We start from the raw sequence: 57,671 nt of genomic DNA, 5'->3' as shown, positions 1-57,671 counted from the left end.
CTCAGAGATCATGGCATTTCCAACAACGATACTCGTTGACAGAAATGGCAATATTGTAGGCGATCCAATGCTCGGTGGCATTGATAATAAGGACAACTACGATACTCTGATGAAACAGATCCAGTCCGTAATAGATGCAGACAGCACAAACAAATAACTCAGACCTTCTCCCCTTGACTTTCCCCGGCTCATATTGTATTATTTGTTATTCTGGAACAATTCGAAATGAGTCGTATACAAACGCAAAAGGAGATCATGGATCATGCAGGATAACAAAAATTTCTTAGGTACCGCACCGATTGGAAAGCTTCTTCTTAAGCTGTCCATTCCCACCGTCATCGCTCAGCTTATCAATATGCTTTACAATATCGTGGACCGCATTTATATCGGACACATCCCCGGTGAAGGAAGTCTTGCTCTTACCGGGGTCGGTGTCTGTATGCCGATCATTATGATCATTTCCGCTTTTGCGGCACTGGTCAGCTCCGGTGGTGCCCCAAGAGCTTCGATCTATATGGGAAAGCAGGAGGAGGAATCTGCCGAAAAAATACTGGGCAACTGCTTTTCTCTGCAGATTATTATTTCTCTGATCCTGACTGCCGTTTTGCTGATCTGGAGCAAAGATTTACTGCTGGCTTTCGGTGCCAGTGAAAATACCATCGGTTATGCCACAGATTATATGCAGATCTACGCTTTCGGTACACTGTTTGTACAACTGACCCTTGGTATGAACTCCTTTATTACAGCACAGGGCTTCACGACTGTTTCTATGGTTTCCGTGGTGATCGGTGCCGTCTGCAATATCACTTTGGATCCTGTATTCATCTTTGGCTTTCATATGGGCGTAAAGGGTGCCGCACTGGCAACAATCCTGTCACAGGGCATTTCCATGATCTGGGTCGTCCTGTTCCTCTGCGGTTCAAAAACACAGCTTCACCTCCGGACAAAATACATGCGTCTGGAATCAAAGGTTATCCTTCCCTGCGTGGCACTGGGACTTGCTGCTTTCATTATGCAGGCAAGTGAAAGTATTGTATCTGTCTGTTTTAATTCCTCCCTGCTTCGCTACGGTGGCGATATTGCAGTGGGAGCAATGACCATTTTAACCAGCGTGATGCAGTTTGCCATGCTCCCACTCCAGGGAATTGCCCAGGGTGCACAACCTATTTCCAGCTATAATTACGGAGCCAAAAATGCAGACAGAGTGAAGAAAACATTCCGTCTGCTTGTTATTACATGTTTCGTATATTCCACGTTACTCTGGACGGCAGTGGAACTTATTCCAAAAGCCTTCGTAATCATTTTTACCTCCGATGCAGATCTGATCACATTTAGTGCATCAATGCTTCGAATCTATCTGGGAGGTCTCTGCCTGTTCGGTATCCAGGTTGCGTGCCAGATGACATTTACATCTCTCGGCAAAGCGGTCAATTCCATTGTTGTTGCGGTTGTCCGTAAATTCGTATTGCTGATCCCGCTGATCTATATTGTGCCGCACATCGTATCAGATCCCACCACAGGCGTATACATGGCTGAACCGATCGCAGATGTGATCGCCGTAACCTTTACTTCTGTTTTGTTTGCCGTTCAGTTTAAAAAGGCACTTGCTGAAATCCAGAGCTGATATCCTCTATACTGGTTTTGCGAAGCAATTCTTGGAGGGCTAAACGCTGGTTTTGCCCTTTTTACTCCACGATCCGTCCATCCTCGATCCGGATCACTCTGCCGCACTGCTCTGCCACAGCAGGATCATGCGTCACGATAACGATCGTTCTTCCCTGCTCATTAAGATCACGGAATACCTTCATGATTTCCTCCGTCGTGGCAGAATCCAGTGCTCCCGTCGGCTCATCTGCCAGTATGATAGACGGATCATTTGCAATGGCACGGGCGATCGCCACACGCTGCTTCTGTCCACCCGACAGGTTATTGACCGGTTTTCCGGCAAATTCCTTCATTCCCACCATATCAAGCATCTTTAACGCTTTTTCCCTGCGCTCTTTCTTGCGGAGCCGCTGCTTTCCTCCCGCGAAATCTAACGGGATCAATACATTATCCAGTGCCGTAAACCCATCCACCAGTGCAAAGTCCTGCATTACCATACCGATCTTTTCATTGCGCACCTGCGCCATCTGCTTTTCGGAGATCCTGCCAACCTCTTCTCCGTCAATGGTATATTCTCCGGAATCATATCCGTCAATGCAGGCAAGAATATGAAGCAGCGTAGACTTTCCGGCTCCGGAGGTTCCGATCACCGCTGTCATCTCCCCGTCCTTGATCTCCATGGAGATCCCATGAAGTGCCTCATAGGCATTGCTTTTTCCCTTATTGTATGTTTTTACGATATTTTTCAAACAGATCATATTTCTCCCCCTTTCAAGCTTTGAAGCTCATGGTTCAAAACCGTCATATGAAACCTTCCCACTACTCCTGCAAAATCTCCTTTGCCGATCTTCCCTTTACCAAGGAAAGACACATTAACGCAGAAGATACCAGAAGCAGAACCGTAATGATCAGACAGCCTGCAATCTGCACGCCGCCAAGCTGCACTGCCAGTCCGCTCCAAATGCCGAAGTGCCCTGCCGCAAGGATCAGCAGAATGCCAAGCACCAGTGCTGTCAGAATGATCAGCGATATATACAGGATATGGATCCGGAAGATCCGCTTCCAGGTCAGTCCCTGCACATAATAAATCGAATATTTCTTCATGTTTTTCTGATACATCAGTGTGGAAAGTGTCACAAAGGAAATAACCGTAAAAAGGATCATTCCCACACCGGCGGGGATCAGATCGGAAATATCTGCCATAATATTCTGCCAGGTATTCTTTTTGATGTAATCAAGATCATGCAGAAACTCAAAGTCAGAGATCTGAGCCACCCGGTTCTTATTGTATGCGTACAGCTTATCTGAGCATTTTTTATCCATGGTGATCAGTGCCAAACCTGACAAGCTTGTAAAAAAGATTTTTTTATCTGTATTTGGCACTTTATTATTGTTTTCCGATAAATTTTTTTCTGCTTCCTGATCCACATACTGCTCCTGCACCCGGTCCAGATTCTTTTTAGAAACAAAAAATGTCGTTGGCGGGAAGATACTGTCCCCTGTAATATCATCCAGCTTTTCCACATCCTCTGACTGCCTAATCATATTACTGAAAAGAATATGATAATCTACTGAGTCCTCCCCATTGGACTGGAAAATAATATCCGCATTCCGGTCGATCACCCCGATAATCTTTACCGGAATCTTTGTCTGAAGCTCCGTTTCCGAGTTGGTATCCACATATACCACATCCCCGGTTTTATACCTTTCCCGGTTCTGCAGCACCACTGCCTCCAGATACTTTCCTTCCTTATTCCCTGTCTTAAGCCAGCTTCCCGACTGCAGCTTCGGAGTATACCCACTGATCCAGCCGTCATCATATGCCCAGACATTTCTATGGAAAGAACCCTCTTTCCTTGCATCAGCAACTTCCTGTGTCTCTTCGACAAAAGCATTCACATCATACTGTCCGCAAACCTCCGCATCCTTCAACATTGCCTCATATGCCTGAGAGGTTTCCACCATTTTTCCTTCGTGTTCTCCCTCTATATAATGACTGTTCACTATATTGCAGAGAAATCCTTTCTGCTCTACAAGCTTCTGCACCGGCTGATATTTCTCATAACGCACCATAAAGATAGACAAAAGTCCTGTCACAATGGCAAATAAAAACACCGCCTGTATCAGGCACAGAACCGACATTACAATGTGCATTCTGCACTCACGTACCGCATACTTCCATGTCATACGTTCTCCCCCCTTCTAACGGATCATTTTCTTTTTTAATGTCCGGCGGATCATCACGAACTGAAGCACAAAGGAGGACACAAAAAAGATCAGAAATAATGTTCCATATACCCCAACCGGAAAATGAAAATCAAATACATTCCATCTGCCTGCCAGAAACGGCATCAGCAGATAACGAAACAAAAGCAACGTCACCAGATACGTTCCTGCTGACAGTACCGAACATTCTCCCAGATACAGCAGGATACTCTTACTATGACTCAGACCACATATCCGGAAAATCTTCAGTGTGCGCTGTCTGGTCGTCACAATGTAATGATATAGTGCACAGAAGTTAAAGGCTGCCACCATAGAAACCACCAGCACCAGCAAAAGGACTGTATTATACAGATAAGTATTATTTTCTGTTTCCTGCAGGTCATAATTGCATTCTGCCCTGTCCCCAAAGCATTTCTCTGCCGCCCGGATCAGCAGATTGATCTCCCGCAGGGAAATATTGTCCTTGAACCGCATATCCATCTCATCCAGAAGAACCGTATCTTCTCCTACCGCCGTAATCGGCAGAAATCCTGTCCCGATTCCATTCTGCAGACCAATGATCTCGTATTCATCCCCACCGATCATTACAGTTCCTGACTCTGTCATATTTTTTTTGAGATAATCTCCTTCCGGTTTCTTTTGAGAACCATACATGATGCACACCTTGTCTCCCTCCGCATACTCCCGGTCTGAGAAATATCTGCCGTACTGAAAAATATTCCCTGTGGTCGTTCCGATCTGATAATTATAAAGGGAATCCGGGCCATAATCACCGCTGTTGACGATCTTCCCATGATCGATCAGAAAATCCGTGTCAAACCGGTATTCTCCCTCTAAAATTCCGGTATGGATATTCAGAAGCTTTCCTGCCACCTCCGGATCCACTTCTTTGGCAAACTTCTTTATATCCGCAGCCGTCAGATCTTGAACATCATCATATTTTTCATACTTTTGATTATTCAGATCTCCCACCACAGTCAAAGAACCACCTGCATCTGCATTTGCCTCCGCACCGGAAATATAGGAGCTTTTCAGACGAAACACGATCTCATTGGTTGCACTCCGGCTCAGCTCCTTCCGCTCTTTATATTCCCGGAACATTCCATAGGACAGATGAATGATCAGCGTCGATGCCATGATCGTAACGATCATCAAAACAAATATTTTTGTATAATCCCTTGCAAAGGACTTAATATTTTTAAATATGTATTTCATAAGCAGACCTCCCATCTGATTTACCTTCCCCGCATTCTTTATGAAGCTGCATCAAAGCCTGCAAATTAGCTGAGACTGTTTTTCTTTCGTTTCCGTACAAGGAAGATCACAACCGCAATCACAAGGATACAGACTGCAGCGATCACCGGATAGATCATCTTGGTGATACCGGCATCTTTGCTGTCATCCTCGGATTCTACATAATCATCCTTCAATTCGAGTTTCAAATTTTTCTCTGTTTTACGGGATACTCCATCCTTCTTAGCCTTTGCAAGATAAGACAATATCTCATCCTTTTTTTCACGATAATCCTTTTGTTTAAATTTCTTCACGGTCTTTTCCAGATTCGATCCATCGCTTCCTGCCATCATATTTCCGCGGTCCTTTTGATCTCTCACCTCATAGACCTTGTCCGGTGTCTCGGCATAGGTTATGAAATCAATCTCGTAAAATATCGCATCCTTCATGGTCTTTTCATCATATTTAAAATACTGATCCATGAGTTTATCATATTCAAAACGGATTTTATGATCGGTCTCGTCAATTTCAAGACTGAAATAACAAAGCTTTTCCCCATTCTGCTGTGCCAGGAAATAATATTCGGCAGGTCCGCCTCCTCTATCCGCCTGATCCCATACCGTATAGATATAAAATGGATTCCGGAGCACAATTTCATCAGAATCCTTGATCTTTTTGGCAATATCCAGAAATTTGTCGTATGGATATTCTATTTTGTTTGCTCTGGTCACCGCATCCGCGTCCTTATACTTCTGGTCATATTTCAACGCTTTCTTCACACTTTTTTGAAACAATGCCGGTGCATTATCAATGACCGTGTCCGGGATCTTCTCCCCATATATTCCGTCCTTCTGTACCGTCACCGTATATGCCCTGACCGGACTGATCCCCATGCCACTGATACACATCAATAAAATAACCGTAAATCCCAAAATAGTTTTTTTCATAAGCACTCCCTTCTGCCGTCCCCTATTGACAACTTCAAAAATAAAATATTTTGCCGCTCATGTAACTATTTTTATCATACCATATTATTAAGAAAAAATCATCATAAAAAACAGCACCGGTCAGAAAAAACTAACCAGTGCTGTTTTATCATATTTCTTTTATATTGCAAATATATTTCAACGCTGTCTTCTTCTCTCTCAGCTCTCAATGATCTCCGATAATATCTGAAAGATTTCCTTTCCCTTCGGATCCTCCTCCGAAATATTCATCTCCTGCAGACATTCATGCAGACGTTTCATTTCATCTCTCTGTCGCTCAAAACGCTCCAGAAGCCCCAGTTTCTCCTCGTAGCCTTTAAGCTGCTTCGTGATCCTTTTGACCGCATCATGCACCGCCTGTCTGGAAATCTCCATCTCCTCAGCAATCTCCGAGATAGAATAGTCCTCCTGAATATATGCCTCAAAAATACGCCTGTTATTTTCTTTTAATAATGCACCATAAAAATCATAGAGCATGGAAAGATATACTCTCTCCTCCAGCCGCTGTTCAATACTTTGCTCCTGTCCCCGCATCACGTCTGTTTCCTCACTTATTTGCTCAGGAACTCATCAATTCCCTTTGCTGCTGCCTTACCGGCACCCATTGCAAGGATTACGGTTGCGGCGCCTGTTACGGCATCACCACCGGCATATACGCCTTCCTTCGTGGTCTGTCCGTTTTCTTCTTCCGCAATGATACACTTTCTCTTGTTGATCTCCAGACCCTTTGTGGTAGAGGAGATCAGTGGGTTCGGACTGGTACCCAAAGACATAATAACGGTATCTACGTCAAGGGTGAACTCAGAGCCTGCGATCTCCACAGGTCTTCTTCTGCCTGACTCGTCCGGCTCACCAAGCTCCATACGGATACATGTCATTCCCTTTACGCTTCCATTCTCGTCTACAAGAATCTCTGTCGGATTTGTGAGAAGATCAAATACGATACCCTCTTCTTTTGCATGATGTACCTCTTCCACTCTGGCAGGAAGCTCTTCCTCGCTACGACGATATACGATATGAACTTCAGCGCCCAGACGAAGTGCTGTTCTTGCTGCATCCATTGCTACGTTACCACCACCAACGACAGCAACCTTCTTGCCGGCGATGATCGGTGTATCATATTTATCATCAAATGCTTTCATCAGGTTACTTCTGGTGAGATACTCGTTTGCAGAGAATACTCCGTTGGCATTCTCACCCGGAATACCCATAAATCTCGGAAGACCTGCTCCGGAACCAACAAATACCGCATCAAAGCCCTCGTCATTCAGAAGCTCATCAATCGTTGTTGCCTTACCGATAACAACATTTGTCTCGATCTTTACGCCCAGAGCCTTTACATTCTCTACCTCAGCCGCTACGACACGATCCTTTGGCAGACGGAACTCAGGGATTCCGTAGGAAAGAACACCACCGGCCTTGTGGAGTGCCTCAAAAATCGTTACATCATAGCCAAGCTTTGCCAGATCACCGGCACAGGTCAGACCTGCAGGACCGGAACCGATCACAGCAACCTTCTTGCCCTTCTTCTCTGTAGCAGGCTCCGGCTTGATACCCTGCTCTCTTGCAGTATCAGCCACATAACGCTCCAGCTTACCGATGGAAACGGCATCTCCCTTGATACCGCGAACACACATGGACTCACACTGGCTCTCCTGTGGACATACACGCCCACAGACAGCAGGAAGTGCGGAATATTTGCTGATCACCTTATAAGCACCGGCTACATTATCCTCTCCCACTTCCTTAATGAATCCAGGAATATCAATATTTACAGGACATCCCTGAACACAACGTGGATTTTTACACTGCAGGCAGCGTGTTGCCTCTGCCATTGCCTCTTCTTTATTATATCCCAGACAAACCTCATCGAAGTTTGTGGCACGTACCTTTGGATCCTGCTCTCTGACAGGAATTCTCTTCATAACATCTACTTCCATATCTATCCTCATTTCTGCATGCGATTTTCATAGTTTCTATATAAATCTGTCCGGTCTTAGTGACACTGGCCACATCCGCCGTGATGTGTGTCGCCTTCCTCGAATTTCAGCTTTGCACGGCCTTCCTCGGTCTTGTACATAGCCTGACGCTTCATTGCCTGATCAAAATCTACCAGATGACCGTCAAACTCCGGTCCATCAACACAGGCAAATTTGATCTCGTCACCAACCTGCAGACGGCATGCTCCACACATACCGGTTCCGTCTACCATGATCGGGTTCATGCTGACGATCGTAGGAATATTCATTTCCTTTGTCAGCAGGCAGACAAATTTCATCATGATCATTGGTCCGATCGCTACGACCTTGGTGTAGCTCTTTCCCTGTGCATAAAGATCCTTGATCTTGTCACAGCCATTTCCCTTGAACTCATAGGAACCATCATCTGTTGCAATGTAAAGATTTGCTGCAACCTTACGCATCTCATCCTCAAGGATCAGGATATCCTTTGTTCTGGCACCGATGATAACATCCACATCCACACCATGCTCCTTCATCCATTTTACCTGTGGATAAACCGGTGCGGTACCAACACCACCACAGACGAACAGGATCTTTTCCTTCTTTAACTCGTCTAATGGCATCTCGATCAGCTCAGAAGGGCATCCGAGAGGACCTACGAAATCCTCAAAGCTCTCTCCGACCTCATATTCTGCCATCTCCATTGTGGAAGCTCCTACCGTCTGAAAAACGATGGTAACTGTCCCCTTTTCCCTGTCATAATCGCAGACAGTCAGTGGAATACGCTCTCCTTCCTCATCCATTTTTACAATGACAAACTGTCCGGGCTGACAGTGCTTTGCCACTCTGGGTGCCTCAATATCCATAAGCCAGATATTGTTGGCAAGATACTCTTTTTTTAGAATTTTAAACATAATGAGCCTCCATTTTCTTGTGTGATACAGCCTTTCCTATAGAGAATTTCATAGAAAACGCTAATTTATATCATCAGCATTTTCCGATAGAAAAAGCTGATAAATCCTTACATGTTGATAAATAACTGTTGGAATACCTGTGGTCATCACTGACATTATCTCCAAACCATTCCGGCGGGACAAAGTCCTTTGCGTCCCGGCTGTCCGCAAACTCTACCTCAATAAAGACAAGCCCCTCCAGTACTCCATGAAAAATATCCAGTTCTCCGGTATGTCCGTCCGACAGCGGGATAATATAGCGGTCCTTGCGGATCAGATTGCCGTCCGTTTTCTCTCTGAGATGCTCATAGCCGCTCTGATTTAACGGAACTTCCACCTCCTGATTAACCCGGACACCCTGATCATTCTGCCCCTCAAGTCCCATCCGTGACTTGTAGGTGAGGATATACCGGTCATTGCTTTTCCGGATACGGATTACGGGATCTGTGCAGAGATACCCCTGTTCCATATGTCTGACCGGATACCCGTCAAGCTCTTCCGGCAGCCTCCGGATCAGAAACTTTTTTTCGATTTCCATTTGTGTATTCTCCTGTTATAAGCAAGACTTTACTGCTCCGATGCCTTGGCGTTCTTTGACTTGCGCCAGCGGATTCCCAGCATGATCGCAGCATATGCTACCGCCATACTGACCAATGCCTTGATGAAATACCAGAGAAATGCACCTCCGAATGTAAGATCCGCAAGGGACTTTGCTAAAAATGCAGGAATCATATTTATTCCTCCTTTCTGTCCATGTTGCTTACCGCCTGTTGACTAACTCTTTCATTACATCATTCCAGTCAAGACCACATTCTACCATCAACACCATCGTATGATAAAGCAGATCTGCAATCTCATATTTTAACTCCTCTGCATCCGGATTCTTGGCAGCGATCACCATTTCCGTTGCCTCCTCTCCACACTTCTTGAGGATCTTGTCAATGCCCTTATCGAAAAGATAATTGGTATAAGAGCCCTCCTTTGGATGCTCCTTACGGTTCCGGATCACATCATAATCCTCGGTCAGCACCGTCAAAGGATTGGTATCTACATAATCTCTGCTGGCAAGCTCCCGATAGAAGCAGCTTCGGTTGCCGGTATGGCATGCTGCCCCGATCTGGCGTACCTTCGCGAGGATCGTATCATTGTCACAGTCGATCATCAGCTTCTTGACATACTGATAATGACCGGAGGTATCTCCCTTACACCAGAGTTCCTGACGGCTGCGGCTGTAATATGTCATTTTGCCGGTCTCAAGCGTATGACGGAAGGATTCCTCATTCATATATGCCACCATCAGAACCTCGTTGGTGCGGTAATCCTGGACAACCGCCGGGATCAGTCCATTGTCCATCAGCTTGAAATCCGCAAAATCAATGGATGTCTCAAAAACAGCCACATCAATCCCCTGGCTCTTCAGTGCTCTCTTGGCTTTATAAATATCTTTCTCTTCGAAGTAATTCGTAGATACACCCTCTACATGCTCCAGACTCATAAGCTCTGCCAGATCATTCCGGATCAGACCGTCACGGATCATAATCTCTGCCTTGCAGCCGGATACCGCCTGCTTCAGCTTCTCTGTCACATCCACATGCTTCAGGATGATCATACCAAAGCCCATATCATAATATAGATTTAACTGCTCTGCGGTATGGGGATCTCTCTGCATATCGATCTCAATGGCGAGCTTATCCCTGTCAAAGCGTGAGGTGATCTCCTGCAGCTCCTTCTCCACCGGAAGTACCGCACGGCGCATCACGATCCGGGACGCCCCGGTATAAAGTGCTTTCTTGGCATCCTCAAAGCGGTTCACATGAACGCCTGCAATAAAAGGAATGTCAATATCCTTCTCAATAGCTCTCAGCGTATGAAGAAACTCCTCGTGAGAAGCCTCATCTCCGGTATAATTGTACAAGTAAAGGCTGTCTGCCCCCTCGCAGGAATATTTATCCGCCAGACTGACGATGCTGGAGGACAATTCATTCTCCCCATTGATAAATGGTATTATCTTTTTCTGACTCATAAAATAAACGCCTTTCTGTCTGCTTTTGAAACATCAAACTCGATCATCTCAAAAGGATTCTTTATAAGCTTCCCTTGGTGGAAAGCACCTCCTGTATCCTGTCATCATACTGCGTCGCCTGATCCAGTGCCTTTGCAAAGGCTTTAAATGCCGCTTCAATGATATGATGATTATTTTCTCCATCTAACATTTTTAAATGCAGATTCATTTCCGCACCGTAGCTGACCGCATAGAAAAACTCATGCACCATCTCGGTATCGAAATCTCCGACCTTCGGAACTGTGAGAGGCATATAAAACTTCAGATATGGTCTGCCGGAAAGATCAAGGGCACAGAGCATCAATGTCTCATCCATGGGCAGCATGCAGTCACCAAATCTGCGGATGCCCTTCTTGTCTCCTACCGCCTGCCGGATCGCCTGACCCAGAACAATACCGGTATCCTCAATGGTATGGTGGGAATCCACCTCCAGATCGCCCTCCACATCCACTGTCAGATCAAAAAGACCATGCCTTGCAAAACTGTTAAGCATATGGTCGAAAAAACCAATCCCTGTATGGATCTGTGCCTTTCCTGTCCCGTCCAGATCAAGGGAAATATGAACATTTGTCTCGCCGGTGACACGGCTGATCTCTGCTTTTCTCTCCTGCATGTCCTGCCTCCTTAATGATAATAATTATACACGAACCATGATGTTTACGCAAATACTACTTTTCTTCGAATCTCACGGCAATAGAGTTGGCATGTGCTGTCAGCTTTTCCGCCTTTGCAAACTTCTCAATATCCTCATGAACAAGCTTCAATGCTTCCTCTGAGTAAGAAATGATGCTGGATTTCTTTACAAAATCGTCCACAGAAAGCGGAGAAAAGAACTTCGCGGTACCGTTGGTTGGTAATATATGGTTTGGTCCTGCAAAATAGTCTCCCAAAGGCTCGCTGCTGTACTCACCAAGGAAGATTGCTCCTGCATTACGGATCCTTGTCATAGTATCAAATGGATTGGCTGTCATGATCTCCAGGTGCTCTGACGCGATCTCATTGGCTGTATCAATGGCATCCTGCATATTGTCTGCCACAAGAATATATCCATAGGAATCTAGTGATTTCTGAATGATCTCTTTGCGGGAAAGCTGTGCCACAAAGCCATCCACCTCTTCGGATACCTTCTTTGCAAGCTCCATGCTCGTGGTGATCAGGATCGCACTGGCAAGCTCATCATGCTCTGCCTGTGATAAAAGATCTGCTGCCACATATCTTGGATTGGCTGTTTCATCTGCCAGTACAAGGATCTCGCTTGGTCCGGCAATAGAATCAATGCTGACGTGGCCGTATACGGTTCTCTTGGCAAGTGCCACAAAGATATTGCCCGGTCCCACGATCTTGTCCACCTTGCGGATGCTCTCGGTACCGTATGCCAGAGCAGCGATTGCCTGGGCACCACCCACCTTGTAAATCTCATCTACACCGGCCTCATTGGCTGCAACCAGGGTCACAGGATATACCTTTCCGTCCTTTCCCGGGGGTGTTGTCATTACGATACGATCCACACCTGCAACCTTCGCCGGCATGACATTCATCAAGACGGAAGAAGGATATACTGCTTTGCCGCCCGGCACATAAACACCGACTCTCTCAAGAGGTGTGATCTTCTGTCCCAGCAGAGTGCCGTCCGGCTTGCTGTCAAACCAGCTGTAGCGTACCTGCTTCTCATGATAAGAACGGATATTGACCAGAGCCTTGCGGATCACATCGATCAGCTCCTGATCCACCTGCTCATATGCCTCGTCAATCTCCTCCTGTGTCACACGGATCGTCTCCGGCGTGATGGTCACGCCGTCAAACTTCTCGGTATACTCAAAGAGTGCCTTGTCTTTTCTGTCTTTTACTGCATTTAAGATCTCGTCCACCGCATCCTGATACTTTCCATACTGGTTTGGACTTCTCTTCAGCATATTCTCCAAAATGTTGTTCTTTTCTTTCTCTGTTAATGTAACGATCCGCATGGTATTCCTCCTTTGCTCTATGTACAGCTTTTATGTTTCATCTCTTTTTCGAATTATTCCTGATTTGCAGAAACAATCTTTTTCAGATCCTTGACGAGCTTTGTGATCCGCTCGTGCTCCATCTTCATGCTCACCTCATTGACAACAACTCTCGCAGACAGCGGGCATATCTCCTCCAGCACCTGAAGACCGTTTTCTTTCAAAGTGGAACCTGTCTCAACAATATCCACGATCACCTCTGAAAGACCTACGATCGGTGCCAGCTCCACAGATCCATTGAGCTTAATGATCTCTACGGTCTGATGCTTTGTATTATAAAAGTAGTCTTTTGCAATCCGGGGATATTTACTTGCCACCCGGATCAAAGAGCCGTCATTCAGCTTTTCTCTGGCGCTTTCCGGTCCGGCCACACACATTCTGCACTTTCCCACATTCAGGTCAAGCACCTCATAAAGCTTGCGTCCCGCCTCCAGGATCGTATCCTTGCCAACAACACCGATATCTGCCGCCCCCATCTCCACATAGGTCGGAACATCGGTTGCTTTGGAAAGGAAAAAGCGATAGCCTAACTCCTCGTTGACAAAGATCAGTTTTCTCGTCTTTTCATCCTTCATTTCCTCACAGGTAATGCCAATCTGCTCCAAAAGGCTTAATGTGTGCTTTGCAAGTCTTCCCTTTGCAAGGGCAAATGTTATATATCTTCTCATCTCTTCACTCCGTTCTTTTGCTATGTTTGGTCAACCGGCTTTTTAAATCGTATCTGCCTGCACCAGGATCACATCGTCTGCTCCGATTCTGTCCGCATATTCCTGATACTGCTTAAGGTCTCTGCCGGAGGATTTCCTGATCAGCTGAACGACTTTGCCGCTTCCCCGGAGCTTTGCCGCCAGATGATGCGCCTTCTCCCGATACTGTGCCGGATAAACCACTAAAGTACCGCCCGACTTCTCCTTTTTCAGAAGCTGCTGCCGCTCCAGAGCTAACATTAACTGATCCACGATAATAACTGCTCCGATCGCCGGTGCATCCTTGCCAAACTGAGCCACCAGACCATCATATCGTCCGCCGCTCGCCAGTGCCTCGCCATTTCCGTATGTATACGCCCGGAAGATCACGCCCGTATAATAGCTGTAATTACTCAGCATACTCAGATCCACGGTAATGTACTGCTGATAACCGTACATTGCCACGATCTGCTCTACTTTCTTTAAGCGGTCCAGTGCTTTTAATACACGCTCATTATCTGTTCTTTCCTTAACAAAGGCCTCTGACTCCGCAAAACTTCCCTGAAGCTCTGACAGACTGACGAATATCTCCTTTAACGGCTTTGCCACCGTGAGGCGGTCCAGAAGCTCCTCCACACCAAAGAAATTCTTACTCTCGATCAGTGTGAACAGCTCCTCTGCCTCCGCAGCGGAAAATCCGGCTTCTTCCACCAGTCCCCGCAGCAGATCAGCATGGCCGATCTCCAGCTGAAACTCCTGTAGTCCGCTCTTTAACAGACATTCAATCGTAAGCACCACCATCTCTGCATCCGCATCAGAACTGGTATCATTAAAAAGCTCCGCTCCAAGCTGGGTTACCTCCTGAAGCTTTCCCTTGTAAGGTGTGGTATTTACAAAGGTGTTCCCCATATAACACAGACGGATCGGCATTTCTTCCTCTCTGTCATACTTTGATACACAGCGCGCGATCGCCGGTGTGATATCCGGCCGGAGTACAAGGGTGTTATTGCCCCGGTCAAAAAACTTAAACATTGCCTGTGACTGTACAGAGCCCTTTTCCTTACTAAATATATCGAAGTATTCAAAGGTTGGTGTCTGGATATCACGAAATCCATAGGAGATCATGACCTGATGAAGCTCCTGCTGTATCTTTAAACGGCTGGCACATTCTGCGCCGTAAATATCCCGGACACCGCCCGGTGTATGCAATAGTTCCTGACCAAAATTCTGTTCTGACATGCTCTCCTCTTTTCTGCACACCTGTATCATGTGCGGTATTGATATTTCAGATGACCTGATTTCTCTGCCTTTTATTATTGCAGTATTTTTGTAATTAGTAAAGACTGGTTGGATTCTCCAGTTTCGGATCATATCCCTTTTCCTTCAATGCATCTACGATCTGCTGCTTATGCTCGTGGCCAAATGCCTCTAATGTGATCTTTAATTCTACTGCGGCATTCCGGTTAATGCTGACAAACTGGTTATGCTCCAGACGGATGACATTTCCCTTAAGCTGCGCAATGACATTTGCCACATTGACCAGCTCGCCCGGACGATCCGGAAGCTGTACAGATACGGTAAATACACGGCCTCTCTCGATCAGTCCATGCTGTACCACAGAGGACATGGTAATGATATCCATATTACCACCACTCAGGATAGATACCACTCTCTTATCCTTGCAATTTAAATGCTTCAGGGCGGCAACCGTTAAAAGTCCGGAATTTTCTACAACCATCTTATGATTTTCGACCACATCCAGGAAATTTACAATAAGCTCTTCATCCTCTACGGTAATGATATCGTCCAGATTCTTCTGGATATATGGGAATACAATGTCTCCCGGTGTCTTTACGGCAGTACCGTCTGCAATGGTCACGGCACTTGGCAGGGAAACAACCTTTCCCGCTTTCAGGGATGCCTTCATGCAGGCTGCATTGGCCGGCTCCACACCGATGACCTGAATATTCGGATTCAGCATTTTGGCCAGAGTGGATACTCCTGCTGCCAGTCCGCCTCCACCGATCGGCACAAGAATGATATCCACTGTCGGCAGTTCCTTAAAGATCTCCATCGCAATGGAACCCTGTCCGGTTGCCACCGCAAGATCATTGAACGGATGCACAAATGTCATTTTACGCTCCTCGGCAATCTCCAGTGCTTTCTGATAAGACTCATCATAGACACCACCATACAGCACAACCTCTGCACCATAGCTTCTGGTACGGTTTACCTTGATCAGAGGGGTTGTCGTAGGCATTACGATCACCGCCTTTGTTCCAAACAGCTTGGCTGCATTGGCAACACCCTGTGCGTGATTACCGGCAGAAGCTGTGATCAGTCCATGTGCCAGCTCCTCCTCTGTCAGTGTACTTGCTTTATAATAAGCTCCTCTCACCTTATATGCTCCTGTATTCTGCAGATTCTCCGGCTTTAAATATACCTTATTGCCGGACATTTCTGAAAAGTAATCGCTATAGATCAGATTCGTGGGAAGCGTAACCTCTTTTACTTTTTCTGCTGCCTCCTCAAAACTTTCCAATGTCATCATATGAATCACCATGCCTTTCTTATCTTTTCTGTCATCCTTTTTGACAATCATATATTATGATACAGGCTGTCACCTGTTTTATTCCTCCTCATCCTGCGTCTCAAACAGGGCATCCACAAACTTGTCCGCATCAAACTTCTGCAGATCGTCGATCTGCTCTCCGATACCGATATATTTCACCGGAATATTCATCTCAGACTGAATGGCGATCGCAATACCGCCTCTGGCTGTTCCATCCAGCTTTGTCAGCACGATTCCGGAAATATCCGCCACCTCTGCAAACTGTTTTGCCTGTACCAGCGCATTCTGTCCTGTGGTTCCATCCAATACGATCAGCGTTTCCCGATATGCCTCCGGAAACTCCCGCTCAATAATGCGGTTGATCTTGCGAAGCTCCTCCATCAGGTTCTTTTTATTGTGAAGACGTCCTGCCGTATCGCAGATCAGCACGTCTGCCTTTCTCGCCTTTGCAGCATTCACCGCATCAAAAACAACAGAAGCAGGATCACCGCCCTCCTGTCCGGCAATGATCTCCACACCGGCGCGGTTAGACCACTCCGTCAGCTGCTCGATGGCTGCCGCACGGAAAGTATCTGCCGCCGCCAGGATCACCTTTTTCCCCTGAGCCTTTAACTGACCGGCAAGTTTTCCTACAGAAGTTGTTTTTCCGACACCGTTGACACCGATCATCAATACCACCGATGTCTTATGCTCAAACTCATATGCAGTCTCATCCACCTGCATCTGCTGCTTTATGGTGTCCATCAGAAGTTCTCTGCATACGGAAACCTCTTTGATCTTCTGCTCTTTAACCTTTTCCTTAAGATCCTCAATGATCCTGTCGGTGGTGTTCACTCCAATATCCGCCATGATCAGAATCTCCTCCAGCTCCTCATAAAAATCATCATCAATCTCAGAGAAACCACTGAAAAGAGAATCAATTCCTGATACAAAATTATCTCTGGTCTTTGTCAGACCACTTTTTAATCTGTCAAAAAATCCCATAACTGCTCCATTTCCCGCATAATGCGATATATATAATCTGTCCTGCGATGCAGACCATATCCTCACCTGTATCCAGCCAGACCCGGCCGGGTATCAAGTCACGAATCCATTAGTTTACAACATCCTTCTCATCCAGAAGATTTACGGATACCAGTGTAGAAACACCCTTCTCCTGCATGGTGATACCATACAGAATATCTGCCGCATTCATCGTGCCTCGACGATGGGTGATCACAATAAACTGGGTGTCCTTCGTCAGCTTATGAAGATACTGGGCATAACGGTCTACGTTGGAATCGTCCAGTGCCGCCTCGATCTCGTCCAGCAGACAGAACGGGGAAGGCTTCAGACTCTGAATAGCAAATAACAACGCAATAGCCGTCAATGCCTTCTCTCCACCGGAAAGCTGCATCATATTCTGAAGCTTCTTTCCCGGTGGCTGTGCCACGATCTTGATGCCTGCCGTCAGGATATCTTCCTCTTCCAGAAGCTCCAAAGTACCACGGCCTCCACCAAAAAGCTCCTTAAATACCTTGTCAAAACGTTCCCGGATCTCGGCAAACTGCTCCGCAAACTGCTTTCGCATAGACTCGTCCAGCTCGCTGATGATCCCCTCCAACACGCCAGCCGCCTTGATCAGGTCGTCATGCTGCGTCTTTAACCGGGTATAACGCTCCAACACATCCTGATACTGCTCGATGGCATTGACATTGACATCTCCCAGTGCCTTGATCCTGGATTTTAAGGAACTGATCTCCTGCTTCATCTGTGGCATGGAAAGCTCGGTATTGGTCCGAAGCTCCTCTGCTCCATGATAGGTCAGCTCATACTGCTCCCACATATATGTAGTCCGTGAGTTGATCCGCTCCTCCATTTTTTCCTTCTGATTATTCAGACGGAAACACTCTTTATCCAGCTCATTGATCTTGTCAGAAAGACCTTCTCTCTTATCAATGAAGTCTTTATGTTGTCTGGAAAGCTCGTCCTTCTGCTCCGTCTCTTGACGGATCGTTTCCTCCAGCTCTGCGATCTCTCCCGCTGTATCCTCGATCTGCTGCTTTGCCTTCTCAATCTCCTGCTGTTTTTCCTGCATAAGATCCTCTGCCTGTCTACTGTCGGATTGAATTCCGTCAAGCTCTGATGTCAGCTGTTTCAGCGTCTCATTGATACGGGTAATATTCTGTGCCACGAATTCATTGCTCTGAATTTCCGTGGAGATCTTAAGAGTATACTCGTTATTCTTCTCCGTAAGCTCTTTTTCCTCCTCACGAAGTTCCTCCAGACGATGGTTCAGCTGCTCCAGATATGTCTCATTCTCCTTGCTGCGGCTCTCACTGTCGCTGATGCTCGCTTTCAGATCATCCAGCTGCTTCTGAAGCTCTGCTTTCGTACTCTCGATTCCCTGGCTGTCCAAACGGATCTGCTCCAGTTCATTCTGATTCTGCAGGAAATCTCCTCTGGCTCTGTCGTAATTGATCTTAGCCGTATTTTGCTGCAGGATCAGCTCCTGACGGATGCTACGGTTCTTTTCGATAGCCTTCTGCTGCTCTTCGGCTTCTTTGCGGCCTTCCTCCTGCTCCCGCAGGATCCTGCGCATTCTCTCTCTCTGCGCCTCCACTTCCTTTTCAAGATTGTCCATCTCACGGTGGCGTCCCAGGAGGTTATTGTTGTTTTTATAAGCTCCACCGGACATGGAACCGCCCGGATTTAAAAGCTCTCCCTCCTTCGTCACGATCCGAAGGGAATGTTTATATTTTCTGGCAAGAGCAATGGCATTATCAATATGATCTACCACCACAAATCTGCCCAAAAGATATTCGATCAGCTGGTCAAACTTCGCATCCGCATGTACCAGAGAAGAACCAAAGCCTACTACGCCCGGCTCCCTTAATATGTTTTGTGCCTGATTCACACCACGGCCGGATATATTAGTCAGCGGAAGGAAGGTGGCACGACCGTAACGGTTCTTTTTTAACAGAGCGATCATCGCCTTGGCAGTCTGTTCATTGTCTGTAACAATGTTCTGAATACTGCCTCCCAAAGCAGTCTCGATCGCAATCTCATAATCCTTCTCCACCCGGATGATGTCTGCAACAACACCAATAATACCGGGATTATGCTCTTTCTGCTCCATCACGCGGCGTATACTCTGTCCAAAGCCTTCGTAACGCTCCGTCATATTCTTTAAGGAATTCAGACGGGAGTTTGCCATATGAAACTTCTGCTGGGTATCCCGGTGCTCTTTTTCCAGCTCCTGACTCCGCTCGGAAAGACGTTTTAACGCATTACGGATCTCTGCATTATTGGCATCCATTCCCTCAATCTTGTCCGAAATATCGGACAGAATAGCCTTTTGCTGCTCCATGGTTTCCTGCAGACCTGCCGCTTCGGATTTATTTTTCAACACCTTCTGGGTCATTTCTGCCCGTTTAACATTGATCTGTTCCAGCTGTGTTTCATATTTCTGCTGTTCTGTCTTGATCTCTGTGGTCTGACTCATTGCCGCCAGAATATCATTATTACGGTCTGCGATTTCCTTCTCTGTGGATGCGATCTGTCCGGAGGTCTGTGTGAGACGCTCCTTCATTTCATCCTGTTCCTTACGGATCCCGGCAAGGCGTTCATCAAAGGCATCCTGCTTCTCCTGGTAGCCTGCCTTTTCTTCCTCCGCCTGATCCATGGATTTTTGCAGATTTTCCAACCGTTCTTTATAATGCTCCTCATTCTGGCTGGCGCTCCGGATCTGCTCCTGAAGCACCCGGACATTACCTTCCTGCTCATTTAAGGATACTCTGGAATTGGTCAGGCGTTCCTTATGTCCCTCCAGACTCTGACTATGCTTTTCCAGCACTTCTTCAACCTGTGCATATTCTGCCTTTGTTTCTTCAAAATCCTTTTTTGCCTGTTCCAGATCACCGGAAGCAATGTCCTGTTTCTTGGACACATCTTCCATCTCCGTATGAATCTGATCATACTCCATCAAAAAGATATTGACATCCAGATTACGAAGCTCATCACGATAGATCAAATATTCATGTGCCTTCTCCGACTGCTTTTCCAATGGTCCTACCTGCTTTTCCAGCTCCGACAGAATATCCTCAATACGAATCATATTCTGCTGCTCCTCCGCCAGGTTTTTCTCTGCAGCAGCCTTTCTCTTTTTGAACTTCACAATACCGGCTGCCTCATCAAAAAGCTCACGCCTTTCTTCCGGCTTACCACTGAGGATCTTATCAATCTGCCCCTGTCCAATAATAGAATAGCCTTCCTTACCGATACCGGTATCAAACAACAGTTCCTGAATATCACGCAGACGACAGGAGGCGCCATTTAAGAGATACTCACTCTCGCCGGAACGGTACACTCTTCTGGCAATGGTGACCTCCTCATATGGTACATTTAGCTTGTGATCCTCATTGCTGATGGTAATGGCTACATAAGCATATCCCAGAGGCTTACGGAGCTCCGTTCCCGCAAAGATGATGTCCTCCATCTTGGCACCACGAAGCTGCTTGGCACTCTGCTCACCCAGTACCCAACGCACGGCATCGGCAACATTGCTCTTTCCACTTCCGTTAGGTCCTACAATCGCCGTAATACCATTATGAAATTCAAATAACAATTTATTGGCAAATGATTTAAAACCATGCACTTCCAGACTTTTTAAATACATCTATGTTCTCCCTGTGACTATCGGCGTCCGTCCGCCTCTCTTTTTAAGATCAGTATTGCCTCATAGGCCGCAGACTGCTCTGCTTTCTTTTTGGTCTGACCTGTTCCGGTGGATATCTGTCTGCCATTAACAAATACAGCAGCCTGATATTCTTTATGATGATCCGGTCCACTCTCCCCGATCAGTTTATATTCCAGCGTATCCCCCTCATGGCGCTGAACAATTTCCTGCAGAAATGTTTTACTGTCATAAAAAAGCTTTTTATTATCAATATCCTTCAGAATATGCTCCTCGATATATCGTTCGGCCGGTTCAAAGCCGCCATCCATATAGACGGCACCGATCGTTGCTTCCAGCGCATCCGACAACACAGAATCTCTCTGTCTGCCACCGGTAAGCTCCTCGCCTTTTCCCAGACGCAGATAATCTCCCAGATGAATCTCTCTGGCACAAAGCGCCAGTGTCGGTTCACAGACATAGCTTGCTCTGGTCTTAGTCATCTCACCCTCCGGCATATCCGGATGGCTGCGAAAGATAAACTCACTGGACACCAGCTCCAGCACAGCATCTCCCAGAAATTCCAATCTCTCATTGCACTGTGTCTTTTTCATTTTCTTTTCGTTGGAGAATGAGCTGTGGGTCAATGCCGTTGCCAGCAGAGATTTATCTTTAAAAATATACCCTGCTTCCTTCTCAAACTCCCCCATTTCTTTTGATCTCATAACGATGAACCCTTTCCTGTAATTCCTCTGCCTGTCTGTAAATATTCCCAAAGCTCTCCCACAGTATTCCATCGCAGAAGCTCCTGCTCCTCTGCGATCACGCCAAATACTGCCTCCACTCCCATCAGTATCTGAAAAAGAGTCAGGGAATCCGCCCCATAGTCCTTCACAAAAGACTTTTCCTTGCGGATCTGCTCCGGTTCTACCTCTAATATTTCTGCCAAAAGATTCTGCAGCTTTTCATATTCCATATTCATCACCATCTCATCTAAGTTTATGGAAAGTATCAGATGATCTCCTGTCCGTTGTCCTGATATAACCACCGGATCATATGCTTATTAATCTAATTTAAGATTTTCCCTGATCCTGTCGTTAATCCCCTCTTCACTGAAGGAAATGCACTGAAGGATCGCTGTCTTGATCTCTACCTCGCTGGAGCTTCCATGTGCCTTCACCACAAGCCCCTTCAGTCCCAGAAGAGGTGCTCCGCCATGCTCTGAAGCATCAAATGCTTTTAACGTCTTCTTCAATGCCGGCTTGATCAAAAGTGCACCGATCTTACTGCGAAGAGAACTCATCAGTCCCTCCTTGACCTTGTGCAGCAATGCAGAACCAAGTCCCTCATACAGCTTCAGGATAACATTCCCCACAAAGGCTTCACAGACGATAACATCTGCTCCCCCCTTCGGAATGTCTCTCGCCTCAATACTTCCGATAAAGTTGATATCCTCACATTCTTTTAATAAAGGATATGTCTCTTTCACAAGAGCATTCCCCTTTTCTTCCTCGGCTCCTATATTTACAATGGCTACGCGGGGATTCTTGATCCCGACGATATTCTCCATATAGATAGAACCCATCTTTGCAAACTGTACCAGATGAGATGCCCTCGCATCTACATTGGCACCACAATCGATCAAAAGAGAAACTCCATCGGTTGTCGGGATCAACGGTGCCAGAGGTGCTCTCTCTATGCCACGGATCCTTCCTACCACAAGCTGTCCCCCTACCAGGATCGCACCTGTACTGCCGGCAGATACAAAGGCATCGGCCTCTCCTTTTTTCACAAGCTTCATACCTACCACAATAGAGGAATCCTTCTTTTTGCGGATTGCCTCTACCGGAGGCTCATCAAAGCCGATGACATCCTCTGCATTGACAATATGAACTCTATCCTTATCATAACTGTACTTCGCCAGCTCCGCTTCAATGTCCGGGGTACGCCCCACCAGTGTGATCTCTATCTTATTATTTTCTGCCAGTGCATCAACCGCTCCATGAATCGGTGCTTCCGGTGCATTATCTCCACCCATGGCATCTACTACAATTCTTATCTTTTCGTCCATAATTGATCCAACCTTTCCTGCTTCTCCTGATCATATCTTGCGCTTATCAAGCCTAATAGGGCTATTGTGCATAAGCATACAAAATATATTATACCCGAATTTCGTCTATAGTGCAAGAAGTCATCCTCGTTGACTGTGTGAATGTTAATACAAGATAGAAAAAAAATTGAAAATATTTCAAATAAAAAAGACAGCTCCAAAGTCTTCCGGAAAACTGTCTTTTACATTGTTTAAATAATGAGCACGAAAGCAAAGGCTCATATTAATCCTTTTTATAGAAGAAAGAACGGTATGTAGTAAAACCATAATCAGCCGGCGCAATAATCTGCTCCGTGCTTCCTACAAACAGCATGCCATCCTTTTTCAGAGCGTCATTAAAACGATGATACATCCCTTTCTTTGCATCCTCCGTAAAGTAAATCATGACATTGCGACATACGATCAGATCACACTGTGATGGATATGGATCCTTCAACAGATTATGCTGCTTGAACTGCACACACTTCTTCACATCATCATGAATCTGATAGCTGCTGCCTATCTTCGTAAAATACTTCTGTACAAACTCCTTCGGCAGACCTTTCAGACTCTTTTCATCGTAAAGTCCGATCTGTGCCTTTTCCAGAACCTGTTTATCCAGGTCGGTAGCTATGATCTTGATCCTGCTTAATGGTATAAATTTCGCAAGAAGCATCACCAGCGTGTAAGGTTCATCCCCGGTAGAGCAGGCAGCACTCCATATTTTTAATGTATTACCAAACCGCTCAAATAAATATGGAAAAATCTCGTTTTCCAACACCTTCCACTGCTCCGGATTGCGGTAAAATTCAGATACATTGATCGTCAGATACGTTACAAACTCCTCCATAAGCTCCACATCTGTCCGGAGAGCATTCACATATGCATCATAGGATTTGATCCCTCTCTTAGTGATCAACGCATCAATCCTTCGTTTCATCTGCCGTTCCTTATAACAGCTCAGATCAATTTTTGTCATCTGGAAGATCTTCGATTTAAAAAGTTCATAATCGCCCATAATAAAATCCTCCCTTCCTTTTCATTGAAAAAAATTCGCCAACCCACACCATGATGAGTTGGCGAAAGAACATTTCATAATAATTACTCAGCGTCTGTCTCAGCAACAACTTCCTCATCCTCAGAAGCATTATCATTTAACAGAGCCTTCATACTCAGGCTGATCTTGTGATCCTCATTGTTAAAATCAACAACCTTTGCCTCGATCTCCTGACCTACAGACAATACATCAGATGGCTTGTCAACATGCTCCTTGGAAATCTGAGAAACATGAAGAAGTGCATCTACACCCGGCTCAAGCTCTACGAATGCTCCAAAGTCTGCCATTCTGGCAACCTTACCCTTAACGATAGCACCAACATTGTACTTACCGTCTGCATTCAACCAAGGATTCTGATCCTCGAACTTCAGGCTCAGTGCAATCTTGTCATCCTTGATATCCTTGATGAGTACCTTTGTCACATCACCAACCTTGAATACCTTGCGAGGATTCTCAACACGTCCCCAAGACATCTCAGAGATATGAAGAAGACCGTCTGCACCACCTAAATCAATGAATGCACCAAAGTCTGTAAGGTTCTTTACAGTACCCTCAACTACATCTCCAACATGGATTCTTGCGAAAAGCTCCTCTTTCAGCTTTGCCTTCTCGGCAACAAGAAGCTGCTTTCTATCACCGATGATTCTTCTCTTCTTAGGATTGAACTCTGTAACAACAAATTCAATCTCCTGTCCGTTGTACTTGGAAAGATCCTTCTCATAAGAATCTGATACAAGGCTTGCAGGAATGAAGATCTTTGTCTCATCTACTACAACACTCAAACCGCCGGATAATACAGCAGTTACAGGTGCCTTTAATACCTCTTTATTCTCAAAAGCTTCACGGATACGCTCATTGCTCTTCTCCATTGCAAGACGCTTATATGTCAGTAATACCTGACCCTCTCCGTCATTTACCTTAAGAACCTTTGCCTTCATTACATCATCAACTTTTACAACATCTCTCAGGTCGATTCCTGACTGATTGCTGTACTCGTTACGTGTAATAATACCATCAGCCTTGTAGCCAATGTTCAGGACAATCTCATCTTCCTTTACATCGATAACTGTCCCTTCTACAATCTCTCCATTGTGGATTGTTACTAATGATGCTTCTAACATCTGTTCAAAGTCATTGTTCATGTCTGACATACGTTTGAACCTCCTTAATAATATTGTTTGGGGTTGATGCCCCGGCAGTAATACCCACGCTACGAAAAGATTGAAATAGTTCCAAATTCAGGTCGTCAAGTGTCTGTATAAAATATGTGTTCGGACACTCTTTGCTGCAGATTTCATACAGCTTTTGGGTGTTCGAGCTGTGTTTTCCACCTATCACCAACATCGCGTCGGATTGCCTTGCAATAGTACCTGCTTCAGTCTGACGCTCTTCGGTAGCGTTGCAAATTGTATTCATAACAAGTATATCATAACTCTTTTTTTCAAAAATATCAACCATATCTTTAAATTTCTTGTAATTAAAAGTCGTTTGTGATACAATACACAGCTTTTTTTGTGGATCAGGGCGAAAACTTTCCGCTTCTGAAACAGTTTCAAGAACAATCGCACTGTTTTCACACCAGCCGTTGATGCCCTCCACCTCCGGGTGTGTCCTGTTGCCGATAATAACAATCTGGAAACCTTCTCTGTACTTTTCCTGTACGATGCGGTGTATCTTACTTACAAAGGGACACGTCGCATCGACGATCTTTATATCATACTTCTCCAACTGCCGGATAACCTGTTCGGATACCCCGTGGGAACGGATCACTACTGTTCCGTCCTTTATATCGGCAAGTTCTTCAATAGAATTAATGACCTGAACACCTTTCTCCTCCAGCTCCTGCACCACCTGCTCATTGTGAATGATCGGACCCAGGGTAAATACCTTTTCTCCCTTTTCAATCTCCTGATACACTGTATCAATGGCACGTTTTACACCAAAGCAGAAGCCTGCACTTTTTGCTACTGTTACATTCATTTTGTCTTCTCCTGATATATACGAATAATCTCATCCACAACCTGGTCTATGTTCATATCGGAGGAATCTACCAGAACCGCATCCTCTGCCTGGCGAAGCGGCGCCACCTCCCGGTTCATATCCTGCTCATCCCTGGCAATAATATCCCGCTCAATTTCCTTCATATCACATATAAGACCTCTTTCCGTCTGCTCTTTATATCTGCGGCGGGCACGTTCCTGTGCACTGGCGGTCAGATAGATCTTGACATCCGCCCCCGGAAGAACGCACGTTCCAATGTCTCTTCCATCCATGATCACATTTTCCTTTTCCGCCAGACCGCGCTGGAGGCTCAGAAGCTTCTCCCGGACTACCGGATATTTGGAGGTGTTGGATGTCATCATGCTGACCTCCTCGGTACGGATCAGTCCATTGACATTTTCTCCGTTCAGGATCACCTGCTGCTCTCCGTTCTGATAACTGATGGATACATCAATATCCGGACAAGCCGCTGCGATCTTTTCTTCTTCCTCTGACGAAATACCGTTCCGCAGAAAATACAGTGCCATGGAGCGGTACATTGCTCCGGTATCCACATAAATAAATGATAATTTTTCTGCCACTTTTCTGGCAATCGTGCTTTTTCCGGCACCTGCCGGTCCGTCAATCGCAATACTTTTCATAATCTTTTCCTCATTTCTTTTAATTTTGTCCTGCCGACAGCCCTGCCAGATATCCGGTAGACCAGGCAATCTGCAGATTATAACCTCCTGTAACAGCATCCAGATCAAGAACCTCTCCCGCAAAATAGAGTCCCGGAACTTTTTTAGACTCCATGGTTCCCGGATCAACATCCTTTACATTGATACCGCCTCTTGTGATAATGGCTTCATTGAAGCCCCGGAGTCCCGAAACATGCATTTCCAGATGTTTCAGTAACGCCACAAGATTCCGCCGTTCCTCCTTTGTCACTTCATTGACCGGCTTCTCCGGTCCGATCCCGGACAGTTCCACGATCACAGGAATCATCTTTGATGGCAGAAGCTTTCCAAGGCTGTTTTTAAAGTAGCTGTTTTTGTTTTTGGAAAAGTCCCGGAGGATCCGCTCATCCAACTGCTTTTCTGACAGGGCAGGCTTTAAATCCAGTACAATCCGGACATCATCCTCCGGTTTTGTAAAATGACAGCTTGCCGTCAGTACCAGCGGACCACTGATGCCGAAATGCGTAAAGAGCATTTCTCCCAGTTCTTCATAAAGGACTTTCTTGCCTTTAAGCATTTTCATGGACACATTTTTCAAGGATAACCCCTGCATCCTCCGGCAAAACTCCTCCCGGATCTCAAAGGGAACCAGTGACGGCATCACATCTACGATCTGATGTCCAAGCCCCTTTGCAAAACGAAGCCCGTCCCCCGTAGAGCCGGTAGAAGGATAAGAAACTCCTCCTGTCGCAGTAATCACGGCATCCGCAGAAAGCGTCTCCTTCGTGCCGCCTTCTGTTTTCTGAGCAACTACACCACAGCATCGTCCATCCTGTACCAGAATTTCCAATACCTTTGTATGGAGACGGACGGTAACATCTCTTTTCTTCATTGCCTTTTCCAGCGTTCTGATCACATCAGAGGAATGATCCGATTGCGGAAACACTCTATTCCCCCGCTCTGTCTTGATCCGTAAGCCCTCACTTTCCAGAAACTCCATCATACGGCTGCTGTCAAAGGTATAAAATGCACTATACAAAAACCTGGGATTCCGGATCGTATGCTGCAACAGATTTTCCACATCACTATCATTGGTGATGTTACATCTTCCCTTGCCCGTGATAAATACTTTTTTGCCCAGCTTTTCGTTTTTTTCCAGAATCGTCACCTGATGTCCCTGATCTGCCGCTGCAATGGCGGCCATCATGCCGGCGGCACCGCCGCCAACAATTATTATTTCACTCATATCGTTTTCCTTTGATTTTTATATCCTATCTCTTATGGCTCGGTATCATCACATGTTTCCATCCCGCATAACGCTCCAATTTTTGACCATATAATCCACCAGGGAAATGACCGTCAGAACCAATGCTGCATAGATAAATACATATTCAACGATGTTTATAATATATCCATCAAAATTAACGATCAAAAGGATAGACATGATCATCTGCGTCACTGTTTTGATCTTGCCCCAATAGCTGGCAGCGATCACAACTCCCGCATCCGAAGCCACCAGTCGAAAGCCGCTGATGATAAACTCACGGGCAATGATCACGATCACAACCCATGCCGGCATAGGATTGGATGGAAGAGCCACAAAACAGATCATCGCAGAGCTTACCAAAAGCTTGTCCGCCAGAGGGTCCATAAACTTGCCGAAATTAGAGACCAGATTATATTTTCTGGCGATCTTGCCATCCAGCATATCCGTCAGACTTGCCACAATAAAAATAGCTACTGCAATATAATTGTGATATGCAATATGCTCGGAAAGCATAAAAAATACAAAAAACGGAATCAGTACTACACGAAACATTGTAATCTTATTTGGTAAATTCATCGTCGTCCTCCTCTATTACTTCTCCGATCAGATCATACCCCTGTGCCTGTACGATCTGTACCCGTACATAATCACCGGTTACAAGATGCCAGCTTGTGGATAAAAAGACAAAGCCGTCCACGTCCGGCGCGTCCATATAGCTCCTGCCCACATAGACATCATCATCCGGAAGATATCCTTCGATCATTACATCCATTTCCTGCCCGATACGGGATTCATTTTTCTCGAAGGCAATCTCCTGCTGCATTGCCATGATTGCATCACGGCGTTCCTCCTTAAGCTCCTCCGGAATCTGATCCTCCATCTCTGCTGCCGGAGTGTCCTCTTCCTGTGAATAAGTAAATACGCCCAGACGGTCAAACCGCATTGCTTTTACAAACTCCTGAAGCGCCTCAAAATCCTCCTGTGTCTCTCCCGGAAATCCGGTGATCAGTGTGGTTCTCAACGCAATATCCGGAATCTCCTTACGCAAATGCTGTACCATCTGCGTAAGCTGCGCCCGGTCCGTACGTCTTCCCATCTTTTTCAGGATCGTATCCGCCCCGTGCTGGATTGGAATATCCAGATAATGACATACCTTCGGCAGCTTCTTAATGGCATCGATCAGCTCCTGGGTAATCTCCTCCGGATAGCAATATAAAATCCGGATCCAGCGGATATCCTCTACCTCAGATAACCGCTCCAGGAGCTTTGGCAGACTTTTCTCTCCATACAGATCTGTGCCGTATAATGTTGTCTCCTGCGCCACAAGTATCAGCTCTCTTACACCATTTTCTGCAAGGTGACGTGCCTGCTGTACGAGATTTTCCATCGGCACACTGCGGTAATGACCACGTACCTTCGGAATGATACAATACGTGCAGCACTTGTCACATCCCTCTGCAATCTTGAGATACGCATAGCTGCCACCGGACGTATTATCTCTGTCCGTCAGGGGCGTCGGCAGATAATCAATGCTTTTCAGGCTCTCCACCACACCCTTTTGCTCCAGAGCTTTCCGGAGTGTCCGGCCCATTTTCTCATACCCCATGGTGCCAATGATCACATCCACCTCCGGGATCTCCGTCCGGATCTCCTGATGATAACGCTGTGCAAGGCATCCTGCCGCCACCAGAAGCTTACATTTCCCATCCTCTTTGTATGCGGCCATCTCCAGAAGTGTATTGATGCTTTCCTCCTTGGCATCTCCAATAAAACAGCAGGTATTTACCACAATGATATCCGCTTCCTCTTCCCGGTCGATGATCTCAAAGCTATCCTTGCGCAGAGAGGTGATCATCATCTCACTGTCCACCAAGTTTTTGTCACAGCCAAGAGATACAAAAAATATATTCATGTTCTGTTCTCCATTCTAGTACATTATTCTACGGATGAAACACAGTTGTTCATCAGCATGGCAATGGTCATCGGACCAACGCCGCCCGGTACCGGCGTAATAGCCCCGGCTACCGGCTCCACGGAATCAAAATCCACGTCACCGCAGAGCTTGCCATCCTCTTTGCGGTGCATTCCCACATCAATGACTGTGGCGCCTTCTTTGACATAATCTGCAGTAATAAACTGACGTTTTCCAATGGCTACCACCAGAATATCCGCCCGTCTGGTCACTTCCTTCAGATCCCTGGTATGGGAATGGCATACGGTTACTGTGCCGTTTTCGCGGATCAGAAGCATTGCCATCGGTTTTCCGACAATATTACTCCGCCCTACCACAACGCACTCCTTTCCGTCAATCTCAATGCCGGATCTTTTTAACAGCTGAATGATACCGGCCGGGGTGCAGGATACAAAGCCCTTCTGGCCGATGCTTAACAGACCGACACTCTGTGGATGAAAACCGTCCACATCCTTCTCCGGCGCGATAGTACGGATCACGGTATCCTCGTCTATATGTGCCGGCAGCGGAAGCTGTACCAGAATGCCATTGACATCCTCTCTGTCATTTAACTGACGCACCAGATTCAGAAGTTCCTCCTGTGTTGTCTCCTCCGGCAGCTCATATGCCAGAGAATTGATGCCAATATATGCACAGGCTTTCTTTTTATTGCCTACATATACGGTGGAGGCCGGATCATTTCCAACCTGAATCACTGCCAGGGTTACTTCCACACCCTTCTCCTTAAGCTGCGCCACCTTTTCCTTTAATTCATCCTTAATCTCCCCTGAAATCTTTTTTCCATCGATTAATTTTGCCACTGCAATTCACCTTGCCTTTCTATTTATACACGGAAAATACTTCCGCCTACAAACTCTCTCATTAACGAATTCTTCGGGATCACCTCGGTACTGACACCGATAAAATAATCCAGGAATTTTAACAGACGCTTTGCCTCTACATACTCCGGCACATCCTTTGGAATGCCAAAAAGAATAGACTCGGCATATGGTTTTAACACAGCCAGCTCATAGATCAGCGCAGAATTAAACATCACATCCGCTTCCTCTTGGAATGGGAATATGTACTGATCCTCTCCCCGGCGTACCGAAGGCCACATACCGATGGTATGCATTGCCGATGCCCCGCGTGTTCTGGCATCCCGGACCATCCGGCGGATCAGTCGTCCGTCCGTCGTGGAGATCCGGTTGTGCTCATCAATATTTAACTGTGTCAATGCACTGATATAAATCTTAAACTTGCTCTCCTTCGGCAGAGAATAGGACATCTTTTCGTTGAGTCCATGAATTCCCTCGATCACCAGAATATCCTCCGGACCAAGCTGGCGGAAATCGCCATTATATTCTCTCTTGCCCAGCAGGAAATTAAACTCCGGAAGCTCAACTCTTTTTCCATCCAGAAGCGCTGTCATATCTTCATTAAACTGCTTTGTGTCGATTGCCTCCAGACATTCGAAATTGTAATTGCCATCCTCATCCAACGGTGTATCCTTGCGATCCTTAAAATAATTGTCTAAAGCAATGGTATGCGGCTTCAGACCGTGAGTACGGAGCTGGATCGATAGACGATGAGAGAAGGAAGTCTTACCTGAAGAAGATGGTCCCGCAATCATCACAAACTTTTTACTCCGGTCACTGGCGATCTGTTCTGCAATCTCTGCCACCTTCTTCTCCTGAAGTGCCTCCTGCACCAGGATCAGATCCGTAATACCGCCATGGGAGATCACATCATTTAATGCTCCCACGGTGTCTACATTCATCATCCGTCCCCATTCACTTGCCTCCTGCAGCGTTGCAAACAGCTTCGGTGTCTCCTTGACCGGAGCCAGAGTTTCCGGATGCTTGCGGTTTGGCAGACAGATCAGGAATCCCTTATCATATTTCTCCAATCGGAAATACTTTAATATCCCTGTAGATGGCGGCATGTAGCCATAATAATAATCCTCGAAGCCATCCAGATTGTAGATATTTACCTTGGAAACCCTGCGGTATTCAAACAGCTTCTTTTTGTCCTTCATACCATACTTTTCAAAAGTTTCCACTGCCGACGAGGTGCTGACGGATTTCTTATGAAATACCTTATCCTGCTCCACCAGACTGTGCATAAACTGCTCCACCTGATCTAACAGCTCCTTTGTCAGTTCAATCCCTTCTGCTTCACAATAAACATTATCTCCCAGAGTATGCTTTACAAAGACGTTTTCCAGTCCCTTCTCTCCGGCAACGTGATAAAAGCTGCGAAGCAACAGAAGCGTTACGCCCCGGACGTAGGTTTTATATCCACTGTCACTGGCCGTTGTCAGGAACGTGATCTCCTGCTCCTTATTGACGGATTTGTTTAACTCGATCAGCTTTTCTCCCCGTTTCGCCAATATAATATCATGCTCGTAATTCTTCTGAAAATCCTTTGCGATCTGTAAATATGTAGTACCCCTCTCATATTCCGTTAATTCCCCATCTACTGTTACCTTCACCATATGTCACCCTTCCTTTCTGTGCAGACAGATTTCCTTTGCCTGCTGCACAAGAACCTGTTCCTGCTCCAGTTCCTGTTTCTGGCGTGCTGCCTGCTCCGATAACTGCCTTGATGCCATTTTATTTAATATCCCCTGAAGCCTTGTCTCCTCCTTCTCCAAAAAGGAAATAAGACAGGTATCCCCATGCTCCAGCAGATATCTTCCATATATATATTCCATTTCATCGGAATAATGCTCCTGTCCCGGAACCGCCCGCATGATCAGATAATATTTGCCCTGATCAAGAACCATTGTCTCCGCGGCAATCATAAATCCATGTTCATGAAGATAGTGGCGTACCACAGACCATTCTGACTGCGGCGACAACACAAGCTCCTGTACCCTCTCCACAATCTCAGGCGAATCCTCCAGTATCTTACAGATCAAAGCTCCTCCCATGCCGCTGACCAACAGGGTATCCGCTTCTCCCGGCACAAGCTTCTTCGCTCCGTCCGACAGCCGAAGCTCGATCTGTTCTGTCAGACCGCTCTCCGTCACATGTTCTCTGGCTCTCTCCAGAGGTCCCTCGTTAATATCCATTGCGATCACATGATCAGCCAGTCCCTGCTCGATCAGATAGATCGATGTAAACCCGTGGTCACAGCCAATGTCCGCAGTCACACCATGGATCTTCACCTGATGTGCCACTGCCTGCAGCCTTTTGGAAAGCCGGATCAATCCAGATAATCCTTCAGCTTGCGGCTGCGGCTCGGATGTCTGAGCTTCCGAAGTGCCTTTGCCTCAATCTGACGAATACGCTCTCTGGTAACTTCAAACTCACGTCCCACTTCCTCCAGAGTGCGGGAACGGCCGTCCTCCAGACCAAAACGAAGCTTCAATACCTTCTGCTCGCGCTCTGTTAAAGTACCAAGCACTTCCTCAAGCTGTTCTCTGAGAAGGGTAAATGCTGCTGCCTCTGCGGGTACCGGCACATTTTCATCCTGAATGAAGTCTCCAAGATGGCTGTCCTCCTCCTCGCCGATCGGTGTCTCCAGAGAAACAGGCTCCAATGAGATTTTCTGAATCTCGCGGACACGGTCCACCGGCATATTCATATGCTCTGCTATCTCCTCAGGATACGGCTCTCTACCAAGTTCCTGTAAGAGCTGACGCTGTACACGGACAAATTTATTGATGGTCTCCACCATATGAACCGGAATACGAATGGTTCTTGCCTGATCTGCAATGGCACGGGTGATTGCCTGACGGATCCACCATGTTGCATAGGTACTGAACTTGTATCCCTTCTTATAATCAAACTTTTCTACTGCTTTGATCAGACCAAGATTTCCCTCCTGGATCAGATCAAGGAACAGCATGCCTCGTCCCACATAACGCTTTGCAATGCTGACAACCAGACGAAGGTTTGCCTCTGCCAGCTTCTTTTTGGCCTCTGCGTCCCCCTCTTCCATACGCTTTGCCAGCTCCACCTCTTCATCTGCTGAGAGAAGAGGAACCTTTCCGATCTCCTTCAGATACATTCTGACCGGATCCTCAATGCTGACACCGTCCGGCACCGAAAGGTCGATATTTTCAATATCCTCCTCGTTGCCCTCACCGTCTGCTTCCATGCCAAGAATGATGTCATCATCCACATCATCCTTATCGTCGGAAATCTGGAACACATCGATGCCGTTATTTTCCAGGTATTCGATGATCTTTTCCATCTTTTCCTCGTCTAACTCCATATCCCCAAAGAAATTATTGATCTCCTGATACTCCAGCACGTTCTTTTTGGTATGCGCCAGCTCCTTTAAGGCATTCAGCTTTTCGATAAACTTCACCTCGTGGTTTTCATTTTTGTCATCTCCTGAACCTTTTGTCTTTGATTTTGCAGACTTGGAAGACTTCGCTTTAGAAGTCTTCTTTTCGCTCTCTGACGCCTTCTTTGTTGTGGCTTCTGTCTTTTTTGCCGTTGTTTTCGTTGTCTTTGTTTTCTTTTTCTCGTCATCTACAGAAGTAGTACCTTCAGCAGCTTTTTCGACGGTAGACTTTTTCATTTTCTCCTCCTTTGTCTCTGCCGCTTTTGTTGCCTGCTTTTTCTCTGTTGCCATACGATACCTTCCTTTCTTACCTATACTTTTTCCAATTATTTATGAAATATGCAGTTTTACTGCACCTTGCAGCATTTTCTTTTGTTGTACGAGCTTTTGCAGTTCATTGAGATCTGTAACTTCTCCCGCCTGCCGCTCCAAACTGTGTTCTTTGATCTTCAGGATCAGATCCGTGATCGCCTTTTTCTTTTCCTCTGCCTGGATCTCACTGCCAAAGCTTGTCTGAAACATAGACGCTACCTTGTTTTGCTCCTCTACCTCGGTAAAATGTCCTATGATCCTTGCGGGCTCCAGCTCTTCCTTTTCCATCTGTTCATAGAGCTCCTTCGCCACGGTCCGGTACAATCCTTCCTCAAAATCCTCCGGTTTGATCCATTGACTGATCTGCCGGAACAGCTGCGGTTCCTCGATCAACCATGACAAAAGCAGCCGGTAGGAATAACTAATGCCCTCTCTCAACTCCTTTTTACGGCCTTTTCGGAGCCGTTCCTGCTGTCTCTCCTCCATGACCTCCTCATAGCCTGACGGCATCTGATTGCCATACCGCACCACAAGCTGCTGCAGATCCTCTGTTTTAATATTATACCGGGCAGCTACCGCTTCCAGATAATTATTCCGCTGGATCTTGTCCTCAAAAACAAGAAGCTTTCTGGCAATCTCATGGATAAATTTTGTCTTCTGGTCCGGATCACTCATAGAATAGTTTCTTTTGGTCACCTCAATCTCAAAGAAGAAGCTGTTCTGTGCCTCCTCTATCCGCTTTTCAAACTCATCTGCGCCCAGATTTTTAATAAATTCATCCGGGTCCTTATAGGGCTCCATATGGATAACCTTTCCGGTAATGCCTGCTCTTCTCAGCATCGGAATTGCCCTCATTGCAGCCTTTACACCTGCACCATCACTGTCGTAGGTCAAAAGCACCTCATCCGTATAACGCCGGATCAGATTGGCCTGCTGCTCGGTAAATGCCGTTCCAAGAGATGCAACTGCATTGGTAAAACCGGCCTGATGCAGAGCGATCACATCCATATATCCCTCACACAGGATCATATTGTTTCTCTTACCCCGCTTGGCATAATTGAGTCCAAACAGGTTCCTGCTTTTGTCAAAGATCTTTGTCTCCGGTGAATTGAGGTACTTTGGCTTTGCATCTCCCATGACACGGCCGCCAAACCCGATCACACGGTTATTGACATCCATGATTGGAAACATGACCCGGTTCCAAAACTTGTCATAGACGCCTCGTTCATCCATCTTAAAAAGGCCTGTCTCCTTAAGGATCTGATCGCTGTAGCCTTCCTTTTTCAAATACTGATACAGCTCTCCGCCGCCCTGTCCGGCGAAGCCCAGGCCAAAGTGAAGAATCGTTTCATCGGTCAGCCCTCTGCCCGTGAGATAATCATACCCAACCTTTCCCCGCGGGGATTTCAACAGGGCAAAATAATACCTCGCCGCCTTTTTATTGATCTCCAGCAAAGTCAGCCTGATGCCCTCCTGCTGTTTTTGCTGTGCTGTCATTTCCTGCTTGGGAAGATCAATTCCGGCCTGCTCGGCCAACATCTCCATTGCCTCAGGAAAAGTGAGATTTTCATATTCCATCACAAAGGTCAGTACATTGCCGCCCACGCCACAGCCAAAGCATTTATACATCTGCCTGGCGGGATTTACATAAAATGACGGTGTTTTCTCATTGTGAAACGGACACAATCCCGTATATCCACTGCCTGTCCGTTTTAGCCGGACATATCTGCCGATCACGCTGACAATATCACTCCGAGACCGTACTTCCTCGATCTGTTCCTCGGAATACCACGGCATTGTATCACCTCCCTCTCACTGGGCCTTTACACAAAAATAACTAATACAGCGCAAACCACTATATTAGTTATTCGACAAAGATTTTATTTTTCCTTTTTCTTTTTTATTTTGGTTGAACTCTGGCAGCCACAAGCTTTAACGATGCTCTGTTCCAAGTACACTCCATGCTTTCGGGATCATCAGCTCCTTATAAAGATTTACCATATAACGGTCACTCATACAGGCAATAAAATCACAGACAGCCCGTTCCGGCGTCTCTCCCAGAAGAATCAGTGCCGAGAATTCACTTGGAAGCTCCTCGGTATGATGTATGTAATAGTCATACAACTGCTCGATCAGGATTTCTACTTTCTTTTCCTCGCTCTTTGCCACCGGATTTGTATAGACCTTTTCAAACATATAACTTCGCAGGGAAAACATCGCCTTCTCCACCTCCGGCGACATACTGATATCGTTTTTTCCTTCGCTGTTTCTTACGATATCGTGGACTAATGTATTTAACCGGTAATTTGTACTGTGCCCCAGTACATCCGTCAGCCAGTATGGAATTTCCTCCTCTTTGATCAGTCCTGCACGAATGGAATCATCAATATCAGAATTGATATAGGCAATCTTATCGGAAAGGCGGACAATCTTGCCCTCCAGCGTAGCCGGTGTCAGACTGGTCTGATGATTCAGAATGCCATCCCGTACCTCCCATGTGAGATTCAGCCCCATTCCTTCTTTTTCCAGACGCTCCACCACACGTACACTCTGTTCATTATGCCGGAAGCCTCCCAGATCCTTCGTGATCCGGTTTAACGCCCGCTCCCCGGCATGGCCGAAGGGAGTATGCCCCAGATCATGTCCCAATGCGATTGCCTCCGTAAGATCCTCATTAAGCTGCAGGGCTCTTGCTATGGTTCTGGCATTCTGTGCCACCTCCAGCGTATGAGTCATACGGGTCCGGTAATGATCTCCCTCCGGAGCCAGAAAGACCTGCGTTTTCTGCTTAAGACGCCGAAACGCTTTACTATGCAGGATACGGTCTCTGTCCCTCTGATAATCCGTGCGGATATCACACTGGGGCTCTGTCCGTTCCCTTCCTCTGCTCTCATCTGCAAAGCTGGCATACTTTCCCAAAATCTCGTGCTCTCTCTGTTCCTGTCTTTCCCGAAGATTTTTTTCCTGCTCCATAGGGATCACCAGTCCTTTCTCTGTGATGTCCAAACACCACCGCTCACTCGACAACCTTTCCATAATAATAGAATCCCTTACTCTCACACAGCTTTACCGGTACGATCTTACCGATCATAGATTCATCCCCCGGAAAATGTACCAGATAGTTTTTGGCTGTTCTGCCGGTGACATATCCTTCCTCCTGCTTATTCACATCTTCCACCAGCACATCCTCTACCGCACCGGCTCCCGCCTGTGTTTTCTCAGCGGAAATCTCCTGAATCCTCTTTAGCAGACGGTCAAACCGTGCCTTGACAACCTCCTCCGGCACCTGATCCTCCATAGCCGCAGCCGGAGTTCCGGTACGCTTACTGTATATAAAGGTAAAGGCACTATCATACTTTACCTGCTCCACCACATCCATGGTATCCTCAAAATCCTCCTCGGTTTCTCCCGGAAATCCCACAATAATATCTGTGGTCAGAGCAATATCCGGCATTGCCTTTTTAATCTTTGCAACCAGCTCCAGATAACTCTCCTTTGTATAATGACGATTCATAATCTTTAACAGGCGGCTGCTGCCGGACTGCAGCGGTAAATGAAGCTGTCTGCATACCTTCTTAGAATGCGTCATCACATCAATCAGCTCATCCGACAGATCCTTCGGATGCGAAGTCATAAAACGGATCCGCTCCAGTCCCTCGATCTCATCCACCTGCTTCAAAAGCTGCGCAAAGGTGATCGGATGCTCCAGATTCTTTCCATAAGAATTGACATTCTGTCCCAGCAGCATAATTTCAACAACACCATCTGCCACCAGTTCTTTGATCTCCTTAATGATCTCCTCCGGTTCCCGGCTGCGCTCCCGTCCCCGGACATACGGCACGATACAATAGCTGCAGAAGTTGTTGCAGCCAAACATAATGTTAACACCGCTCTTAAAGGAATATTTCCGCTCGATCGGAAGCTCCTCCACAATCGCATCCGTGTCCTTCCAGACATCCACGATCATCCGCTTTTTCGCAGAGGCATCAAATACACGCATTGCCAACAGCTCTGCAAACTTAAATATATTGTGGGTTCCAAAAATAATATCCACATTGCGGTAGCTTGTTTTGATCTTATCTACCACGGTCTTTTCCTGCATCATACATCCGCAAAGCATGGTAAGCATTTCCGGATTCTGCTTTTTGTACCGCTTCAACTGGCCCAGATGACCATACACCTTTAAGTTTGCATTTTCCCGGACAGTACATGTATTGTAAAGGACAAGATCCGCTTCCTCCTGATCTGTCTCCTCATAGCCGATCATCTGCAGTATACCAAGGATTTTTTCAGAATCCCTCGCATTCATCTGACAGCCAAAGGTAGTCACACATGCCGTCAGTGGTCTTCCAAGCTGCGCCTTCCGTTCCTCCATCCAAATCTGCAGCTTCCGGATAAAGTAATACTGACGCTCCGGCTCTGTCTCCGGCGGTGCCACTGTCATATCCATTGTCTCGATTATCTTTGTCATTTCTAATTTATCCACAGGTTTATAACTCCTTTTCTCTAATCTTAATGAATGAGTGATTATCTTTTCTTTAGCCTTCCGGACGACACAAACCGCATGGCGAATATCCTGCCTGATGCGCAGCATCAATACTGTCAAAATATGCCCTGTTCTTCTCATAGGGAAGTCCGTTGCAGCTTGGCAGATGGAACTTTTTGGAATTGACATTACCAATATATTTCTGTCCGTTTGCAAGCGCCGGCGCACTGCTTGCCGTATTGTCACTGCCGGATGTATCATCTCCGGATATCTGACTCTCGGAACCGTCTGCCCCGATCAGTGTACTGCTGCCATACTCCCGGTAAGACCACAGCTTGCTTGGGCTCTTGTTCCATTTAATCCTGCTTCCATTGCTTGTCGCAACGATGGTTCCCTGAGCATCTGTCCGGAAGATCTTTGTGCCGATTGCTTTCAGACGGCTCATGGCACTCTGCGCCGGATGACCATAATTATTGTCAGCACCGCAACTGATCACAGTATATTTCGGTTTCATTGCCTGCAGAAGCTTCTGGGAAGATGAATTTGCACTCCCGTGATGGCCTGCCATATAAACATCACAGGAAAGATTCTGCCCATTTTCCACCATTTCATATTCACTTTCCGTTTCCGCGTCTCCGGTGATCACAAAGCGGTTCTTTCCATTGACCAGCTTTAATGCAATGGAATAATTGTTTTCATCCACATAGCCACTGCTGTTTGGTGCCAGAATCGTAAATCGGGCCTTTCCCAGCTTATATTTTTTACCGACCTTCGGCCTTGTTGTCGCAATCTTCTTCTGGGCAATGATATTACAGTAAGACTCATATACTCTGGAATCCGCTGTATAAGCCGGAGCGATCACCCTTTTCACCTTAAATACATTTAAAGCTCCCACGACTCCGTTCAAATGATCTGAATCATAATGGCTTACAACCACATAATCAAGCTTCTTTACCTTCTGACGTTTCAGATAGCTGACTACTTTGGACGACGCATCACTGTCTCCACCATCGATCAGCATAAAATGGACACCGGACTGTACCAGCACAGCACTCCCCTGCCCTACATCAATATAGTGAACCTTCATTGTGGACTTTCCTGCCGCTGCAGCCTTTTGAACCCCCTGCCCCTCCTGCTGCCCGGACCGGCTTTCATAATATGTACCATCAAGCCCTGTCAGCCCGCCAACAAGCATTGCCGCCATCAGGAAAGTCATAATGATCCGTTTTTTTATTGTGTGCAAAGAAACCTCCTCCTTCTGCATAAAATGAGTTCTATAAATACTCTTTTATTCATTGTATCACAAATTCTCAGTCAAGAGAAATTTTTACATATACCGCTTTTCAAACTCCTCTACCGGAATCGGCTTTGAAAAATAATATCCCTGATAAATTCTACACCCCATCTGGGTCAGCTTCACAACCTGTTCCTTTGTCTCAACTCCCTCCGTCACCACAGAAAGACCAAGTGTTTTACTGAGAGAGATGATCATATTTAAGATAGACATGCTTTTTTCCAGATTTTCCGGTTTTGATGTCCTTAAAAAGCCCATATCTATTTTGAGAACATCCACATCCATATCCTTTAATGTGTTGAAAGAAGAATATCCGCTTCCAAAATCATCAATTTCCACCTGAAAACCATATTCCCGGAACTGCTCGATCATATCAAGCTCTCCGGCAGTTCCTGTCATAATTGCCGTTTCCGTGATCTCCAGCTTCAATGTCGATGGAATGATGCGATATTTTTCTACAAGTGCGGTAATAGTTTCATACACATTCATATAGTAAAAATCTTTGGTAGAAATATTAACAGATATATATAAATCACTGTGTCCCTCCTGCTGCCACCGGGCAAGCTTTTGTACGGCAAGCTCCCAGATAAACCGGTCCAGCCGGTAGATCAGCCCTGTTTTTTCAAACACCTCGATAAAATCACCCGGAAAGATCAGACCCCGTTTTGGATGCTGCCATCTCACCAGCGCCTCTGCCCCAAGCATTTTGCCCTCCGATGTCATCTGTGGCTGTAAATACATACAGAATTGTTTCTCTTTAAGTGCCTGATCAAAATCTCCCACAAGCTGCTTTTCCAAAATCGTATTATTTAATATGGTGTCATTATAATAGGCAATGGATCTGGCATAATTTTCATTCAATGTCTTGATCGCAAAATTTGCTTTATCGCACATAATGGAAATATCTTCATTGATATCCGTAATTTCATAAACACCAATATATATATGAAGATGATACAGATCATTGTTAAATACCTGTCCCATTGTCTGTATAGCATCAGTAAAATACTCCTCCTGAAATCTTGCCTTCGGCATACATATTGCAAATTTATCTCCACCGATCCTGCCATAGACAATTCCGTCACGGCATCTCTCTTTCAAAAGACCGGCCTCCATCTTTAACACCTCATTCCCCTTTTCCATTCCAAAAAGATCATTGATCAGCTTAAAGTCCTTAATATTGGAACTAAGTAACAGCCACTCCTCATCCGGATGAGACTTCAGGATCTCAGCCGATTTCACTGCAAAATGGCTTTTATTGTATAATCCTGTCAATGTATCATGTGTTGCAAGATACCTCTCCTGTTCCAGTGCAAGATGTTTTTCTGTGTTATCAACCAGATTCAGGAAAAATCCTATGTATTCCTTCTTTTGATCAAATAATTTCCGATACTCAATATCAAAATAATGAATTTTATTATCAATGATTTTCTGATCACTCCACTCAAGAGAATCCCGGTTTTCAATATCATTTTCAGCAAGCCAGGCTTTTGCATACTCTGAAACGGCTTGCAGACTGCCTTCCGAGATACGAAACATTTCCAATGCCCGATCATTTGCATAGACACATTCATTATTAATATCAAAACAGATTACCATATTGTTCATTTCCGTTACCACAATAGACAGTGTTTTGTCTACCAGCTCCTTAGGAGAACGGTACAGACTCAGATAACAGATCAATATCGCCGCAAACACAAAAAACGGAAGCGACAGATCTACCGGAAATTCAGACAGGTCACATACCACATTCAGCACAAGAATCACACAGATTACTACTAGGATCGGAAAGTATTTCTTGCGATAAAAATATGGAATCCTCGTAATTTTTGTGATAAATGACGCAATAATACAGAATACCAGACAAAAAGCAAAAACAAAATGAAGATGATAAAAAACAGATTTGGTTCCGATATGAAACAACTCATAATTCATATAACTTACTTTATTTAAAGTAAATATATTATGCAAAAACGTATTTGCAAACAAAGATATTCCATCCAGATATGCCACTATAAAGCATCCCGTACGAAACGGAGAAATTTCATTAAATACCATCGTATATTGCTGGGAATACTGTAATATGTATATTAAAACCATATCAATAGAAAAAAGATATAAAGCTTCCATTAAGTATGCAAATGTTTCGTCTATTGAAAATACAAACAAACCATTACTTAAAATCGTTATAATTGCAAAAACAAGACATTTCACAATGGAAGCCGCCACATCACTTTTTATTTTTCGGGCATATCTGATACAGATCAATATGGGTATGATCATCAACACCAATAAAACCATATATATTTTGTCCATACGGAATTTCTCCTCCACTCCAAACATAATCACTCCAAATACATTATACAAAGAAAAACCTACTTGTCAAATATATCTCCGACTTTTACTTCATCCTCTTATCAAAAAAAGACCGCTGCTTCACAAATTTTATTTATGAAGCAGCAATCTCTTTTCTGCAGACAATTTTATTTCTCTACCGGAAAGGAAACTGTTACATGGAACAAATCTCCGTCCAGACGTATTTCAAATTTTCCTCCCATCCGCTCCGTCAGATTATTGGCAATATAAAGGCCCAGCCCGCTTCCCTCTGTTGTCCTGGAAGCATCTCCCCTGACAAAACGCTCCATCAGTTCATCCGGGCTGATGTCGAGCCGTTCCCTGGAGATATTTTTGATAGAAAATTCCGCCATTTTCTGTCCGGTAATACGATCCTCTTTTTCAGATAATGTCACATAAACTCTCGTTCCTTCCAGTGCATATTTGGCTACATTGCCATAAAGATTCTCCAGTATCCGGAAAACTCTTCTCCCATCTCCCTTAAACCGGACCGGCTGTTCCGATATCTCTGCCACAAGAGACAGACCTGCCTGCTCAAACTTTTCTTCAAACTCGCCATTGGTCTGATTGACCAGTTCCCCAAAATTCAATGTAGTGATCTGCAGCTCTATGGTTCCGGAGGATGCCTTCGATGCTTCTACCAGATCCTCGATCAGGCTTTTCAGACGCATGGATTTGCGGTCAAGAACATCCAGATACTCCTGTGCTCTCTCATTGTCGATATGCTCTCGCTTCAACAAGTCCACATAATTGATCACGGAAGTCAGCGGTGTTTTGATATCGTGGGATACATTGGTGATCAGCTCCGTTTTCATCCGTTCGCTTCGCACCGATTCTTCCACCGCACTTTCCAGTCCCTGCCGGATATGGTTGATGGTATCTGCAAGCTCCTTCTGCTCTTTGGAGGCTTTTTCCGGCAGACCGATCTGATAGGAGATATCCCCCTGTGCAATTCTCTCGGCACCCTTCTGAATCTTCTCATCAGCAATCCCATTTCTCATTGCTGCTAAAAGGGCTCCTTCTCCGGCAATTAAAAGGAATGGAAGTCCTATTACACAAACAATAACTGTCATACCGTAAGAAACACCAAAAGAATAATTGACCACCACATTCCAGCTGACAATCCATATTACAAGCCATAATACAGCAAAGGCGATCACTGCTGTCCCATATCTTACAAATGCTCTCGTATCTTTATATTTTTGAACAAATACCTTCAGCTTTGATATAGCAATCGTTCCTCCCGTTTTTCCCTTTCGGAAACACCAGCGGATCAAACTGTGCTCTTTCAGTCTTTTCTGGCAGATTCTTTGTATGAGCCCCAATAGGAAAAACATTACCGCCAACGCAAGCGCTGCGATCAATAAGGCATCTGCAAGTCTGGTAATACTTATATTTCCGATATTCGTCTGCTCCATTGTCTGTTCCCGGTTGGAAATATGACACAGATCATATACTGATCCATTCAGCAGATATATTCCCACCAACGCAGCCACAGCCAGAATCTCAGACGGAAGCTTTTGAATCCGTCTTTCCTTTCCCTGCGTCGTTGTGCTTGTCACGGCCAGACCAAAGAATGCAAGCAGCATACTTAAAAGACCGATCGCAAAGATAAGAATACTTTGTTTTGCTGTATCCTTTGCCCGCAGATACTGTTTCTGTGTTTCCTGATAATCCTTATATAAGGATGCCATACCACTTGTCTTACCCGGTGAGGTGATATCTAATACCGGATATCCCACGACCACATAGGCATTCTGATGGGAATTCGTCATCTTTTTCAGAAATTCCTTCAAATCTCCGGAATTTTCAAAGCCATGCCAGCTCCAGTTGGTCTGATATACCTCTCCTCTGGCATCATATATCGCATATTTATAATCATAGGATGTTTTGTTCTCATCAATGGCTGCACGCTGGAGATTATCCACATAAGATGCCCATTTTTCATTTTTTGTAATGAGACACTTTTTGTCCAGAGTTACATTATATAAAAATCCGGATTTTTGTAAAAAGTCTTCAAGTCCTTTTCCAAAGCTCAGCAAAAACTGCGCCATGTCTGCTGCCATAGTCTCATTACAAAGAGGCCTTCCTATATTCCACGGTGCCCCTATAGCATTCTCCATGAGCTTCTGCCCTTTCTTTTTGATCTCTTCTGTGTATTTTTCCAGACTTTCATCATAGACATAACACCCTTCATCATTGTCCTCTGCATCACTATAATATGCCATTGGATCCTTTAAGAAGTTTTTCAGGGTAAAATCCGACTTTCCACCATTATAATAAAGTTTATCGTTCATATCCAGACGAAGTGCTGTGTGATTGTCCTCTTCCCCCAAAGAATTATAGACATACACAATGTTTGTGTCTTCCACCAGCTTTGAATTTTCCTCAATATTGTACAGATCCGTAATGCGGTGTGCTTTCCGGTAATCTTCCATAAGATCCCCATAATAACTCTTATATCCGGTTCCATCCTCTCCTTTTCCCTGAAAGTTATTCTCTGCGGCAAGAGCCATCTGATACAGCAGCCATCCTTTGGCATAATTTGGATACATCTGTCCAAGCCACCGGGCATAATCGGAATGAAGTCCTACCTTCTGCGTTCCCTTTGTCAGATCCACCTCCATGGTCTCCGTTTCCCGATTTCCCCCCTGCAGTCCCGGCAATAATGTTTCCTGTCCGTCATAACGCTTGATTTCCGTAGTTTTTTCCCCTTGTTTCTCCATATTCTTCCAGTCTTTTTTGGAGAAATTTTCCCCGGAGGCTACCGTATAATAAAGCGTACTTTTCTCCCAGTTGCCTCTTGCAAAATAAACCTGTTTCAGCGAAAGAAGCTGCGATGCCTTTTTGTAGATACTGACATTTTCTTTGCTGTACTTTTCAAAGCCGTTAATGTAGTTTGAAAGATATCCGTCATAATCATAATTATGACCTTTCCAGCCGGCTGCTTCTTTCAATGTAACTACCTTTTTTTCAGCTCCTGTTCCTGTCTGCAGAAATGGCATATTCTCCATTTTCCCTGTATATACGGAGCCGTCCACACTTCCCAGCCTGCGGATATTCAGATAAAGCTCCAGTGCCTGCAGATAGCTGTCAGTCAGCTTTCGAAATTCGCTGCTTTCTTCCAGATTTCCATTCTCGGAAACATTATTTTCCGAAGAAAGCTGATTCATTTTGGATTTTGCTCCAATATAATCAATTCCTGAAAGGGACGCTGTCACCGTCGCTGCCGTCAGAACCAATCCAAGAAGGATACGGACCAATTTTCTTTTATTTGTTTTCCCCTTTTTTTGTTTCTCTTCTTTGTTTTCCCTTATCTCTTTGTTTCGTCTCATCTTATAAATCCCCCCTTGTCCGATTTACTGATTTTCCAGCTTGTAACCTACGCCCCACACAACCTTCAGATATCTTGGCTCTTTGGGGTTGATCTCGATCTTTTCCCGGATATGGCGGATATGTACTGCCACTGTATTTTCTGCAGCATAGCCATTTTCATTCCAAATGCTCTCATAAATCTGCCGGCTGGAAAAGACCTTTCCCGGATGTTTCATCATCAGCAGCAGGATATTGTACTCCAGAGGCGTCATCTTGATCAACCGGCCATCCATATACACCTGCTTGCGGTCATCATCCATTTCCAGTCCACCGAGACGATATGTTATTCCCCCTGACGGCACCTGCGCGCTCATCATATCATAACGTCTCAGCTGGGACTTTACTCTGGCCACAAGCTCCAGTGGATTAAACGGCTTCGTCACGTAATCATCCGCTCCGATATTCAGACCCAGAATCTTGTCTGCATCCTCTGATTTGGCAGAGATGATAATAACCGGCACCTTACTTTCCTCCCGGATCTTCATGGTAGCATGGATTCCATCCAGCCTTGGCATCATCACATCGATCACCAGCAGATCAATATGATTCTGCCGGATCTGCTGCAAAGCCTGCATCCCGTCATAAGCCGTGAGTACCTCATACCCCTCCTGCTCCAGATAGATCTGAATTGCCTCCACGATTTCTTTGTCATCATCACATACCAGTATTGTCTGCATTTTTGTCCTCTTTTCTGTACCTGTGTCGTACCTTGCTGCTTTGCATTTCCTATCATAAACTACATTTTTTAAGACAAGCGAATGAAATTCTTAAGATTTCTTTAAGTTTATCACAGAATGAATGAAGAAAAAAGAGACCACCGTATCTGCCCATTACGGTGGCCTCTCAAATCAGGTTTTCCACGAAACTCCCGATCAGAACCTCTATGAAGTTCCATATTCACACACAATCAAATTTAAAGGAAAACTCATGCTATTTGCACTTTATTCGGCTGCATCCTGGAGAGCGTCAAAACCTTCCTCTCCGGTACGAACCTTCACTACATTCTCTACATCATATACAAAGATCTTACCATCTCCGTAGTGACCGGTGTAAAGAACCTTCTTAGCTGTCTCAATCACTGTCTCAATCGGTACGGAGCTGATAACAACCTCTACCTTTACCTTCGGGATCAGCATAACACTAAGCTCGGCACCACGATAGGTTGTTGTAATACCCTTCTGTGTACCACAGCCCATAACCTGTGTCACGGTAATACCATTGACACCGATCTGGTTCATAGCTTCCTTCAGCTCATCAAACTTGTTCTGCTGACAGATAATAGATATCTTTGTAAACTTCTCGGTCATATCGCCCGGCTTTTCTGCTACAGGCCTCATCGCCGGCTTATGATCACTGTTCTTCTCAATCACAGGTGCAAGACCACTCTTTGGTACCGGCATAGTTCCTGCAGAATAGAACATATTGCCGGCAGGCATAAAGTCTGCATATGCAGATGTCAGACCATGCTCCTTCACATCCAGACCGATAAGCTCTTCCTCCTCAGATACTCTCAATCCAAGTGTTGCCTTAATGATCAGGAATGTAATCGTAATGGTGATCGCTGTCCAGGCAATGGTACTGAACATTCCCACAAACTGGAGACCAAGCTGTGTGAAGCCACCGCCATAGAAAAGACCCTGTCCTTTGATTGCACCACCCTCTAACGCAATCTGGTAACCGGGAGCTGATTTTGTTGCAAAAAGACCAACGGCGATCGTACCCCAGATACCATTCATCATATGTACTGCTACGGCACCAACCGGATCATCAATCTTTAATACATAATCCAGAAGCCATACACCAAACACTACCAGAAGACCCGCAACTGCACCGATCACTGCTGCGCCGGCACAATCAGTAACATCACAAGGTGCTGTGATGGCAACAAGACCTGCCAGAGATGCATTCAGACACATTGACACATCCGGCTTACCATATTTGATCCAGGTAAAGATCATACACACAACCGTTGCAACTGCAGGCGCAACAGTTGTTGTCAGGAAAATAGAACCGAGATCCGGAATCGATGTTGCAGCTGCACCGTTGAATCCATACCAGCCAAGCCACAGGATAAATACACCAAGAGCACCGATCGTTAAATTGTGACCCGGAATTGCGTGAGGCTTTCCGGTTCTCTTGCTGAATTTACCAATACGAGGTCCAAGCATCGCTGCACCGATCAGGGCACAGATACCACCAACCATATGAATACAGTTGGAACCGGCGAAATCATGGAAGCCCATCTGTGCCAGGAAGCCGCCGCCCCAGGTCCAGTGTGCTTCTACCGGATAGATCACTGCGGAGATCACAGCGGAGTAAACACAGTAGGAAATGAATTTTGTACGTTCTGCCATGGCACCGGAAACGATCGTCGCTGTTGTGGCACAAAATACAAGGTTAAATACGAAAATGGAATAATCGTAATTTCCATAATGAGAGAAGATATTGAAATCAAGCTTTCCAATAAAACCTCCCATATCATTTCCTAACAGAAGTGATGCACCGATCAGGAAAAACATAAATGTACCGATACAAAAATCCATCAGGTTCTTCATAATAATGTTTCCAGCATTCTTTGCTCTGGTAAAGCCAGCCTCCACCATTGCAAATCCTGCCTGCATCCAAAATACCAATGCTGCTCCTATCAAATACCATACGCCATACAGGTTATCGTTGACGTACTGAATGATTTCTTTCGACATATAACATTCCTCCTTGGTTTTCATTTTTTTCTTTTCACATGTGAATGTTACACTTAAGTAACAGAAAAAGGTGCCACGATCGCTATCTGCTTCGTGACACCTTTGTCATAAATCTCATTATATTCATTCCTCAGATCCTGTCAAGGAACTTTCGGGAACTCTTTTCAAAGAAAAGTTTAAAAAGAGTTATTCTTTTTATTCTTCATTTTTTGCAAAATATTTGAAAGTGCTATTTGCTTTGTAGAGCAAAATCCGGGTTTACATCCCCATCTTTTAAAGAATCATCGGTCAAAAACTTTATAAAAGCAGCCGCTTCCTCCTGCTTTCTGGAAGAATTGGACACTCCCAGCACGGCAGATTTGCTTTTGCCCTCCAGTGCCTTGTACTTCTTGCAATCTGCAACATCAATGCCGAAATTATACTTTGTCTCGTCAATCTCCTTCTCTCCACGGATGTTCTCTCCGTCAATGATCGGACAATATATTCTCTTATCCTTAGGCCAGTCCTTAAATGCCGCTACGGTATCCGAACTGTCCGGCTCGAAAAAATACCCGGCAGTAGCGTAACCGGTAAAGCCCTCTTTGGGTGCGATCACAATATCACAGGTTCCGGCATAAATATAACTCTGCAGTTGCTCGCTTAAGGTACCGTTTTTAGAGTTAAACTCCGTATTGATCGTCACGATCTCGTGTTTATTATCAAGACCCAGATAAGTACCCACCGCTTTTTCCAGCTTGTCTACCTGCTTATCATCCAGATTCTGGTCACAGATCGCCACATATAATACTGTCTGCGGCTTCGTCAGAGCCCCATACAAAAAATAACCTCCCACCAATGCGATCACGGCAATGACCACGATGGTTGGCAGATAATAATCCTTAAAAAACTGGAATTTCCCCTTACTGTCCAATTTTTCGTACTCTTTTTTATAATCCGTATCGTCTCTCTGCTGATAGATCAGACCATCCTTTTTCACCTTGCTCTTGTCATCCTCAACGGAATCGTCAAATATTCTCGCCATGTAAACCAACCTTCCCGGCACACCTTATAAATAATATATTTTCAAATTTTCATTATCTGATGCACGCTTTTTCTTAGTTGTAAGTATACAAAAATTATCCTGTCCCCGCAAGGAGACAGGATCTTATTTCATACAATTTATTATTTTTTAATGATTTCCCGGTTACGCCGTTCCTAAAATATATATTACCAGGTACATCAAGATCATCAGACCATTGATGATCACACCGAGAGACGGAAATAGCTGTCTGATATTATCCAGCTTCAGGCTGAGCATAGCTAGCACAAAGCCCCAGATATTAATGGCAACGCAAACCACTCCCCAAATACCGATCCAGACTCCGGCTTTTCCACCCGCCTCTCCTGACAGAAAGCAAAGTACCAAAAACAGGACAAGAGATAAAATTCCTAAAACTGTTGACCAGATTCCCTGTTTCGGATGCTTTTTATCTGTCAGATGAAGACCATCCTTACGTCTTTTCTTTTTAGACATGATCCTCTCTCACCTGCCCTTCTGTTTTCTCCGGTTGTTCCACACTCTTCCGACAGAAAAATATTCTGTGAAAAAAGCGAAACAGTACATAACCGATGATTCCTCCTAATGTATTCAGAAGCATATCATCCACATCACAGGAACCTACCTTGGATACGAGCTGGATCAGCTCCACCAGCAGCGATGTCAGAAAACTCAGCAGCAGAATCTTCCAGAATTTACGCTGATTTCTTGAAATGACCGGCAGCACAAATCCAAAGGGAACAAAACACACAACATTTCCCAGAAGATTCAACAGAACATAATAACTGCCGATTGCATGCCAGTAGAAGATGTATCTGCGGATTTCCTTAAATGGCACCAGACTGTATTTGTATTCGTCACTTGGCACCCGTCCCAGCTGCTCGCTGAAAAACAGGAAATACACCAGTGCCACCAGATACACCACAAAGATACACCATGACAGGATGCGGATTACTTTTTTCGCATTTTTCATTCCTAGCTCCTTAATACAATTTCTTTCTCCTCAAGGGCACGGACAATCTTATCCATGGCCTTGTTTACCTCCTCGTCCTTCAGGGTACGGTCCGGTGCACGGAATACGATCTTATATGCCATAGACTTATACCCCTGGGTAAGCTGGGCTCCCTCATAGATATCAAAGAGTGTCACTGACTCGATCAGCTTGCCGCCCTTTGTACGGATGGTTTCCTCAATATCCCCAGCCAATACTTCCTTCTTCATGGTCAGACTGATATCTCTCGTCATAGCAGGGAATTTCGGAATACCTACATACTTCACATCAAAGCTTGCCAGCTCAGAAAGCTGCTTCATATTGACAACCGCAATATATGCCTTCTGTCCGATGGAGAAGTTGTCAAGCACCTCCGGATGGATCTCACCGAGATATGCAACCTCACATCCCTCATAGATCACCTTCGCCTGACGCCCCGGATGCAGGAAGCTCTTCCCTGCCTGTGGATCATATTTTGCTGCCTTCTTCAGTCCCATGCGCTGCATCAGACTTTCTACAACACCTTTCATGGTAAAGAAATCTCCCTCACCGTACATACCAAGTGTCAGCTGCATCTGCTCCTCCGGAAGCTCGGTAAGCGGCAGACTCTTTGGAAGATATACATTTGCCAGCTCGTAAAGACGGACATTCTGGTTTCGGCGGTTATAGTTTGTTGCAAGAGAGGTCAGCATACCACCAATGGCTGACGTCCGCATAACACTGTAGTCCTCTCCCAGTGGATTCATAATGGCAATGCTCTTACGCAGCACATCATCTGCCGGCAGAAGAAGCTTGTCATAAACCTTCGGGCTTTCAAAGGAGAAAGTCATTCCCTCCATAAAACCATAGGCTTCCACAATATCTCTTGCCATATTCTCATGCTGCATCTTCTCAGAAAGTCCGCCTGCTGTTGCAGAACCGGACGGAAGTGTCATCGGAATATTGTCGTATCCGAAGAAACGGGCAACCTCCTCAGCCAGATCCGCAAGTCTTTCCAGATCCTGTCTCCAGGTTGGCACAAGAACTTCCTTTTTCTCACGATCTACTGTCAGATCCAGCTTCTTAAAATATGCCACCATGGTATCCTCATCAATATCAGTACCAAGAAGGGCATTGATCTTCTCTACATTATATGTGATAGTGATCGGTTCTTTCTTAACCGGATATACGTCCACAGCACCACCGACAACTTCACCGGCACCCAGCTCCTCGATGAGCTGGCAGGCACGGTTCATGGCATCGATCGCATTGTTCGGATCAAGTCCCTTCTCAAACTTTGCCTGCGCATCGGTACGCATACCAAGCTTCTTGCCGGATTTACGGATATTGGTTCCGTCAAAGGTTGCAGCCTCGAAAAGCATAGTAGTCACATCATCCGTGATCTTAGAGTTTTCTCCACCCATAATACCGGCAACACCTACCGGCTTCTCCCCGTCACAGATCACCAGCATGGTATCGTCAAGAACTCTCTCCTGACCATCCAGTGTCATAAACGGCTCATCCTTGTGTGCTTTTCTTACGATAATCTTATGATCTGCCAGTTTGTCCAGATCATACGCATGCATTGGCTGTGCATACTCCTCCATTACATAGTTCGTGATATCTACAATATTATTGATCGGACGAATGCCAACCGAAGCAAGACGACGCTGCATCCACTCCGGGGACGGAGCGAGCTTGATATTTTTTACGACTCTTGCCACATAACGGGAGCAAAGCTCCGGTGCCTGTACTTCTACTGATACATAATCATTGACATTCTCGCCGTTACCTGTCTCTGTCACCTCCGGAAGCACCAGATCCTTTCGGAAGGTTGCAGCTACCTCTCTGGCAATACCAATCTGTCCAAAACAGTCTACACGGTTGGAAGTCACCTCATACTCAAATACCACATCATGAAGTCCCAGAAGCTCTACCGCATCTGCCCCGATCGGTGCATCTGCATATTCCGGATTATCACTGAGAATATAGATTCCATCCTCGGCTGCATCCGGATACATATCCGTATTAGACCCCAGCTCATCAATGGAACACATCATCCCAAAGGAATCAACTCCTCTGAGCTTTCCTTTTTTAATCTTGAAACCATTCTCTGACTCGCCATCCTTGTGGCTGCTGGCTACATGACCGCCATCCAGTACAACCGGCACCTTATCTCCCTCTTTGACATTTGGAGCACCTGTTACGATCTGTACCTCTGTGCCTGCCTCATCGATCTGTACCTGACAGATCACCAGCTTATCTGCATCCGGATGCTTTTCGATCTTATTGATCTTACCAACCACGATCTTATCCAGATTCTTATCTAACTCTGTATATCCCTCAACCTTTGTACCGGACAATGTCATTGCATCCATATATTCCTGTGCCGTACAATCCAGATCCGGCACATACGCCTTTGTCCATGATATTGAACTATTCATGTTATTTTCTTCCTTTCTTCTATTTAGAACTGTTTTAAGAATCTTGTATCATTTTCGTATAATAATCTCATATCATCAATCTCGTACTTGAACAATGCAATTCGCTCCAGTCCGACACCAAATGCAAATCCGGTATATTCCTCCGGATCAATGCCGCTCATCTCCAGCACATGCGGATGAACCATACCACAGCCGAGAATCTCAACCCAGCCTTCGCCCTTACAGAAACGGCAGCCCTTTCCGCCGCATTTAAAACAGGTAACATCCATCTCGGCACTCGGCTCTGTAAACTGGAAGTGATGCGGACGGAATTTTACCTTTGTATCTTCTCCGAACAAACGCTTTGCAAACTCCTGCAGCGTTCCCTTCAGGTCGGAAAATGTTATATTTTTGTCTACCACAAGACCCTCGATCTGATGGAAAGTCGGAGAATGTGTCGCATCCACCTCATCGGAACGGAAAACTCGTCCCGGTGCGATCATACGGATCGGCAGTCTGCCCTTCTCCATCTCGTGAACCTGTACGGAAGAGGTCTGGGTACGAAGAAGAATATCCTGTGTAATATAGAAGGTATCCTGCTCATCCTTTGCCGGATGGTCTGCCGGAATGTTCAAAGCCTCAAAGTTATAATAATCTCTCTCGATCTCCGGACCCTCTACAACCTCATAGCCCATACCGATAAAGATGTTCTCTACTTCTTCCAGGGTCATGGTGTTTGGATGACGATGTCCCTCCGGAATACGCTGTCCCGGTAATGTTACATCAATTGTCTCCGCTTTCATCTTTTCCTCACGGAGTGCCTGCTCAAAGGCTTTCTTTTTCTCCTCCAGATGCTCCTCAATCTTACTGCGGGCATCATTTACCATCTGTCCAACCTTCGGGCGATCCTCCGGAGCTACATCCTTCATTGACTTGAGAATGGATGTCAACTCACCCTTCTTTCCCAAAAATGACACCTTGATCTCATTAAGTTTATCCAGCTTGTCAGAGGAATCAATCTGTGCCATTGCTTCATCCATGATCTGTTTTAACCTGTCTTTCATCACTAACCTCCGATTATTTAAATAGATTTTTGAAAGGAGTCTTTCTATGATCAACTAAAAACAAAAGGTTTCTTAAGATCAAAAAAACTCCCTGCATCGCAAGGAGCTTGAAATTGGTATCCCGGCTTCCTCCCGACACAATGTCAGGGACGGAATCTACCGCGGTACCACCCTGTTTCTTATGTAAGCTGTGATACACTGACAACTACAATCCAATCAATGGAGCTTCATCATCCTCCGGTATCATCACATAAACACTTCATTGCACGTAACGTGTGCGAATCGTCAGACAATACTAAATAGATCATCACCAAAATATTATAACAATAAATAGGACTATCTGTCTCTCTTTCCTGTCTGCAGCTCACGCGGGAAATTCGATCACACCGGGAACGTAAAGATGCTTTCAGCCGATGGCATCCTCTCTCTGACCGGATCGATGTTCTCTACTAAACGCGATCATCGCCTTTACATTTGGTTGTATGATATCATACTTTCTAATCTTTGACAAGACCTAACTTTGAGGCGTTATCGGAAATTCTACTCTCTGCCTCTCCTGCCTGTGCCGGCATCCACCAAAAAATCTGTTTATCATTGCTCCTGCAATACTTTCACAATCTTTTCAAAATGCATAGCATGGGAAGCCTTTACAAGCACCGCATCACCCTTCCGTATTTCCCGGATGCCTGTTTCCAGAAATGCGTCCAGGTCCGCAAAGTAGAGATGACGCCCTGCATAGCCCCCGGTCCGGCTGATCTCCTCAATGCCCTTCTCATAATTCTGTGCCAGAGATCCAATGGAAATGATCAGCGAAATGCCCTTTCTGGCAGCATACTGACCCACTTCATAATGCATCTGTGCTTCCTCATCTCCAAGCTCAAACATGTCTCCCATGATCGCAACGGTCCTGCTGCCCTCCACTTCACTAAGCACGTCGATTCCTGCCTTCATGGAAACCGGATTGGCATTATAGCAGTCATCCATAATGGTCATATCATCGGTCTGTATAATGTGGCCATGACCCCCCACCGGCTCATAGGACTCGATTCCTGCCTTGATCTGCTCCAGAGAAAGTCCCAGTTCACAGCCCACAGCCGCTGCTGCCAGTGCATTGGAGATCATATGACGTCCCGGTGCCGGTACCGTCACAGAGATCTCTCCCTTCGGGGTATGCAGCATAAACCGGCTACCTGCCAGGCCAAGACTCTCGCAGTTTTGTGCATAAACAGACAGCTTGGCACCTTCCTTTGTCTGATCCAACTTACCCCCATCCGGCAGTCCATAAAATACCGGCGCACTGATACGTTCGTCCTGATCCAATGTGCACAGCTTGTCATCATTTCCGTTTAATACAGCCTTCCCCTCCGGTTTCAGATAAGTAAATATCTCCGTTTTCGCTTTCAGGATACCATCACGGGTTCCGAGATTTTCCAGATGACACTGACCAATGTTGGTGATCACACAGATATCCGGCTTTGCCACCTTTGCCAGGCGTGTCATCTCACCAAAATCACTAATGCCCATTTCCAGAACAGCAGCCTGATGATGCTCCCGGATCCGGAAGATCGTCAAAGGCAGACCGATCTCATTATTGAAATTTCCCAATGTTTTTAATGTATCATATTTCTGAGATAATACCGCTGCGATCATTTCCTTGGTGGTAGTCTTTCCCACACTTCCGGTAATACCAATCACCGGAATCGTAAGCCCCGCCCGGTATAACTCTGCCATATCCTTCAATGCCTGTTCGCATGATTCCACCTGAATATATGGTTTTGTTTCATCCTTCGGAGGCTCCGTGGACATACAACAGAGAGCTCCATCCTCATATGCGCCCGGTATAAATGTGTTACCGTCAACCCTTGCTCCCTTGATCGCCACAAACAGACCGTCCTTTTCTACCTGGCGGCTGTCAATGGTAATAGAAGAAAGCTCGGATTCCTTCCGTTCCTCCGGTCCGGTATAAGTTCCCTTTACTGCCTGTGCTACCGCCTCTAACGTCATTCCCTTCATCAATCTCTCCATCTGCAGTCTCTTATAACTGCTCTCCCTTTTTATATTTTTGTGAAACAATGTTTATTTATATTTTTTTAATGCTTCCTGAATAATCTTTTCACAGAGGGTACCATAATCAACGCCTACAGCAAGTGCTTCCTGAGGAAGAAGGCTTGTCGGTGTCATTCCCGGAAGGGTATTGGCCTCCAGACAGTACATTTCGTTCTTTTCATTGAGAAGGAAATCAATCCTTCCATATACTTCCAGTTTAAGCTCACGATATACATCCAGCGCATATCCCTGCATTTCCTTCGTCAGAGCCTCACTAAGCTCTGCCGGACAGACATCCTCTGCCATTCCTGCCTGGTATTTTGTCTTATAATCATAAAACCCTGTCTTTGGAATGATCTCAATAACAGGAAGAGCTTCTCCTGCTACAACACCGGCAGAAAACTCCCTGCCATGGATACATTCCTCCACAACTACCTCATCCTCATAGCGAAATGCCAGTTCCAGAGCATCCTGATACTGTGCCTCATTTTCTGCAAAGCTGACCCCGACACTGGAGCCGCCACAGCAAGGCTTTACAACACATGGGAAACCAAACTCCGATACCACACGTTTTACGGAATCCTTTTCTCCCTTCTTTACTGTAAATCCCTTCGGCGTCGGGATTCCTGCTGCCTGGAACATCTTTTTAGCGACCCCCTTATCCATCGCCATGGCACTTCCCAGATAACCGGAGCCGGTATACCTGATTCCCAGCACATCAAAGGCGGCCTGTACCTTTCCATTCTCTCCCTCTGCTCCGTGAAGTCCCATATATACAATATCTGCCATGCGACAGATCTCAATGACATTTGGTCCAAACAGGCAGTCCGGGTTTTCTGTTCTCATTGCCTTGACCGCCTCCAGATCCGGATCCACGGACTGGATCGTATCAGACATCTGCGTCAGCTGCGGATCTCCCTCAAAAATCCCCTCCAGACTGTCTCCTGTCTTTCCATGTCCCAGAAATATATCTAAGATGACCGCCTGATGACCCTTTTCCCGAAGTGCCTTACACACCTTTGATGCAGAATTGATGGATACATCTCTCTCTGTACTAAGTCCACCGGCTAATACAACTATCTTCATTATAATCACCATGCCTTTCCCCATGCTTTGTTCCTGTTTTTGCTGTTATTATCACAGGAAGCGATTTTCAAACTATTTTTAGTATATAGGACAAAATACGCAATAAATATCCAAAAAATGTCATTCACTTTGCAAATCCTGCTCCTGTGAAAATCCCTCATAAACCATATCAATATACTCCCAGATCTCTTCTCTGCCTTCCTTCGTCATAGATGAGTATGGGATCACCGGCGTTCCCTCCACCACCTGAAGGGTTTC

The 57,671-nt window shown here is 45.6% G+C and carries 49 protein-coding genes (2 of these 49 cut by a window edge); 2 read left to right on the top strand and 47 right to left on the bottom strand.

Annotation, left to right across the window (positions count from 1 at the left end; all coding sequences use genetic code 11):
* Positions 1-157: the end of a TlpA disulfide reductase family protein gene (locus H8704_RS08045; RefSeq protein ID WP_249297910.1), read on the top strand. The gene continues 749 nt to the left of window position 1, outside the view; 157 of the gene's 906 nt are visible here — the last part of the coding sequence; its start codon lies off the left edge, out of view; its stop codon occupies positions 155-157.
* Between the two features lie 105 nt (positions 158-262).
* On the top strand, positions 263-1,624 hold the full coding sequence (locus H8704_RS08040) for an MATE family efflux transporter (protein WP_249297909.1): 1,362 nt from the start codon (positions 263-265) through the stop codon (positions 1,622-1,624).
* Positions 1,625-1,685: 61 nt separating this feature from the next.
* On the opposite strand, the gene H8704_RS08035 is transcribed toward H8704_RS08040, so the two are convergent.
* The 47 genes from H8704_RS08035 to yihA form a co-directional block, all read right to left on the bottom strand.
* A complete protein-coding gene (locus H8704_RS08035) occupies positions 1,686-2,363 on the bottom strand; it encodes an ABC transporter ATP-binding protein (protein ID WP_249297908.1) in 678 nt (225 codons plus the stop codon).
* Between the two features lie 61 nt (positions 2,364-2,424).
* Entirely contained in the window at positions 2,425-3,792 is a 1,368-nt protein-coding gene (locus tag H8704_RS08030; protein ID WP_249297907.1) for an ABC transporter permease, read from the bottom strand.
* 15 nt (positions 3,793-3,807) lie between these two features.
* Complete coding sequence (locus H8704_RS08025; RefSeq protein WP_249297906.1) at positions 3,808-5,046, bottom strand: ABC transporter permease; 1,239 nt, start codon at positions 5,044-5,046, stop codon at positions 3,808-3,810.
* A 65-nt stretch (positions 5,047-5,111) separates the two neighbouring features.
* Entirely contained in the window at positions 5,112-6,011 is a 900-nt protein-coding gene (locus H8704_RS08020; protein WP_249297905.1) for a hypothetical protein, read from the bottom strand.
* A gap of 198 nt (positions 6,012-6,209) precedes the next feature.
* Positions 6,210-6,584, bottom strand: coding sequence for a YlxM family DNA-binding protein (ylxM, locus tag H8704_RS08015; protein ID WP_249297919.1), 375 nt, complete (start codon positions 6,582-6,584; stop codon positions 6,210-6,212).
* 17 nt (positions 6,585-6,601) lie between these two features.
* Entirely contained in the window at positions 6,602-7,990 is a 1,389-nt protein-coding gene (gene gltA / locus H8704_RS08010) for an NADPH-dependent glutamate synthase (protein WP_249297904.1), read from the bottom strand.
* Between the two features lie 56 nt (positions 7,991-8,046).
* Positions 8,047-8,925 (bottom strand): sulfide/dihydroorotate dehydrogenase-like FAD/NAD-binding protein, encoded by an 879-nt coding sequence (locus tag H8704_RS08005; RefSeq protein WP_022465459.1) that lies wholly within the window; start codon positions 8,923-8,925, stop codon positions 8,047-8,049.
* 73 nt (positions 8,926-8,998) lie between these two features.
* Positions 8,999-9,502, bottom strand: a complete 504-nt coding sequence (locus H8704_RS08000) for a CYTH domain-containing protein (protein WP_249297903.1) — start codon at positions 9,500-9,502, stop codon at positions 8,999-9,001.
* Between the two features lie 29 nt (positions 9,503-9,531).
* Positions 9,532-9,696 carry a hypothetical protein gene (locus tag H8704_RS07995; RefSeq protein WP_022465457.1) on the bottom strand — a complete coding sequence of 55 codons (165 nt, stop codon included), beginning with the start codon at positions 9,694-9,696 and terminating at the stop codon, positions 9,532-9,534.
* Positions 9,697-9,724: 28 nt separating this feature from the next.
* Positions 9,725-10,987: a bifunctional phosphoribosyl-AMP cyclohydrolase/phosphoribosyl-ATP diphosphatase HisIE gene (gene hisIE, locus H8704_RS07990; protein ID WP_249297902.1), complete on the bottom strand. Its 1,263-nt coding sequence runs from the start codon at positions 10,985-10,987 to the stop codon at positions 9,725-9,727.
* Between the two features lie 61 nt (positions 10,988-11,048).
* Complete coding sequence (gene hisB / locus H8704_RS07985) at positions 11,049-11,639, bottom strand: imidazoleglycerol-phosphate dehydratase HisB (RefSeq protein ID WP_118678146.1); 591 nt, start codon at positions 11,637-11,639, stop codon at positions 11,049-11,051.
* 55 nt (positions 11,640-11,694) lie between these two features.
* Positions 11,695-12,990, bottom strand: coding sequence for a histidinol dehydrogenase (gene hisD / locus H8704_RS07980; RefSeq protein ID WP_249297901.1), 1,296 nt, complete (start codon positions 12,988-12,990; stop codon positions 11,695-11,697).
* A 53-nt stretch (positions 12,991-13,043) separates the two neighbouring features.
* Complete coding sequence (gene hisG, locus H8704_RS07975; protein ID WP_022465453.1) at positions 13,044-13,697, bottom strand: ATP phosphoribosyltransferase; 654 nt, start codon at positions 13,695-13,697, stop codon at positions 13,044-13,046.
* 42 nt (positions 13,698-13,739) lie between these two features.
* Positions 13,740-14,954 (bottom strand): ATP phosphoribosyltransferase regulatory subunit, encoded by a 1,215-nt coding sequence (gene hisZ / locus H8704_RS07970; RefSeq protein ID WP_249297900.1) that lies wholly within the window; start codon positions 14,952-14,954, stop codon positions 13,740-13,742.
* Positions 14,955-15,048: 94 nt separating this feature from the next.
* The gene (gene ilvA / locus H8704_RS07965) at positions 15,049-16,266 is read right to left on the bottom strand and encodes a threonine ammonia-lyase (protein ID WP_178658635.1); all 1,218 of its coding nucleotides are present in this window, start codon (positions 16,264-16,266) and stop codon (positions 15,049-15,051) included.
* 78 nt (positions 16,267-16,344) lie between these two features.
* On the bottom strand, positions 16,345-17,271 hold the full coding sequence (gene ftsY, locus H8704_RS07960; protein WP_022465450.1) for a signal recognition particle-docking protein FtsY: 927 nt from the start codon (positions 17,269-17,271) through the stop codon (positions 16,345-16,347).
* A gap of 109 nt (positions 17,272-17,380) precedes the next feature.
* Positions 17,381-20,944 carry a chromosome segregation protein SMC gene (gene smc / locus H8704_RS07955; protein ID WP_249297899.1) on the bottom strand — a complete coding sequence of 1,188 codons (3,564 nt, stop codon included), beginning with the start codon at positions 20,942-20,944 and terminating at the stop codon, positions 17,381-17,383.
* Between the two features lie 17 nt (positions 20,945-20,961).
* Positions 20,962-21,666, bottom strand: a complete 705-nt coding sequence (gene rnc / locus H8704_RS07950; RefSeq protein WP_249297898.1) for a ribonuclease III — start codon at positions 21,664-21,666, stop codon at positions 20,962-20,964.
* Positions 21,663-21,923 (bottom strand): acyl carrier protein, encoded by a 261-nt coding sequence (locus H8704_RS07945; RefSeq protein ID WP_022465447.1) that lies wholly within the window; start codon positions 21,921-21,923, stop codon positions 21,663-21,665. Before H8704_RS07945 ends, rnc begins: the two co-directional genes overlap by 4 nt.
* An 81-nt stretch (positions 21,924-22,004) precedes the next feature.
* Positions 22,005-23,012 carry a phosphate acyltransferase PlsX gene (gene plsX, locus H8704_RS07940; protein ID WP_118678141.1) on the bottom strand — a complete coding sequence of 336 codons (1,008 nt, stop codon included), beginning with the start codon at positions 23,010-23,012 and terminating at the stop codon, positions 22,005-22,007.
* 262 nt (positions 23,013-23,274) lie between these two features.
* The gene (locus H8704_RS07935) at positions 23,275-24,048 is read right to left on the bottom strand and encodes a CheR family methyltransferase (protein WP_118678139.1); all 774 of its coding nucleotides are present in this window, start codon (positions 24,046-24,048) and stop codon (positions 23,275-23,277) included.
* Between the two features lie 83 nt (positions 24,049-24,131).
* Positions 24,132-25,238 carry a 30S ribosomal protein S1 gene (gene rpsA / locus H8704_RS07930; RefSeq protein WP_022465444.1) on the bottom strand — a complete coding sequence of 369 codons (1,107 nt, stop codon included), beginning with the start codon at positions 25,236-25,238 and terminating at the stop codon, positions 24,132-24,134.
* Positions 25,219-26,067 carry a 4-hydroxy-3-methylbut-2-enyl diphosphate reductase gene (gene ispH / locus H8704_RS07925; RefSeq protein ID WP_022465443.1) on the bottom strand — a complete coding sequence of 283 codons (849 nt, stop codon included), beginning with the start codon at positions 26,065-26,067 and terminating at the stop codon, positions 25,219-25,221. Before ispH ends, rpsA begins: the two co-directional genes overlap by 20 nt.
* Positions 26,064-26,729, bottom strand: a complete 666-nt coding sequence (gene cmk / locus H8704_RS07920) for a (d)CMP kinase (protein ID WP_118678214.1) — start codon at positions 26,727-26,729, stop codon at positions 26,064-26,066. Before cmk ends, ispH begins: the two co-directional genes overlap by 4 nt.
* A 19-nt stretch (positions 26,730-26,748) precedes the next feature.
* Positions 26,749-27,993: a BaiN/RdsA family NAD(P)/FAD-dependent oxidoreductase gene (locus H8704_RS07915; RefSeq protein WP_249297897.1), complete on the bottom strand. Its 1,245-nt coding sequence runs from the start codon at positions 27,991-27,993 to the stop codon at positions 26,749-26,751.
* A 48-nt stretch (positions 27,994-28,041) separates the two neighbouring features.
* On the bottom strand, positions 28,042-28,590 hold the full coding sequence (gene pgsA, locus H8704_RS07910) for a CDP-diacylglycerol--glycerol-3-phosphate 3-phosphatidyltransferase (protein ID WP_249297896.1): 549 nt from the start codon (positions 28,588-28,590) through the stop codon (positions 28,042-28,044).
* Positions 28,574-29,926, bottom strand: a complete 1,353-nt coding sequence (gene rimO, locus H8704_RS07905; protein ID WP_249297895.1) for a 30S ribosomal protein S12 methylthiotransferase RimO — start codon at positions 29,924-29,926, stop codon at positions 28,574-28,576. The genes pgsA and rimO overlap by 17 nt, the downstream gene beginning before the upstream one ends.
* A gap of 23 nt (positions 29,927-29,949) precedes the next feature.
* Positions 29,950-30,786: a bifunctional methylenetetrahydrofolate dehydrogenase/methenyltetrahydrofolate cyclohydrolase FolD gene (gene folD, locus H8704_RS07900; RefSeq protein ID WP_022465438.1), complete on the bottom strand. Its 837-nt coding sequence runs from the start codon at positions 30,784-30,786 to the stop codon at positions 29,950-29,952.
* A 23-nt stretch (positions 30,787-30,809) separates the two neighbouring features.
* Complete coding sequence (locus tag H8704_RS07895; protein ID WP_118678135.1) at positions 30,810-32,462, bottom strand: nucleoside kinase; 1,653 nt, start codon at positions 32,460-32,462, stop codon at positions 30,810-30,812.
* A gap of 3 nt (positions 32,463-32,465) precedes the next feature.
* The gene (locus H8704_RS07890; protein ID WP_249297894.1) at positions 32,466-33,179 is read right to left on the bottom strand and encodes a tRNA (adenine(22)-N(1))-methyltransferase; all 714 of its coding nucleotides are present in this window, start codon (positions 33,177-33,179) and stop codon (positions 32,466-32,468) included.
* A complete protein-coding gene (rpoD, locus tag H8704_RS07885) occupies positions 33,176-34,555 on the bottom strand; it encodes an RNA polymerase sigma factor RpoD (protein WP_249297893.1) in 1,380 nt (459 codons plus the stop codon). The genes H8704_RS07890 and rpoD overlap by 4 nt, the downstream gene beginning before the upstream one ends.
* A gap of 39 nt (positions 34,556-34,594) precedes the next feature.
* Positions 34,595-36,373, bottom strand: a complete 1,779-nt coding sequence (gene dnaG, locus H8704_RS07880; protein ID WP_249297892.1) for a DNA primase — start codon at positions 36,371-36,373, stop codon at positions 34,595-34,597.
* 135 nt (positions 36,374-36,508) lie between these two features.
* The gene (locus tag H8704_RS07875) at positions 36,509-37,549 is read right to left on the bottom strand and encodes a deoxyguanosinetriphosphate triphosphohydrolase (protein WP_022465433.1); all 1,041 of its coding nucleotides are present in this window, start codon (positions 37,547-37,549) and stop codon (positions 36,509-36,511) included.
* Positions 37,550-37,592: 43 nt separating this feature from the next.
* Complete coding sequence (miaB, locus tag H8704_RS07870; RefSeq protein WP_249297918.1) at positions 37,593-39,047, bottom strand: tRNA (N6-isopentenyl adenosine(37)-C2)-methylthiotransferase MiaB; 1,455 nt, start codon at positions 39,045-39,047, stop codon at positions 37,593-37,595.
* Between the two features lie 67 nt (positions 39,048-39,114).
* Complete coding sequence (locus H8704_RS07865; protein ID WP_249297891.1) at positions 39,115-40,305, bottom strand: MBL fold metallo-hydrolase; 1,191 nt, start codon at positions 40,303-40,305, stop codon at positions 39,115-39,117.
* A gap of 84 nt (positions 40,306-40,389) precedes the next feature.
* Positions 40,390-42,672: an EAL domain-containing protein gene (locus H8704_RS07860; protein WP_249297890.1), complete on the bottom strand. Its 2,283-nt coding sequence runs from the start codon at positions 42,670-42,672 to the stop codon at positions 40,390-40,392.
* 167 nt (positions 42,673-42,839) lie between these two features.
* On the bottom strand, positions 42,840-46,046 hold the full coding sequence (locus H8704_RS07855; RefSeq protein WP_249297889.1) for a sensor histidine kinase: 3,207 nt from the start codon (positions 46,044-46,046) through the stop codon (positions 42,840-42,842).
* A gap of 24 nt (positions 46,047-46,070) precedes the next feature.
* On the bottom strand, positions 46,071-46,763 hold the full coding sequence (locus H8704_RS07850) for a response regulator transcription factor (RefSeq protein WP_249297888.1): 693 nt from the start codon (positions 46,761-46,763) through the stop codon (positions 46,071-46,073).
* 264 nt (positions 46,764-47,027) lie between these two features.
* Positions 47,028-48,788: an ammonium transporter gene (locus tag H8704_RS07845; RefSeq protein WP_249297887.1), complete on the bottom strand. Its 1,761-nt coding sequence runs from the start codon at positions 48,786-48,788 to the stop codon at positions 47,028-47,030.
* A 229-nt stretch (positions 48,789-49,017) separates the two neighbouring features.
* Entirely contained in the window at positions 49,018-49,809 is a 792-nt protein-coding gene (locus H8704_RS07840; RefSeq protein ID WP_118678054.1) for a hypothetical protein, read from the bottom strand.
* Between the two features lie 162 nt (positions 49,810-49,971).
* Positions 49,972-50,301 (bottom strand): DUF6142 family protein, encoded by a 330-nt coding sequence (locus H8704_RS07835; protein WP_022465425.1) that lies wholly within the window; start codon positions 50,299-50,301, stop codon positions 49,972-49,974.
* The gene (locus H8704_RS07830; RefSeq protein WP_118678056.1) at positions 50,294-50,797 is read right to left on the bottom strand and encodes a VanZ family protein; all 504 of its coding nucleotides are present in this window, start codon (positions 50,795-50,797) and stop codon (positions 50,294-50,296) included. Before H8704_RS07830 ends, H8704_RS07835 begins: the two co-directional genes overlap by 8 nt.
* 2 nt (positions 50,798-50,799) lie before the next feature.
* Positions 50,800-53,238, bottom strand: coding sequence for a phenylalanine--tRNA ligase subunit beta (gene pheT / locus H8704_RS07825; RefSeq protein ID WP_249297886.1), 2,439 nt, complete (start codon positions 53,236-53,238; stop codon positions 50,800-50,802).
* A 23-nt stretch (positions 53,239-53,261) separates the two neighbouring features.
* A complete protein-coding gene (gene pheS, locus H8704_RS07820; protein ID WP_249297885.1) occupies positions 53,262-54,281 on the bottom strand; it encodes a phenylalanine--tRNA ligase subunit alpha in 1,020 nt (339 codons plus the stop codon).
* A gap of 591 nt (positions 54,282-54,872) precedes the next feature.
* The gene (locus tag H8704_RS07815) at positions 54,873-56,294 is read right to left on the bottom strand and encodes a UDP-N-acetylmuramoyl-tripeptide--D-alanyl-D-alanine ligase (protein WP_249297917.1); all 1,422 of its coding nucleotides are present in this window, start codon (positions 56,292-56,294) and stop codon (positions 54,873-54,875) included.
* 63 nt (positions 56,295-56,357) lie between these two features.
* On the bottom strand, positions 56,358-57,413 hold the full coding sequence (locus H8704_RS07810; RefSeq protein ID WP_249297884.1) for a D-alanine--D-alanine ligase family protein: 1,056 nt from the start codon (positions 57,411-57,413) through the stop codon (positions 56,358-56,360).
* Positions 57,414-57,533: 120 nt separating this feature from the next.
* Positions 57,534-57,671, bottom strand: the final stretch of a protein-coding gene (gene yihA, locus H8704_RS07805) for a ribosome biogenesis GTP-binding protein YihA/YsxC (RefSeq protein ID WP_118678062.1). Its footprint extends 480 nt past the window's final position; 138 of the gene's 618 nt are visible here — the last part of the coding sequence; the start codon falls outside the window, past its right edge — the gene reads right to left on this strand; the stop codon is at positions 57,534-57,536.

Source organism: Jutongia huaianensis, from assembly GCF_014384985.1.
In the GTDB taxonomy this organism is placed as follows: Bacteria; Bacillota; Clostridia; order Lachnospirales; family Lachnospiraceae; genus Jutongia; species Jutongia huaianensis.
The sequence above is the reverse complement of the archived record's forward strand: the minus strand, read 5'-3'. Positions and strand labels throughout refer to the sequence as shown.

Coding starts and splice junctions, on each gene's coding strand:
- H8704_RS08040 (WP_249297909.1), top strand. CDS start 263: ATGCAGGATAACAAAAATTTCTTAGGTACCGCACCGATTGGAAAGCTT.
- H8704_RS08035 (WP_249297908.1), bottom strand. CDS start 2,363: ATGATCTGTTTGAAAAATATCGTAAAAACATACAATAAGGGAAAAAGC.
- H8704_RS08030 (WP_249297907.1), bottom strand. CDS start 3,792: ATGACATGGAAGTATGCGGTACGTGAGTGCAGAATGCACATTGTAATG.
- H8704_RS08025 (WP_249297906.1), bottom strand. CDS start 5,046: ATGAAATACATATTTAAAAATATTAAGTCCTTTGCAAGGGATTATACA.
- H8704_RS08020 (WP_249297905.1), bottom strand. CDS start 6,011: ATGAAAAAAACTATTTTGGGATTTACGGTTATTTTATTGATGTGTATC.
- ylxM (WP_249297919.1), bottom strand. CDS start 6,584: ATGCGGGGACAGGAGCAAAGTATTGAACAGCGGCTGGAGGAGAGAGTA.
- gltA (WP_249297904.1), bottom strand. CDS start 7,990: ATGGAAGTAGATGTTATGAAGAGAATTCCTGTCAGAGAGCAGGATCCA.
- H8704_RS08005 (WP_022465459.1), bottom strand. CDS start 8,925: ATGTTTAAAATTCTAAAAAAAGAGTATCTTGCCAACAATATCTGGCTT.
- H8704_RS08000 (WP_249297903.1), bottom strand. CDS start 9,502: ATGGAAATCGAAAAAAAGTTTCTGATCCGGAGGCTGCCGGAAGAGCTT.
- H8704_RS07995 (WP_022465457.1), bottom strand. CDS start 9,696: ATGATTCCTGCATTTTTAGCAAAGTCCCTTGCGGATCTTACATTCGGA.
- hisIE (WP_249297902.1), bottom strand. CDS start 10,987: ATGAGTCAGAAAAAGATAATACCATTTATCAATGGGGAGAATGAATTG.
- hisB (WP_118678146.1), bottom strand. CDS start 11,639: ATGCAGGAGAGAAAAGCAGAGATCAGCCGTGTCACCGGCGAGACAAAT.
- hisD (WP_249297901.1), bottom strand. CDS start 12,990: ATGCGGATCGTTACATTAACAGAGAAAGAAAAGAACAACATTTTGGAG.
- hisG (WP_022465453.1), bottom strand. CDS start 13,697: ATGAGAAGATATATAACATTTGCCCTTGCAAAGGGAAGACTTGCAAAG.
- hisZ (WP_249297900.1), bottom strand. CDS start 14,954: ATGTCAGAACAGAATTTTGGTCAGGAACTATTGCATACACCGGGCGGT.
- ilvA (WP_178658635.1), bottom strand. CDS start 16,266: ATGATGACATTGGAAAGTTTTGAGGAGGCAGCAGAAAAAGTAAAAGAG.
- ftsY (WP_022465450.1), bottom strand. CDS start 17,271: ATGGGATTTTTTGACAGATTAAAAAGTGGTCTGACAAAGACCAGAGAT.
- smc (WP_249297899.1), bottom strand. CDS start 20,944: ATGTATTTAAAAAGTCTGGAAGTGCATGGTTTTAAATCATTTGCCAAT.
- rnc (WP_249297898.1), bottom strand. CDS start 21,666: ATGAGATCAAAAGAAATGGGGGAGTTTGAGAAGGAAGCAGGGTATATT.
- H8704_RS07945 (WP_022465447.1), bottom strand. CDS start 21,923: ATGAATATGGAATATGAAAAGCTGCAGAATCTTTTGGCAGAAATATTA.
- plsX (WP_118678141.1), bottom strand. CDS start 23,012: ATGGACGAAAAGATAAGAATTGTAGTAGATGCCATGGGTGGAGATAAT.
- H8704_RS07935 (WP_118678139.1), bottom strand. CDS start 24,048: ATGGGCGATTATGAACTTTTTAAATCGAAGATCTTCCAGATGACAAAA.
- rpsA (WP_022465444.1), bottom strand. CDS start 25,238: ATGTCAGACATGAACAATGACTTTGAACAGATGTTAGAAGCATCATTA.
- ispH (WP_022465443.1), bottom strand. CDS start 26,067: ATGAATGTAACAGTAGCAAAAAGTGCAGGCTTCTGCTTTGGTGTAAAA.
- cmk (WP_118678214.1), bottom strand. CDS start 26,729: ATGAAAAGTATTGCGATTGACGGACCGGCAGGTGCCGGAAAAAGCACG.
- H8704_RS07915 (WP_249297897.1), bottom strand. CDS start 27,993: ATGAGTGAAATAATAATTGTTGGCGGCGGTGCCGCCGGCATGATGGCC.
- pgsA (WP_249297896.1), bottom strand. CDS start 28,590: ATGAATTTACCAAATAAGATTACAATGTTTCGTGTAGTACTGATTCCG.
- rimO (WP_249297895.1), bottom strand. CDS start 29,926: ATGAATATATTTTTTGTATCTCTTGGCTGTGACAAAAACTTGGTGGAC.
- H8704_RS07895 (WP_118678135.1), bottom strand. CDS start 32,462: ATGGTGAAGGTAACAGTAGATGGGGAATTAACGGAATATGAGAGGGGT.
- rpoD (WP_249297893.1), bottom strand. CDS start 34,555: ATGGCAACAGAGAAAAAGCAGGCAACAAAAGCGGCAGAGACAAAGGAG.
- dnaG (WP_249297892.1), bottom strand. CDS start 36,373: ATGCCGTGGTATTCCGAGGAACAGATCGAGGAAGTACGGTCTCGGAGT.
- H8704_RS07875 (WP_022465433.1), bottom strand. CDS start 37,549: ATGGAGCAGGAAAAAAATCTTCGGGAAAGACAGGAACAGAGAGAGCAC.
- miaB (WP_249297918.1), bottom strand. CDS start 39,047: ATGACAAAGATAATCGAGACAATGGATATGACAGTGGCACCGCCGGAG.
- H8704_RS07860 (WP_249297890.1), bottom strand. CDS start 42,672: ATGGACAAAATATATATGGTTTTATTGGTGTTGATGATCATACCCATA.
- H8704_RS07855 (WP_249297889.1), bottom strand. CDS start 46,046: ATGAGACGAAACAAAGAGATAAGGGAAAACAAAGAAGAGAAACAAAAA.
- H8704_RS07850 (WP_249297888.1), bottom strand. CDS start 46,763: ATGCAGACAATACTGGTATGTGATGATGACAAAGAAATCGTGGAGGCA.
- H8704_RS07845 (WP_249297887.1), bottom strand. CDS start 48,788: ATGTCGAAAGAAATCATTCAGTACGTCAACGATAACCTGTATGGCGTA.
- H8704_RS07840 (WP_118678054.1), bottom strand. CDS start 49,809: ATGGCGAGAATATTTGACGATTCCGTTGAGGATGACAAGAGCAAGGTG.
- H8704_RS07835 (WP_022465425.1), bottom strand. CDS start 50,301: ATGTCTAAAAAGAAAAGACGTAAGGATGGTCTTCATCTGACAGATAAA.
- H8704_RS07830 (WP_118678056.1), bottom strand. CDS start 50,797: ATGAAAAATGCGAAAAAAGTAATCCGCATCCTGTCATGGTGTATCTTT.
- pheT (WP_249297886.1), bottom strand. CDS start 53,238: ATGAATAGTTCAATATCATGGACAAAGGCGTATGTGCCGGATCTGGAT.
- pheS (WP_249297885.1), bottom strand. CDS start 54,281: ATGAAAGACAGGTTAAAACAGATCATGGATGAAGCAATGGCACAGATT.
- H8704_RS07815 (WP_249297917.1), bottom strand. CDS start 56,294: ATGAAGGGAATGACGTTAGAGGCGGTAGCACAGGCAGTAAAGGGAACT.
- H8704_RS07810 (WP_249297884.1), bottom strand. CDS start 57,413: ATGAAGATAGTTGTATTAGCCGGTGGACTTAGTACAGAGAGAGATGTA.